Source organism: Paenibacillus sp. LS1 (assembly GCF_026013365.1).
Classification (GTDB): domain Bacteria; phylum Bacillota; class Bacilli; order Paenibacillales; family Paenibacillaceae; genus Paenibacillus.
The window spans coordinates 1-57,671 of record NZ_JAPDOE010000016.1; the positions used below are offsets into that span (position 1 = coordinate 1).

Genomic DNA, 57,671 nt, shown 5'->3' on the forward strand with positions numbered 1-57,671 from the left:
GGACACACCTTATTTCGCATTAAAACAAACATATGAAATTCTAACGAATCTCAGCAGTCTTATTACCGTCAGAACCTCCGATTTTCTTCGAAAAACCCTGCCAATGGGAGAAATAAAGTGGATACGATTCGTTAGAATTCTATACTGCTGCAAAATCGCCCAATAAGACGTGCTAGGTTCGTTAGACTGTGTTAGTACGACAAGTTGCCTCTGCACGGAGATAAAAAACCAATCCAACGTTTCTCTGGTGACTGAATAACATAACCGGCTAACTGTAGCAAAGAAAGCCACCATCCATCCTGTGCAGGGCAAGAGGGCATCCCATGAAGTTTAAGAACTATGGGATGCCCCTTTGTTTTTTGTCTGTCTACTACTGTCATTCCAACCTGAATAGCCCTGTTATATTACTAATAAGATGACTGCTTATAATTGCTTATAATGTTTTATACTAGCTTCCACCATCAAGATTGCTGGTAGGATACGGCGGTCATCTGACACGGCTCACATACGAACATGTAATACATGCCCTCACCATGCTCCTCAACCTCGCCCCAATCCAGTTGTGCGACGGCTTTCATTCTCGTGGAACAGCTCGGACATGTTGGATAATCCGCATCCTGAACCCATCCCGGATGTCCGCCGACCTGAGATAGCGATGGCTCCATCGCCCACTCACTGGCATGGAATGCATGACGTGATGAAGTCGCAATCTGAAACTGACGACCCGCATCCTGTGCAAGTTTACCATAGTCGTCCAGGTCAATCTCGTCCATTCCCATAGGCATAACATTATGTGAACTCCATAACGGTTCTCCTGCTGCATCCATCTCCATGTAAACTACACCGTAACTGCTACATATCACGCAAGTCTGTATGTGAAGTTGCTGGGTGTGCCAAGAAACGTCCTTCAGAGCTGGATGCTTCACATCCAGACTAATTAAGGTGGTTAACGCACTACCACACCATGGACAGCCATTGTTACTAGGGTTCAGCATCGAGAGTGAATTTCCGGTTAACTCCACGTTAGCTCCTTCATTCTCTTTTACTTTATAGAGTGAATAACTTGGGGTGATGAATAATTCCCTGCGCTGCCCGTCTTTTGTAAGCTCCCAACCAGCTTCAGTGGTGTAATGCTCAGGTGCCACGTACAATTCGCTCGCCCAAGATGGCGGAGATTGTCTCCACTGCCGGAACTGCTGCACAACAACATCATCACCGATATAGGCCAGCATGAGCAATATGTGGTTCCGATTCTCATCATCGGTGTTCACCTGCTGCAAGAGCCGATCACGCGCCTCACCCGAGGCGCTTTTATACAAAATGGCAGGATAATAGATCTCCTGTTCCAGCAGCTCAGAAATTTCGGCAGTCAACGATATATCATGGTAGCAGACCAGATATACCAGAATGTCTTTGCCCGTATCTTCATCACCTGTACGAATCCGTTGCATCGCGTAATCCTTCATCTGATCTTGTTGCTCTACAGACAAAGATAGATATACCTGTTCCTCGGATTGTTCATAGGGTGTATAACGAATTAGTGGATCACGAACCTGAGGTTCGTGCATGATTTTCAAAACTTTTACCGGGTCTGTGATACCCGCATACAAGTTCACATCACGCCGATGTGTTTCAATGTATCTCTGGCGCTCCTCACGCTCCATCACCTGTTTGCAAGGCATGCAATAACCACCCGTTTTCAACGCTGTTGCTGGTAAAATGGTATTTGCACACCCTTCCCGTATACACGGAATTCGTTCTGTCATCTATAGGTACCCCCTCTGCATGTAGTGGCTATCATTGGAGTATATCATAGTAGGAATTGGCCTCCATTTAGAGAACGGATAGTCAATTAGGATGTTATCCGTTCCTGAGTTGCTTCCGTCGTCCCTTTCCCTATAAAACAGGCTGCCGTCAGCCCGATTACCAAGACAAGAGAAAGCATCAGAAACGTGAGCAGATAACTGCCGCTTCGCATGAATTGAATGGAGAGGATTGGTGCAATACTTGTACCGGCAAACAGAATAAACGTATACACTGAAACCGCAATTCCCCGTGACTTACCTCCAAGCTCACCCACCAAAGCTACCAAAGAAGGAACCGACACAGCGATCCCGGTCACAAAAAGTAAACTCATTAGGATAAGCAAAGATAAGTTGGTGAAGAAGCCCATACATGCGAGTCCAACCACCGCCATTGTAAGTCCTAATCGTAGAACCGAACGTACACCGAGTCGCTGAGTTAATTTCCCTGCAAAAGGCGAAACAAGCATGCCCAGTATACCTGCTGCACGAACGTACAAAATCTGCTGCGCACTTAATCCAAATTCAGGCCCGCTCAAATAACTACCAAGGACACTATACATGCTGACAAAGGACATCAGCAGAACCAGAGCCACCACGTAGCTCAACCGTAATTTGGGCTGTTTCAGTACAGTGCCGATCTGTAGAAGAGATTCCCAGATCGAAGTGTCTTTTCCTCGTTTGATCTCATCCCGCGGCAACAGTAACCAGACTACCAATGAAGTTATCAAGTACACAACAGCCAGCAAACAAATAGTGTGTTCCACCCGTATTGCTGACTTATTATGCTGCTAATGATTTGGCCTACAATGCCAGCTACCAGAAATCCGGTACTGATGAATCCGATCGCCGTCACTCTACGATTCGCCGGATACATCTCCACAGCATACGCCAATGCAACCGGAGAAAAAGTGGCCGCAGCTGCCCCCTGTATTCCCCTCAACACAATAATCCAGGCAAAAGAATGTACCAGACCCAGCATGAATGAAACGAACGATAATATGAGCATGCCGATCAAAATCACTCTTTTACATCCATACTTGTCAGATATCGCGCCATACATTAAACACCCTACTGCAAACCCTAGCGAAAATATACTGCCCGCGCCCGAAGCCTGGGTTGGTGTTATTCCAAATTGATCAGCAAACACGGGGATGAGCGGAACTGTAACATATAGACTGGACATGACGACCAGACCGGACCAACATAAAATAATAGTCATGATGAGATAATTTCTGGAGATAGCTCCAGTTTGCATTAATTTCGACATCGTACACCTCTATAAACTTTAGTATCAATCATTTTAGTTAGATAATCTAATTATATATCCAAAAAAATTTATCTCCCCATACCCAGCCTCTTCTCTATGTTTGTATTTAATTTTAATAAAACCTTCTCCAATACGTCCCTTTCATCCGGCTCCAGGTCCTCCACGAGGGATTCACAGGTGGACCAGAACGAAGGTAACACTTTTTCTACCAAGTCCCTACCTTCTGGTGAGATGCGTACATGAACACTACGACGATCCCGGGCACTTGATTCCCGAATAATCCAGTTCCTTTTTTCCAACCAATCCAGCAATGCTGTGACAGATGCCCTGCGAATACCGAGACGTTCTGCCAATGTCGATGGCGTCACTTGCGTGTTCCCCTCATGCAGGGTTAAGAGTAGTAACAGATCAAACTTGCTCTCGGTAATATCATACTGATCCAGATTCAGATCCATGACATCCAGTATGTTATCGCCAAACCAAAGTGAGAGCAAACCTATATAAGCTAACTTTTGATCCGTACCTTTCGTTGCCGTCTTTTGCATCAGTTCTACATAGGGTTCAGGCCCCAACTTAGGGAGTGGTTCTGTTGTATGTTCCCTGTTATTTTTTCCTTTCATCGTGACCTCCGCCAATACTCGTTATATAATTAGATTATCTAACTAAATGTGATTTTATCTCAAATTACGAGAACTTACAAGTTCAAAATAGATCAGTTCATAAAAACACATCTATCCACTGCAAAAAAAGCACGCCACAATGTGACGTGCTTGTCCCTTACTCATATTTCAATACCTGCGTGTCTCATAGAGGAAAATGCGAATCAGTGATGTCCCAACTGGTCCTTGGTGAATTCATAAAAGGCGAGCGCATCTTCACTGCTGGCAAAGCCTGCTTGAGCCATCTTTTCACTGCCGCCACCTTTGCCCTGGTAGGCTCCAAGATTGCCTTTGAAGAAAGGTCCACACGCCCATTCAGGCGGCTGTCCGTTCTGTGCGAGAACGACTTTGGCCTCCGAGATGCTGGCGAACAGTACAAGCCCCTCATGGTCTGCCGTCAGCTTGGTTGCCAGGCTCTGCATATCCTTGAGCGATTTGTCTTCAAAGACTTGAGCAATCACCAGCCCTTGCCGAGCAGCCAGAAGTTCCTCCGCATAATAGGCATCATTGGTTGTTTTCACTGCATTCAGCTCGGTTTGCAGCTGTTTTTGCTCCTGCTCCATTTTCTCAATGCGCTCCAACAATTCGTCCTTGCTTGTCTTTAATTTAACCATGATGCTATTGAGCACGTTTTGTGTGGATGTGAATTCATTCAGCGCTCTTGTTCCACATTTGAAATAAATGCGGGTGCCGCCCTTCACTTTTTCGGTTTTCAGCAGTTTGATGATCCCGATCTCACCTGTCGCCGACACATGCGTTCCGCCGCAGGCGTTATACTCCACACCCTCGATCTCGACAATGCGAATGTCTTCCGTTACCGTAGGCTGCTTCACCAGTGGCAATTGTGCCGCCTCTTCTGCTGTAACCCATGAAGTGTTGATACGAGCATTACGATAGATCTGGCGATTCACCTCTTGTTCAATGGCAGTCCATTGATCCGCTCCCAGTTCAGCCGCCGCCACATCAATCGTGTCATACTCCGTTCCAAGATGGAAACTGAGCGTCATCGCTTCAGTCAACTTCAGCGTGATTGCCGATAACAAATGTTGACCCGTATGCTGCTGCATATGATCGAATCTTCGCTCCCAGTCAATCTCACATTGTACTTCAGTCTGTTCAGGGGCGCGTTCCAGCTTATGCCATACCTCGCCATCTTCGATGTTCACATCCAGAACAGCGATGCCGCCAATTTGCCCCAGGTCACAAGGCTGTCCGCCACCATGCGGGTAAAAAGCAGTCTCCGCCAGCGTGATATATACGCCTTCTTCCTTGTCCACTCTGCCTGTAATCGTTGTATGCCACTCTCTTGTGTAAGCAGAGTCATAATAGATTTTTTGCGTCATTCAATCATCCCGATCCCTTCTCGTTCAAATGGGTTTTCATAATCTCCAGATTACACTATCTGGAACCCTCAAGCCAATTTATGGCATGCAAAATCGCTTTCCATATCCAAAATAACGCTCTGTGAGTGAAAATACCTTTTGAACAAGAAAGAAAATTTTGCAGGAAGATGCTCGGTATTGAATAAAAAAAAGCAGAGTGAATAATCACTCTACTTTCTGAAGACCATTTTAACAAACAACTTTTCATTAAATCTTGTGGTTAATAGATCGCTATCGGTCCATACGGACCATCGATAATTTCAATTTTCGTTTCAAAAATATCTGTTAAAATTTCAGGGTCCATCACTTCTTCTACGGTTCCAAAAGCGGCGATTTGGCCATCTTTCATGGCACATATTCGATCCGAATATTTGGCGGCAAAATTGATATCATGCATCACCGTCAGAATGGTTCTTCCGAATTCATTAGCGGCATATCTCAAATGCTCCATCATCCGAACAGAACGCGCAACATCCAGATTGTTCAAAGGCTCGTCCAAAAGTACATATTCCGTCTCCTGACACAAAACCATGGCGACATAAGCTCTTTGCCTTTGACCACCAGAAAGCTCATCTAAATATCTATTTTCCAGATCAGTTAAGTCTAGAAAATCAATATATTTAGAAATAATAGCTTCATCCTCATCCGTTAATCTTCCCTTAGAATAAGGAAACCGTCCGAATCCGGCAAGTTGTCTAACGGTAAGCCTTGTGACAAAATGATTTTCTTGTCGTAAAACCGTTACAATCTTGGCCAAGTCTTTTGACTTGGTCGTGGAAACATCCATATTGGCAACCGTAATTTGACCTTCGTCCAAATCCAAAAGTCTTCCGATCATCAGAAGTGTCGTCGACTTCCCCGCACCGTTGGGTCCAATCAATGAAGTAAGGCCGGCTTTGGGTATATGAATATTCAAAGGGCCAATCTCTACCTCGGCTGCATAGGACTTTTTGACATTATTGATCTGTATCATAAAGAACCCTTCCTTAAAATCACAATTAAAAATGTTAGTCCGCCAACCAATTCTATAATAATAGAAACAACACCTTGGGCATTGAAAACATGATTCATAATAAAGTATGCACCGGTTAAGATCACAAACCCTATCGCAAGAGCCATTGGGAAAACATATCTGTGATCATAGGTTTGCGCGGCCTGATAACTCAAAATCGCAACTAAAAATCCATAGAATGTTAGTGGTCCCACCAAAGCCGTCGAAATGGCCATCAATATGGAAACCAGGACCAGCGTATAAATCACACTACTTTGATGTTTAGTTCCCAAGGAAGTCGAGACATCCTTACCCAGCGATAACACATTTAACCTCTTGGCATTAGCAAGCAGCAGGATCGCTGCAATGATGACGATAGGAATCGCAATCGGGAAATAGGCAGAATCGGCATTATTCACGGAAGCAAACATTCTTGCCTGCAAAATATCAAACTCGGACGGTGCAAGAAGTCTTCTCATAAATGAAGATACGGATCTCAGCCCGGTCCCAATGATAATACCGACCAAAAGCAGAAGTTGTAAATTGCCGTATTTTCCGGAAAGTAGCCATCCATAAAGAATCAAACACATGATGACCATTGCAGCAACTTGATATAAAAAGGAATCAACACCGCTAAAATTCACAAATACCGTAGCACCAAGGAAAAATATAGTACTCGTATGAATGGTTGAATAGATCGCATCAAAACCTAAAAGGGACGGAGTTATAATTCTGTTATTCGTAATCGATTGAAAAGCAACCGTGGATAAACTTTGGCAAATTGCAGCAATCAGCATTGAAACCAGAGCAACTACCCTTCTTGTAACAACGGGTATAAAAGAAGGTGAGGACACCGGCACGGGATTGTTATAAACCAGTAGTCCAACCGATGCAAAAACGCCCAGAACAATCAATGTGATCAGCAAAATCCAATAACGCTTTTCTTCTTTCTTAGTACGGAAGGCTCTAGCTGATCTTTTTTTAGGACGACGGCTAGAATCGATTTCGATATTTAGTGGATTTCTACTTGCTAAGTCGCTCATCTTACCCTCCTTGTTGACCGCCTTTGTCTTAACAAAATGACAATGAATACGACGGCTCCCACTGTTCCAAGGATCATGGAGACAGGTATTTCAAAAGGCATGATGATGACACGAGACAGGATATCACACACAATGATGCTACCCATCCCTAATAAGCACACCCATGGTAAATTGCTCCTGAGATCGTCACCCCTAAACATGGAAACAATATTGGGGACAATTAACCCTAGAAAAGGCAAGTTCCCAATGACAGCTGCAACGATTCCAACGGCTAGTGAAATAAGCGCAGTACCCAAAAGAATGATCCTGTCATAATTTACGCCAAGACTGGTAGCGACATCTTCCCCTAGTCCGGCTAATGTCAGCCGATCAGCAAAAACAAAAATAAGAATAGTCACCAATACGATGAGCCATAAATATTCATACCTACCAATTTGCACAGATGAGAAGGAGCCTGCAAACCAGCTTTCGATATTTTGAGTCATTTGGAACACAAGCCCAACGAAAGTTGAAAATGCAGAAATGACTGCTCCAAGCATCATTCCAATAATCGGGACAACTAAAGACGAACGGAGTTTAACTTTCTTTAGAAACATAAAAAAAATCATCGTTCCTATAAAAGAAAAAATGATTGCACCAGTCATTCTTAGCGTTAAACTCGGGGCAGGAAAGACCAGATAAATAAACATGATCCCCAGACCTGACCATTCCATTGTTCCTGTTGTCGTAGGTTCCACCAAGCGATTCTGTGTAATAAGTTGCATGACCAGTCCAGCCATTGCCATGGCGGCACCGGTAAGCATTAATGCAACAGTTCTTGGAACACGAGTGATGAAGAACATCTCCATTCCATCGGCTTGTCCTCGTATGTCATAGACTCCAATAAGCAGTGATGTAATGCCTAAAATAATAGTGGCTATAATCGCAATGATAAAAGGTATAGTCCATAGCTTTTTCGGATTATGACGCTGGGGTTGAGAATTCTCAACCCCAGCTAATTTTGGTATTAAATTTTTCTGCACTGCAGCATACTCCTTTTTACTGTTTAGCTAAAGCTTTCGTAAGGTTGTTAATCAACTCCAAGAAAGTTTCGATGGATTCATTGGTGTACGTGTCGTTTGGAGCATAAACGATTTGTTTTTGAGTAATAGCAGTGGTGTTTTGCAGAGCAGGTGAGTTATCAATAACGTCCTGAGCCGGAACGGCACCTTCTTCAGCAGATACAGCTGCATCCCGATCCAGTACGAAAATCCAATCCGGATTGCTTTGGGCGATCGCTTCAACAGAAATATCATCACCTTGATGATCAGAAGAAGATTTGTCCACTTCTAGTGCTGGAACCCAGCCGAAAATGTCATACAATGGTCCCCACACACGTCCAGTAAGAGGAGCCGAGAAACCGATGTTTCCACCAGAAACGACAACACTCATAATTTTATCTTCACCATTATAAGCGGCCTTAGCTTCTTCAATAGCTTTATCAAAATCAGCAATCAGTTGGGCAGCTTCTTCTTGCTTCTCGAAAATTTTCCCTAAATTGGTTGTTGCATCTTTAAGTCCATTCACAAAGTTTTCTCCAGGTGATGCTGTTTCTTCAAGCTCAATATTAAGGTCAATCACTGCTGCATTAGGCACTAATTTTTTGATGTCTTCATAGTAGCCAGCAAATCGTTGACCAACAATGACAAGGTCAGGTTGTATCGAAGCCAATAGTTCAAGATTTGGTTCGCGATGATTCCCAATATTTTGTACCGATTCATCCGCCACATATGGTGAATCCGCAGGCATTACATCCTTCGGCGCTGCTGCTAATTTGACGCCCCAAGTAGACAGAGTCTCAAATGTTCTGTTATCCAGAGCAACGATCTTCGTTGGATTTACAGGCACAGTTACCGTCCCATGAGCATCCGTAATTTCAACAGTTGTAGCTGTAGTTGTAGTTGCAGCATCGGAAGTTGTAGCCTCTGTATTCGCAGTATCCGTCGTAGCAGGTTCATTACTTGAACAAGCTGCCAACACCAAAGTTAAAGCTGCAACCATGATAAACATTAATTTTGAAGAAATAGACTTTCTCATTTAATTTATATCCCCCTAGATTCAGAAAATTTGGATTCCCACGCAGCATACTGTGTTGGATAAACTCAGTATCATATACCTCCTCAGACGTAAATTTAGAAAATAATCTTAACCCCTTTTCACTGTAGTACTGAGTAACAAAAACAACAATTGATAGTGATTATCAATATCAATAGGTTATATTATAACAAGTTAGAAGGCATTTTCAACAACCTAATTGTTTAAATTCATGGCGAAATTATGAACCAAATATTCCATTCTATGTATTTATATGCATAAAATTCGACATTTCAATACAAAAAAAGAAGTATCACTGTGTGATACTTCTTTTGCGATTAACTTATTGAAACTATGACAAGTTCATATCTAATATAGACTCTGCTTGTTTATTCATAACGCTTGAGGGATACGGCATCCCTTTCGCAAACCACCATTCCACGAGTCCTACGTATGCAGATGCAAAAAAATTCAACATAATATCCTCATTTAATCCGTTCCTTCTCCCTTCGACCAACTCCCATCCATTGCGGAAGTCTTCAATAACAAATTCAAGGAATCTGCTGCGGAAGTACGGAGCTCCTTTACCCGATAGAAAAGCTGAAAAGAAACAATAGTTTCTTTCAAAATACTCAAACCAGGTTATTTGGGTTTCATCAGAGGATTCTGGATAGCAAATTATTCGGAGTTCTTTGATGTGTCCTTCAATAAGATTATTCAATAAGTCATATTTATCGTTGTAATGTAGATAGATCGTTTTTCGGTTAACGTTTGCTCTGTCTGCAATTTCTTGCATCGTAATATCATCAAAATCTTTTTCACTCATCAATTCAACAACAGCTTTTTTAATCGCCTCTTGTGACTTCAATATACGCCGATCCACTTTAGACATACGTAACCCCTCACATTTCCATAAATAAACCCCAAAATATTTGTTTTTGTTGCTTATTCCTCAAAAGTTACTTATCTGGTCATTGCAGTAATTCTGTCTTTTATATAATAATACACATGTGATGATTATTCCATACGAGGTAACTAAAAAGAAGGAATCCATACGCCCGATTATCCCGCATCTCGAATCTCGAATCTCGAATCTCGCGACCCGAACCGTCCCTTCCCTGTTCCCTGCGTCTTCTTGGATCGATATTCACCAATGTGCTCATCATCACTCGAGGTTACCGCAGCTGGACACCTCGTTGCAAAAATTCACCTTGTTTACGCTGTTCTGAACATCACTTACCTACCTGTTGAGTTCCTTTTCCTATTTGGCGCACAAATACAGAACTTTCAGATGCTGTAGCTTATGCAATCAGCGAAGATCAAATTTAAGGTTCAATGCTTCGAACTATATGATTAAGCAACTCGGTTTTTTTACCAACGTATTTCAAAAAATATAATTGGAGTGGAGTAGGAGTAATACAATGATATCAAATACATGGAAAATTTATATGCTCGCCGTTGTTAGCTTCCTCGTCGGTACATCGGAGCTTATTATTGCGGGGATTCTGGATAAAGTAGCGGCATCAATAGGAGTCCCTGTTTCGGTGGCGGGGCAGCTAATTACTGTTTTTTCATTGGCATACGCTTTTGGGACACCTGTTATAATGGCTTTAACATCACGAATGGATCGGAGAAATCTACTCATTTATTCTCTTGTCGCATTTGTCATTGGTAATGCCATGACAGCCGTTTTGCCGGGATTTATCTTGCTATTCATCTCGAGGATCGTTCTGGCGCTTAGTACCGGCGTATTTATTGTTACGGCATTAATGGTGGCATCCAAACTCGCTCCGCCTGATAAACAGGGCAGCGGCATTGCAACAGTCGTGATGGGCTTTTCGACCGCACTGGTTGTCGGCGTTCCGCTAGGTAGAGTGGCAGCTTCTATGTACGATTGGAAGTTAATCTTTGCAGGCCTCGGTGTGCTTGGGCTGCTGGCCATTGTCGGGATGTACTTCCTGATTCCAAAGTCGGAAGGAGAAGAGCCAGTGCCGATTGGCAAACAGCTCGCCTTGTTGAAGGAGCCTAGAATCGCCATGGCGTTGCTGATTACTTTCTTCTGGATCGCCGGATATTCAATTGTTTATACGTACATTTCACCGTTCCTGCTCTCAGTTACGGGAATGAGCGAGAAAATCGTAAGTATTGGGCTGTTCGCTTTCGGTATTGCTAGCCTGTTAGGATCCAAGTTCGGGGGTTACAGCTCGGATAAATGGGGTGTATCCCACACGCTCATCGGCAGTTTGCTGGTTCATGCGCTGGCTCTGATCCTTATCTTCATCGGGGCCGTATCGCCAATCGTCATGTTCCCACTGCTCATGTTGTGGTCCTTCTCCGCCTGGACTTCAGGCCCGACTACGCAGTACAATTTGGTTCAGCAGGCACCGGAAGCTTCAGGTATTATGCTCAGCTTGAACAATTCTGTGGTGCAGCTAGCCATGGCTTTCGGTGCAGGCCTCGGTGGAGTTGTCGTGGAGCAAATATCACTCTCTTCCATCAGTTGGATCGGTGCTATTATTGTGTTCCTCGGAGCTGTAACCACAGTTGCATCCTTACGGTTTTCGCGTTCGGGAGCCCTCCAAAAAGGGTAAATTATGAAATACTTCAGATAATCCTATTTACTATACGTCAAAATCAAAAAAAACGAACGAAGGGTCTGCTAAAAGCAGACCCTTCGTTCGTTCATATATTCATACCATTTTACCAGTTCGATGAGAATTGCTAGTTAAAGAACAAAACCAGCGATGACTGCCCCCGCTACATCCGGCCCCTTATACGGCATCTTAAAACCGTTGTTAATGAAGATAGGGTACTTGTTCATACATCAAATAACATAAAATCTACATCACTGTTAATTTTATAGTCTTTTTATCGGATACTTTATATTTCATAGTCATTGACGGTTAAGATGGAGTAATTGATGCATATGTCAGCTTCTTTAGAGAACCACTTAACTCAACTATTCGTATAACATCAAATTACTCAGGTGAGGCCTTTATTATGAACATTGATTGAATATTTTGCTCAAATTACTTAGCCTATACTGCGTTTAACTTGAGTTAAATGTAAGAATAATTAAACGCTAAAATAATAAGGTGTTCGTCATCCTTCCTAATCGGGATAATGAACAGAAAACGCTAATTAATGGAGTCCATCTTTTGGATAATAATAGTACGGTTGCGCCCCTCTTCCTTGGCCTGATACAAGGCACTATCAGCTAAATGGAACAACTCCTCTCCCGATTCGGAGTGCAGTGGATATTCAGCGATGCCAGCTGAAATTGTAACAGAATGATTGATAGGCATAACACTTTCTTCCACCAATCTACGGATTTTTTCAGCAACATCGAATGCAAAATTGGACTCGTATTGTTTCAAAAGTACAACAAACTCTTCCCCACCAAAGCGTGAAGAGATGTCTTCATCTCGCACTGAACTCTGAATTATTTTGGATACTTCCTTTAAAACTTCATCTCCAGCCTGATGACCAAATGAATCATTAATAGACTTAAAACGATCAATATCAAAAACAACAATACAAAATATTATTTCTTCTTGAATCCATTCCTGAATGGCTTCCTCGAAGAATCTGCGGTTTTTCATCCCTGTCAACAAATCCGTTCTTGAATCGTAGACAAGTTGATCTGTTTTATTCCTAAAATTTTTCATCACACCAAGAACTGTACGTGTAATCATATCTGCTTCTCGGTTCCAATGTGATTGAACCACAGGTAATTCCACTTTCCCCTGATCCATTTGATTCACCATCTCAGCAAGTATAACAAAAGGATTAGCTAGCTTGCGGGCTATTCTCAACACAATTAGAGTTAGTATGATAAACGGTATCGAGGTATACAACAGTAACATCCATATATGATGGTTCAGTTGATCGTATACTACTTGAGTTGGAGTTACAACTACGACTCCCCAATCAGTTGATGGCACATTGTGATATCCCGCAAGTGAATCCACACCAGCAAGATTTTTAAAGCGATCTTTTCCTACGCTATTGGTCAGCAGTTTTTGTACTACTTCATCCTTGCTTACATCTTCACCGATACGTTCAGTGCTCGGATGAAACAACAACGTGCCATTTTGATCAACAATAAAAAAATAGGATCCTACACTATTCTTAATTTGACTACCAAAAGACAAATTCAAAATGTTGCTTTCTTGTAAATGGATAGTACCGCCAATCATGCCTATAAAACTTCCTTTTGAGTCTAGAAGAGGTTCGCCAATAAATACAATTCTTTCATTCGTTTTTGGAGCTGGATAAGCTTCCGATATGTAAGGAGCTTGAGACTTGATCGCTGCTTTTGCAGCCTCCGAACTTACATGTCTACCTATTGCTAATGGATAGTAAGGTGACGTTGATAACACGAGCCCCGTCTCATCCGCAAGCGCAACTGAATTAAAAAAGTTACTGCTGTTGCGAACCAAGTCTAACGTTGAATTAAGTCTTTCTGTGTCTGAGTAGTCCAGGGTTTCGACTTGTGTCGCTACATACTTTAGAGCCTCCTGCATAGAGAAAAATAGTGAATCTAGTGCTAGGCTCATCTCAATTGATTTTGAATTATTTTGAGTCAACGTACTATTTATAAGTGATTCTTTCTGAGATGTATAAGAAGAAATCACCATAATTGTCAATGTCATAACAACAGAGAGAGTAACCAACCCCCCAAGTAAAACTGTGAAACTTATTTTTTTGCTATTTCTTACTTTGCTTCGCAGTCTGGATATTGTATTTTGTAAAATCACGTAACGGTCCTCCGTATTTCTGTTACAAGGCATGTACTACTATACTATAAAAAACTTGTTAAGAAAAAATAAAGAATGTATGAAATACAATACATTTATAGCATCATCATGTAGACGAATCCAATTTGTTTGTGCTCAGCTTGTGTAAGAATTTGCTTCTCCAAAATAGACAAAAAGTCGCTATAATAGCGACTTTGAATGTAATAATGTTTGGTATTATGCTTCAAAGTACGAAAGTCAGTTGATAAGATCTTTAACTTTTCGCAGAAGCAAACGTAGAATCCATTAAATCCTCGTTTATATAGACTGTCGACATACGTTTTTGAGATATAGCAGAGCTTCTATATAACCGGGGCAACCTGTATCCATCCAGGGTGAGACCGTCTGTTCCAGTACACCTGTGGAAAGCTTAATCATTCCATCATAGATCCCCATATCATTTATACGTAAAAGGAGCTCCCAACGAAAAAGAGTCACAATCCCTTCATTGTTTTTCTGTGATAGTTCATAAATATATGTTGAAGGTTTATTCACTCGTTTATATCTTCCCCTCTTAGATCGGGCTATTTCATGTACAAGTGTATTTCTCTACATGGATAAAAGCAATCGTTTTTACCTCAATATTATCAAATTCAACACACTAGCATTGATTCTATATGAAATAGTCTAATTTGTGAAGGAACCCTCGCTGTCTGATACGAGGGTCCTGATGTCAACTCTATATGGCCTTCGGAGGACTCTACATCCTATGTATCATTTGGTCATCTAGATTCCACTCCTACCCGTTAAGTTCCATGCCCTTTTTTCTAAACAGCGTATAATTACGGAATGGTACAATCCAATCCAAGAATATACATCTTCGATGTCATAATTTAACCGGAGGTGAAATCGTTTTATGGCTTTTATTCTTAGGTACAACACCACCATGAACGGAGCTATGACCTTTACTGGTAACACCCTAGGTTTAAATAAGGTTGCGAATCAGAACAATCAGGGCACAGCGGGCTCCATTGGTGCTTTTATCACCTTGAACACCGCTTCGCAAGCAGGAAACTTCCCTCTGGGTACGACACTGGATTATACGCAGAATTCGTCTGCAGCAATCCTTAGTTTGCCCTCAGGGTCAACGGTGCTCTATGCCGAACTGATCTGGGCGGGAAGTTATAATTACGGTGGTTCAAACGTCAGCGGGGCGATCCCCAATCCGATTACGTTCATTACACCAGCTGGCACATTCTCCGTTGCACCTGACCCGGCAACTGCAGCCAATACCGCACCTGCAGCTAGTTTCTATGTCAACTCCGCTAACGTCACCACATTAGTTCAGCAAGGTGGCGCGGGTACTTACGTCGCAGCGGGGATTCCCGGTACAGCTGCACCAACGGAAAACAACACGAACTTTGCGGGATGGACACTCGCCGTAGCCTATGCAAGCCCCTTCCTTCCTTCGCGCAACATGAGCATTTTTGTTGGTTCCGAGATCGTTAATGCTACTATTGGTGCAGCAACGGCATCCATTAGCGGCTTTGCTACACCGGTTACCGGAACAGTAACCGGGCGCTTGATGGTTAGCGCAAGCGAAGGCGATCCACAGATCTCGGGTGATCAGGCTCTTTTTGGCCCAACCGCTGATCAATTGGTTGCTATTTCAGGGCCTAACAACCTTGTAAATAACTTTTTTGCTTCCCAGATTAATAATGACCAAGGTGTGCTCAACACCAACGGAACGTTTGGAAACTTGAATAGTAGTCCTGGTACAGCTGTCATTGGTGCCAGACAAGGCTGGGATATCACCAATGTTGATGTTTCCCCCGAACTCATTAATTCTCAGACTTCTGCCGTCATTCGGCTACTTTCCAATCAGGATCAATATTTGGTGAATAGCGTCGGACTCCAGGTGGACGTGAATGCACCCTTCTTTGTGTTCAACAAGAGTTCTAATGTCACTTCAGCCTTTGTTGGCGATACGATCCAATACACGATTACCGCCTCCAACCAGGGAACTGCTTCCGCTACATTAGTGCTTCTGACGGACAGTTTTCCCAGTTCGGGCAGCTTCGTTCCTGGAAGTTTGTCGGTGGATGGTGTTCCGCAGCCGGGGGCAAGTCCGGTTACAGGGCTGAATCTGGGAGTCATCGTTCCCGGTCAGACGATCACAATCGTCTACTCCGTACAAATTGTGTCCCGCCCTTCCGGTTCATCCCAATCGAACGTAGCGAATCTAACCTACAATTTCCAGAGCCTGCCTGGTGGGCCGACTTTCCAAGGAATGTCTCAGTCTAACGGTAATAATGTCACGATTAACAATCGGCCACCGACAGTTCCGAACTATGCCTATACGACAAATGAAAACGTGCCGGTCTCTGCCCAGGTTACAGGAACAGATCCCGATGGTGATCCACTGACGTATTCTCTGAACTCTACGCCTACGAGTGGATCGGTTGTGGTGAACGCCGACGGAACATTCACATACACACCGAATCCTGGATATGTTGGCCCAGATTCCTTCACTGTATTGGTGAGCGATGGCTTGGGAGGAACGGCTGTATCTACCGTAGCCATTACGATTATCAATCGTGTACCTGTTGCCCAAAATTTGAATCTGACAACCAATAAAAACACGCCTGTTAGTGGTCAGGTCACAGCTTCAGACCCGGATGGCGATACCCTGACTTACACACTGAACTCACCACCGGTTAACGGCACGGTCACGGTGAATCCAAACGGCAGCCTGACATACACGCCGAATCCTGGATTTGCAGGAACAGACTCATTCACTGTGATTGTTAGCGATCCGAATGGAGGCACGGCCATTTCTACGGTCACCGTTCAAGTCCTGAATCGCCCGCCAACCACGCAAAATGTTAACCTTACAACTCCGGAAAATATTGCGGTGTTCGGTCAAGTGATCGGTGTTGACCCGGATGGAGATCCATTAACGTACACGTTAAATTCTCAACCAACGAATGGTAGCGTGGTTCTGAATCCGAACGGCACATTTACGTACACACCAAATACCAACTTTATTGGCGTGGATACATTCACTGTGCTCATCAGCGATCCAAGCGGTGGAACCGTCGTATCTACGGTAACAATTACAGTGGTGAACTTGCCACCTACGACGCAGAATGTTAATCTTACCACCCCTGAAAATATACCCGTGTCCAGTCAAGTGATTGCAACGGACCCGAACGGGGATCCACTGACATTTACGCTCAATACTGCACCAGTCAATGGAACTGCAGCTGTCAACCCGAACGGGACGTTTACTTATACGCCTAACCCGGCATTCGTGGGAACGGACTCGTTCACAGTACTGGTAAGTGATGGTCGTGGAGGCACTGCACTCAGTAACGTGACCATTCAGATAACCAATCAACCACCTATTGCACAAAATCAAACGCTGACTACACCTGGTAATACACCCGTATCTGGACAGATTATTGCAACAGACCCGAACGCAGATCCGCTTACCTATGCCCTGAACTCTACTCCGTCCAACGGAAACGCAGTAGTGAATCCAGATGGCAGTTTCACATACACACCTAATCCAGGTTTTGTAGGGACAGATTCGTTTACCGTTATTGTAAGAGACCCCGTAGGAGCTTCAGCCATTGCAACGGTAACGATTAATGTGCAGAACCAGCCACCTGTAACCAGCGATCAGGCACTGTCCACATTGCAGAATACAGCTGTTACGGGGCAAATTATCGCTACCGATCCCAATGCAGACCCTCTGACCTATAGCTTGCTCTCTCCTCCTGGCAATGGTACGGTCACCGTCAATCCAGATGGAAGCTTCTCATATCAACCTGCAACTGGATTTGTTGGTAAGGATACGTTCTCTGTGCTTGTTAGTGACGGGCGTGGGGGCACGGCAGTATCGACCGTAACGGTTACGGTAGCTAATCAACCGCCAGTGGTCACAAATCAAACGCTCTCCACGTTACAAAACGTTCCGGTTAGTGGTCAGGTCGTTGCAACAGACCCGGATGGAGATCAACTCACTTACGCGTTACAATCTCCACCAAGTAATGGTACAGCTGTTGTAAATCCGGATGGCAGTTTCACCTACACACCTGTTACCGGCTTTGTAGGCCTGGATTCCTTCACGGTTCTGGTTAGCGATGGCAAAGGTGGAACAGCGATTGGCTGGATATCTATCAATGTCATTGATCAACCACCTGTAACTCAGGATCTGCAATTATCTACGAATTTCAATACACCGTTGAATGGGCAGATTCCCGCAACCGATCCCGATGGCGACACGCTCACCTATACGGTATCCGTCCCTCCAGCCAATGGGATGCTGGCTCTTGATCCGGCGACGGGAGCATTTACGTATACACCAAACGCAGGCTTCCTCGGCGTAGACCATTTCGCGGTACTGGTCAGTGACGGTAAAGGCGGTACGGCTGTATCCAATGTACAAATCGGCGTACCTGTATCTCCACCTGTAACCTCAGATGTCACTTTGGATACGAATGCCAACGTGCCTGTGGCGGGGCAGATTCCTGCGACAGATCCACAAGGCGAGACGCTCACCTATACCTTGACAACACCACCGCCGAACGGAACCGTCATTTTGGATCCAGCAACCGGAGCCTTCACTTACACGCCGAACCTTGGATTCGTCGGTACCGATACGTTTGTAGTAACTGTGACAAATACTAGCGGCATCCCGGTCACCTCAACGGTATCCGTTAATGTAGATAACCAGCCGCCTGTCGCGCAGAATCTCACTGTGGGCACAGTACAAAACACGCCGGTCAGCGGCCAGATTCCTGCAACCGACCCAGAGGGTAACCCACTCACTTATACCGTTACGGCAACGCCATCACTTGGAACGGTCATCGTCAATCCGGACGGTTCGTTCACCTATACACCGAATACCGGTGTCGTAGGAACGGATACGTTTAGTGTTCTTGTCAGTGATGGTTTAGGCGGCACAGCTACATCCGTTGTTACAGTCAATATCCTTGATCAACCCCCTGTAACGCAGGATGTTCAGATCAGTACGCCAGCCAATACTCCTGTTGCTGGAGCCGTTACAGCAACCGATCCGGATGGAGACACACTTACATTCTCGTTGAATTCAGCCCCAGCGAACGGTACGGTCAGTCTCAACCCTGATGGTACGTTCACGTACACACCTAATCCAGGATACATCGGCACGGATTCGTTCACGGTTCTGGTTAGCGATGGCAAAGGTGGAACAGCACTCTCAGGTGTATTAGTAAATATCTTCAACGAACCGCCTGTGGCGACCGGAACTTCGGTATCAACGCCGCAGAACACGCCAGTGAGTGGAGCTGTGACCGCAACCGATCCTGAAGGACTCACCATCACGTTCACATTGCTTAGCCCTCCGGTGAATGGTACCGTTGTCGTCAATCCGGATGGAACGTTTACCTATACACCTAATTCTGGTTACGTGGGTCAGGATTCATTTAGTGTTCTCGCGAGCGACAGCTTGAGTGGCACCGATACAGCTCCTGTTGTGGTTACGGTTACGAACATCCCACCAATCACAACAGATGTCAGTCTGAGTACCAATATCAATATACCGGTTTCCGGGCAAGTGACGGCTACAGATCCAAGCGGTGATCCACTCACTTTCAGTCTGCTCTCTCCTCCAGCTAATGGCGTAGTTACCGTTAATCCGGATGGAACGTTTACGTATACGCCAAACGCAGGCTTCGGCGGGCAAGATGCCTTCACTGTGTTGGTCAGTGATGACAAAGGCGGTACAGCCGTCTCGACGGTACGCATTCAAGTGAACAATCGGCCGCCTGTCGTACAGAACGAAATTCTGAACACTACACAATCCATCCCAATCAGCAGTATGGTAATTGCCACAGATCCGGATGGTGATCCGCTCACCTATGTACTTGGTAATCCTCCAGTGAGTGGTAACGCAGTCGTGAACCCGGATGGCACATTCACATATACACCGAATGCCGGATTCGTGGGTACAGATTTCTTTACGGTCACCGTTTCGGATACTCGGGGTGGGGTTTCAACCGCAGTCATTACTGTCAATGTGGCCGCTAATGTCCCTATTGTGAACGACCAGACTGTAAGCACCAATAGTAATATACCGGTTTCCGGACAGATTGTAGCTGTCGATCCTGCAGGTCAACTACTTACCATTACAATTCTCTCCCCTCCTGCCAATGGTACAGTAACGGTCAATCCGGACGGACTTTACACGTATACGCCTAATCCAGGTTTTGTGGGCACAGACAGCTTTACGGTTCAAGCGACCGATCCGGGAGGTGGTATCGGCACAGGAACCGTGACCATTATCGTGAATAATGTTCCACCTGTCGCTGTCGGAACAAGCGTGACGACTTTTGAGAATATTCCGGTCTCAGGTGCAGTAACCGCTACGAGCCCAATCGGAAGTCCTTTAACGTTTACCTTGAACTCGTTGCCTGTCAATGGAACGGTGAACGTGAACACCGATGGCACATTCAACTATACACCTAATCCGGGGTACGTAGGTCAAGATACGTTTACGGTTGTTGCCACCGATGCCTTTGGAGGAACAGCAGTGGCCACGGCGATTATTACTGTTGTCAATCAGCCACCTTTAACGCAGGATCAAAATCTGATAGGCACTTTAAACACGCCGCTAAACGGGCAAATTATTGCTTCTGATCCGAGTGGCGATCCACTCACGTATGTATTAGGTTCCTTGCCTACGAATGGAACGGTGAACCTCAATCCGGATGGTACGTTCACTTACACACCAAACACTAATTTTGCCGGCGTGGATTCCTTTACCGTCTGGGTATTCGACATCAATGGTGCAAGTGCCGTATCCACAATAACGATTAATATTCCTATTTTGCCACCAGTGATCAACAGCACACAGTTCACGACCAATGCGGATGCACCTGTCAGTGGACAATTAAATGCAACGAGCCCTGAAGGTATTCCTGTGACGACGCAACTGGCAACCCTCCCGGTTAACGGTACAGTTGTGGTGAATCCGGATGGTACGTTTACGTATCAGCCGAATCAGGCTTTTGTGGGTACGGATACGTTCACCGTTGTTGCAACAGATGCAAACGGCGCAACGACAACAGGAACGGTAACCATTCTTGTCATTGCCGTTCCGCCTGTAGCACCGGATATTTTCTTGATTACACCAATCGATACTGCTGTTTCAGACCGCGTAGATGCAACCGATCCCGACACATCGATATTGATATACACGCTGTACGTACCAATTCCAACAAACGGAACGGCGGTGGTGAATCCGGATGGTACGTTCACTTATACACCAAATGCAGGCTTCACTGGTGTAGACACATTCCCAGTTATCGTTACGGATGCATATGGACTGAATGATATAGCACTAGTAACGGTAACGGTGATTGCAGACGTTCCTATCGCTCCGCCTGTCAATGTGGCAACCACATCGGGGCAAAGCGTGACTGGCACCATTAATGCAACAGACCCTTCTGGACTTGCGCTGACTTTCTCTCTCGGTGCTTCGCCAAATAATGGAACGGCCGTCGTGAATCCAGATGGTACCTTTGTCTATACTCCAAACCCTGGTTTTGTAGGGCAGGATACGTTTACAGTCAATGTCACGAATAGCGCGGGAGCATTGACACTGGTTCCTGTGAATGTAACCGTCGTTTCCGGAATCGGAGGCGGGCCTGTTACTACGAATTTAGGTGTAGGTACCAATCAGGGCCAACCAGTATCAGGTCAGATTCTGGCTACCAGTCCTGATAATTTGCAACTCGCCTATGCTCTGGGGACTCCACCAGCAAACGGTACAGCCATCCTGGACCCTACTGGAGGATTCACTTATACGCCGAACCCTAATTTTACGGGGACCGATACATTCACCGTTGTGGTCACCGATAACTTAGGCCGGAGTGCAACAACAACCATTACCATCGTAGTCTATCCAGTTCCTTCAACGACACCTGTGAATCCGGTGAATCCAGAACAACCCGTAAATCCAGCTGCACCGATAACAATAAATGCTCTACTCAGTACCCTTGCTGGAATACCTGTCAGAAGTGCTGCCCCTGGAGGAGGAACCTCCTACAGTGTGAACTCTGGTCCAAATTATGGCGTACTTATGCTTGGAGCAGAAGGATCATTCGTATATACGCCAAACGCAGGCTTTGTAGGAGCAGATCGTTTCGTTATTCGGTTTATTGATGCCCAGGGAGCGGTGGTCACTTACAACGTAACCATTAATGTGTCTTCTCCAGCCAGTACACCTGGTTCGGGAACAAGTGCTGGTGGTACAGACGGAGCCGGAACGGGAACAGGCACCGGTGGTGCTTCTGAACCTGATACCACGCTTAACTTGAACCTGAAGGGTGAGGAGAACCGAACATTATTCGGAAATCTGGATTCGCTCGGTCTTGGCAAGATCATCCGGGCCAGAGTACTAAAAGCACCTCAACATGGAAAACTCTCACTGAATGACGATGGTTCATTCAATCTGGTTCCTAACGCTAACTATACGGGATGGATTCAGTTTACGATTGTAGTAACAACAGAACCAGGAACAACGTACACGATTCATGTCACAGTCAACATTATTGCCGATGATGAAGAATAACGTTATTTTTTCAACCCGGATTTTTTCTTGCGGCGGATGCCTTTACGTTTAGATGAATTGCGTTTCTTGCCCTTGGACGATGTCTGTCGGCTCCCTCTGCTGCCTTGTTGCGGCACGGGGAGCTTTTCTTCTTTTTCGTTCGCCGGCATATCTTCATCTTCATGGGAAAAAGAGCGAAAATGATCCAGATTGAACGGTTGCTCTGCGTCTTCCTTGACATGATTGGTTGACATTCGTTGTGCCGCCACATAGCCTGGTTCTTCCAAAACTGAGGCCTTAGCTATATCCGCGAACTCGGTATCCGTAATTGGTTTTTTGACAACCAATAGATGATACATGATTTGATGGGCTACATTGAGTTGCGATTGCCGAAGTAACTCAAGCTCCACCTCGTTATACAGTCCATGATAAGCGGGATAATAAAAGAATTCCATTTGAAGTAACCGAAAGTCCACCCCAATGGGCTCGATTAGCCGATGCTTGTGCATCATAATCGCTGGATCATTCGATAGCTCGCTTTCATCCAGAGCTCTTTCTGCAGGACTCGTCGTCCAGTACTTTGGTGAATGTTCGTTGAATTGTTGCTTGAACTGGGGATTTACCATGTGAATGCTGGCATGAGCGTAAGGCGCGACAATACATACGATGGCTTTGTGGCGGCATATTCGGTAGAGATCTTGCATTACCAGGTTCAGATCATTCACATACTGTAAGCTGTGGGAACACATCACCATATTAACACTGTCATTGTCGAGCGGGACCGACATATTGTAATCATGGACGATATCTGTTGTCACATAAGGAATTTTGTCTATTCCAATGCAACCGATGTGTTTATTCTCCCCGCTTCCTAGATCGATTCTCACCCTGCTCACTTCTTTCTGATCAGTTGTTTCTGTAGTTTATTCACGTCAGGACAGCATTGCATAAGTCATTCACCCTATATGCGTCCCTTCAATGTGACAGAGCTGTTCGTCATATAAATAATCATTCGAGGAAGAACTTGTCCAAATAAGCAAGGAAAAAGTCGCTCTAAAGCGACTTTTTCCTTGCTTATTCAATTTTTTTACCTAACAGAAAATAATTCTTCCCGTTAGAAAATGAAAAGACCCTCGCTGTCCGTTACGAGGGTCTTTAGAGATTCCCAAGCAAATGTGTGATTGGGAGGACGATATATAATATTCACACCAACGCCAAAGTATACTAAAAAAGAGCATAACATCCTCAGATTTTTTTATCCTTATACATTATGAATCATCTAAAAGATGATCCGTCTAACTGTGTTTATTATATATTCATGAAATTCGTAAGCGCCTACAGAAAGTCTCTTATTACTATACAATAGCTATTACCCAATCGGTAAAGCGAGCACTTTCTTGTCCCATCCAAGCTTAGAAATTACATGTTTACTTCTAATCCACAGCCTAAAATTGGAAGCTAAAATTAAGAAATCTTTAAAATCACTCAGTTAAATTCTTATGAATGATTTTCCTATTAATTTCTATTTTCATGGGTTTAAAATCCGTTCGCTCATGTTGCTTGAAAATAAGAAGAGCTTATTGTCACAGAAGATAAAAGTGAGAATTGTCAACGATGGGAATAGAGGATTTGACATGAGCTAGTTAGGCAATTAGCTTACAAAGGTCTTTAAGTCATTTTGGCAAATCGAAATCCTACGATAAATAATACAGTTAGGGCGTCGGATCAGAACAATTCTAAAGTGCTATGGATGTAAACAATCAAAAAAGAATTAATTAAACCAAGATTTCTATATAGGATAAAATTTCTGTCACAAATATGCTTTAGATGAAGATATGGTTTTCTAAAAGTAACCAGTACTATATTCAAAATATAAAAAAGCGACATTATACTACAAAGTGAAGTATCACATAGTGATACTTCACTTTGTAGAGGAAACACTCCATAATCCTATATTTTTCATTGAATAATTCGAGGTCTTACGTGTTTGCCGACAACATTAAATAAAACTACCGACAAAATACTATAAAGTTAACAACATCACATTTGAAAGTTGACTGACTCTATCTTATTTCATCGATTCGGACAGCTCTGTGAAAATAACACCCAATGCGTATGCGCCAGCATCAGGGTAGCCCAGACTGCGATCGCCGACAGTACCTGCTCGGCCCATACGTGCCACGATGTCTTCCGTCTTCTTCGCACCTTCAACGGCAGCTGCTGCACCTTTGGCAAATGCGGTTTTGAAGTCATCTCCGGACTCTGCACTTTGCGTCCAGGAATCAGCACACGGAACGAGTGCATCGATCAAAGTCTTGTCGCCTACAACAGCACCACGTCCGAAGGAGCGTTCTCCTGTGGACTGAATTCCTTGCACAGCTGCATGAATCATCTCAGCAAATTCAGCAACGTTCAGCTGCTGTTTACCCCCTACTGCTTTGCCAGCCGCACGGAATGCTGAACCCCAGATCGGGCCGGATGCGCCGCCACAATATTCCATGATAACCAAGGAACATGCATCGAGGAATGAACCGATATCTTTTTTATCTTCGTTAATGATATGATTCCATTCGCGTTTCAACTGGCGGAAGCCTTTTGCCACACTCATACCGAAATCGCCATCACCGGCATGGGAGTCCAGTTCACAGAATGGTACTTCATTCTTGATGATGATCTCACCCATTTTATCGATCAGGTAGACGACATTGTCCAGGGAGAATTGATTGCCTTCGATTACCGCAGCTGATGCATCCGTCTCCACTTCGTAAGATACGGGAGCGTCTTCACCCACAACAGCTTCCAGCGCTTCTGAATAAGCCACTTGTGCTATCGGAGGGCCAGATACTTTAAATGCAGGGGTATCACTTTCCTTGAACAACAATGACTTCAGTTCATCATCCAGTTTCAGGATCGTAACTGATGCACCCGCCATATCAATACTTGTCATGTAGTTGCCTACAAACGTAGTAGCGACCTTCAGACCTGCATGTCCTGCAAGCTCACGTTGAACGGAATTGTTGAGCAAATACAACTCTTGCAAAGGTGTTGCTCCAAAACCATTCACGAGTACTGCTATCTCAGCAGAAGCATCATTGTCCAGCTTCATGTCTACACGCAACGCTTCGACCATGCGGCCTGCCAATTCATCCGCTGATACCAATTTCTCACGGCGAATCCCTGGCTCACCATGAATACCTACACCGAATTCCATCTCATCTTCAGCAATCTCGAATGTAGGCGTGCCTTTGGCAGGTACGGTACAGGATGTGAATCCAAAACCAATACTGCGAACGTTCTGAGCTGCTTTCTCAGCAACAGATTTCACATCTGCCAGACTGCGGCCTTCTTCGGCTGCTGCTCCAGCAATCTTGTGAACCAGTACAGTTCCGGCAACGCCGCGACGCCCAACGGTATACAAGCTGTCTTGTACAGCGATGTCATCCTCAACACGCACATATTGTACCTCGATGCCATCTTCTTCAGCCAGATGCGCTGCATTCTTGAAGTTCATCATGTCGCCGCTGTAGTTCTTGATGATCAAGAGTGTACCTTTATTGCTGGCTGTTGCCTTGATCGCTTGGTACACCTGGATTTGGGAAGGAGATGCGAACACATCTCCACACACTGCTGCATCCAGCATACCTTTCCCCACATAACCTGCGTGAGCTGGTTCATGTCCACTGCCACCGCCACTGATCAGGCTGACTTTATCGGCCTGAATCTCTCTGCGTTTAATGACTTTATATTTTTTCAGAAATTCAAGCTCCGGGTGCGCAAGCGCAATCCCGTTACACATTTCCATAACAACATTTTCTGCTTGGTTAATAATTTTCTTCATTATTTTGCCTCCCGGCGAGCTGCTTTGTACTCACGACCCATGCGGTCAGCGGCTGCAATGGCAGCAGCCACTTCAGGAACGGTGATCGGGAACGGCATCGCGTGAATCGATTCTTCCGGAATACAAGCGATCTCTGCCACTTTCAACAGCTCTTCCTGACTAATCGTGTCTACACCGATATCCGCCAAGCTGATCGGCAGTCCCACTTCGAGACAGAAGTCCATGACTTCATGCAGCTCTTCGGTTGGTGCATTTTCGAGCACGAGTTGTGCGATTGTACCGAAGGATACTTTTTCACCATGGAAGAAGTGATGTGTACCCTCGAGAACAGTCAAACCGTTGTGGATCGCATGTGCTGCCGCCAGACCGCCACTTTCGAATCCAAGACCAGACAACAGAATGTTGGTCTCAACGATGTTTTCCAGTGCTTGAGTCACGACGTTGCTATCACTGGCTACTTTCGCTTTCGCTCCGTCAGTCAGCAGCATTTCATAACACAGTTTTGCCAGTGCAAGTGCCGCATTCGTACCTACTGCAGAAGGTGTATATCCTTCGCGGGAACCCATTGGAAGACTTGCGTTTACACGGGAATAGGATTTCGCTGTTGCTCTTGCTTCGAAGTATGTAGAGAGCGCATCTCCCATACCGGATACGAGGAAACGTGTTGGTGCGTTAGCGATTACCGTTGTATCCACGAGTACCACACTTGGGCTTTGTTTGAAGTAAGCATAGTCATCGAAAGAACCATCCGGTGTGTACAATACAGCCGAGTGACTAGTCGGTGCGTCTGTTGCCGCAATCGTTGGACAGATGATCAGTGCTTCGCCTTCAGCTACACATTTGGCAGCATCAATGGCTTTACCACCACCAAGACCGATGGTAGAGTCACATCCTTTTTCCTTCGCGATCGCTTGCAGACGAGCAACTTCCTCACGGGAACATTCCCCTTTAAAACCGCTTTCAACAAACGTAATATTGAATTTCTCTGCTGTTGCATCTAGCTTCGCTTTTACACGCTGTACATCATCCGGATGTGCAATCAGCAAGGCTGATTCTCCGAAGGATTTAACAAAGTACCCCAGGTTCAACAACTCATCTTCGCCTTGTACATATTTGGTTGGGCTGATAAATGCTTTTCTCATATTAATATATGCCTCCTAAGGATATGAAATAGTGTAGAGATTAGATCAAATTTTAATTTCTTACAATTGACCTTAATATAACGCATGAGCAACAGGTTTACAGTGGACTTTGATAACAAATTATTATAATTTTCAATCGTAAATTTTTGCTTTTTAGCGCAATCATGGTATGTTATTGTCATGAGATGGTTGAATTTTGACCTCCCATTATACATTACCCGTCATCATTACATCTTAATATGTACAACTTGCTAACTTTTAACGGCCTAAATCATGAATCAGGTTAGCTATGGAGGTTTCATCCAATGATTAAAGAATATTTGCATATCAATAAAATTCTCGACCTTAATAAATGGAAGCGTCTACAAGATTCTCTCGCCACAGTTACCAAACTTGCGATCCTCACTGTTGACTATAAAGGCATTCCCATAACCAGTCACAGCAGCTGTCAGGCCTTCTGCCAGAATGTACGCAAAGACCCCGAACTTCTCCCCTACTGCCAAAAATGTGATTCGCGCGGTGGTCTGGAAGCAGTTCGATTAAATGAGCCTTATGTGTATTTATGCCATTTCAATATTATTGATATCGCGATTCCGATCACGATTGATGGCAAATATATCGGCGCCGTCATGGCAGGACAAGTGAAACTCGCCGACGCGGAAAAGGGTAGTGATCTGGAGCAGATTGTTACATCCAAGAACGTGCCCATGCATGCAGCCAAGCTGGAGGAATTGAAGGACGATTACGCCCAGCTACCTGTGATGACCTATGAAGAGATTGTGAAAATCTCCAACATGTTATCCCTGCTCTGCAACTATATTGTAGAAGAAGCGCTCAACAAAAATCTGTTAGTGGAAATGTTCGAGAAAGCGTCAGGAAATCAGGAGTCACTGAACCTCTCCACTATTCTGCCGGGTTACTCCATTCGTAATATCGAGTCGATCAAAAAAGAAATGACCAATGCGATTGCGGATGCCTATCTCAAAAACAGCCCAAGTGATACGGAAAGCTCCAGCCCGGTGCTCCAGCCTGCATTTGAATACATTCACAGTCACAAGAGTGAGCAGGTTTCACTCAAACAAATGGCCGATCTATGCCACCTGAGTCCGAGTTATTTCAGCAGGCTGTTTGCCAAGGAAACCGGTGAGAACTTCACAACCTACCTGGCACGACTCAAAATCAAGTGGGCCAAGCAATTACTGGAGGTCACCGACATGCCTGTCTCACAGATCAGTGATGAGCTGGGATTCAATGAATCGGGATATTTTATCAAAATATTCAAAAAGTTCGAGGAGATTACGCCCGCTCTCTATCGCAAATACATTCAAGAGAAAATGTAAATTCACTGATATCTTTTTCGTATCAAAGATGGGTTTAAAAGATATTTCACCTATTAATCTGCCATTGCTACAATGGAGTCCAGATGACTTAGGGAGGCGCCAAGAATGGAATATCGCAAATTAGGAAACAGTGGATTAACCGTCAGTGAGATTTCACTCGGCAACTGGATTACGCATGGAGCGCAAGTCGAGGATGGAATAGCAGAAGCTTGTGTGCGAGCCGCTTTGGATGCAGGTATTACCACATTCGATACCGCAGACGTATACTCCAATACCAAGGCAGAAACCGTGTTAGGACAGGCTCTTAAGGATGTACGAAGAGAAAGTATTGAACTGTGCACCAAAGTCTGTCACCCCACCGGCTCTGGTCATAATGACCGCGGACTTTCCCGGAAACACATTATGGAAGCCTGTCATGGTTCCTTACGTCGGTTACAGACTGATTATATCGATGTCTATTACGCTCACCGTTATGATTACAATACCCCGCTGGAAGAGACGTTTCTGGCTTTTGCCGATCTGGTGCGTCAGGGCAAAGTGCACTACATTGGCGTAAGTGAATGGAACGCGGATCAGATCGCAAGAGGAGCCGCTTTGGCGCGGGAACTTCATGTGCCCTTCATTGCAAGCCAGCCGCAATATTCAATGTTATGGCGTGTGATTGAGCAAGAAGTCGTACCCGCAAGCGATCAAGCAGGACTGGGACAGATCACATGGTCTCCTCTTGCTCAGGGCATACTATCAGGCAAGTATACGCCTAACGAAGCATTGCCCACCGGATCACGTGCAGCTGGTGAGGCAGGAGCGCCCTTTTTCAATAAATTAGTTGGTCAGTGGTTACGCGAAGATGTTCTTACCGCTGTGCAAGAGCTTGTTCCATTGGCGAAAGAGATCGGGCTAACCCTCCCCCAACTCGCTGTGGCGTGGGTTCTACAACATTCGTATGTTAGTTCCGTGATTATCGGTGCATCCCGACCGGAGCAGGTATTGGAAAATGTAAAGGCCTCCGGTGTGAAACTGGACTCTGAGATCATGACTCGTATTGATGAAACACTGAACCCTTGGATTGAGCGTGATCCAGCCCAGACGGGTTAAACACATTCATCAACAAAGTTCATAAAACGGGATACCACTTCCTGATTCATATCCGTCCGCCATGCCGTATACAACGGTACGGAGGGCGGATTTTCTTGTAATGGAAGGAACACCACGCCCTTCCTTTGGAACACATCCACCGATGACGGAACAATGGAAATCCCCATGCCCGCTGCAACGAGATTCACTATCGTATACATCTGAATTGCTTCCTGCGTAATTCGAGGGTCTACGCCATGTGCTCTACAGTAGTCCAGAACCAGTCGATGAAATGGAGAACCCAGATGTCGTGGGAATAAAATAAAATCTTCATCCGCCAGTTCTCGAATTGAAACTTGAGTCTGAGAAGCCATCGGGTGATGATCTGGCAACACGGCAATCAACGTTTCCATCTGACAGGGACGGAACGAAACATGGCGGGTATCTTCCTGATAGCGCAGAAATCCAATATGGATCTGTCCGTCTTCCAGTGCCTGCAATTGCTGGGACGAAGTCATCTCACGTAATGTCAATTCAATCTGCGGGTACGCAGCGCGAAATTTCCTGAGTACATCCACCATAATGCTCCCCGAAGCCGAATCCACAAACGCCACGGTTATATGCCCGATGATGCCCTGATCTGCCTTTTGTGTAAGCTGAATAGATCGATCAAGTTGGGCCAGGATGAGTCTGGCCTGTTCCAGAAATACGGCACCTGCTGGTGTCAGACGAACCATTTTTCTTGTGCGTTCCAACAACTTTACGCCAAGCTCTTCCTCTAAATTCTGAATCTGCTGGCTCAGCGGTGGTTGCGTCATATTTAATTTTTCCGCTGCACGGTGGAAATGAAGCTCCTCCGCCACGGTGATAAAGTATCTTAACTTTCGGATATCCATACGTATGTTACGCTTCCTTCCGTCTACCCTGTTAATTCATCTGTTCCTGAACCCAGATTGCCGACTCTGCCAGCATCGTCATTAATTCATTAAAGTCCACAGCAATCTCCCGAAGAGGCAGTTCTCCTGCATCGTGGATCAACATCCAAACCTTACCGGAGCTTTGATCCAGTATAGCCATACTTCCTTCACCAAATCCACCAATCGGGAAAGGCTGGAGGCCAACTGGCAGCTCATATTCTTTCTCATATTCACGATATGCCTCCAGAAACTCGGGATAAGCCCAGTCCAGTTCTTTCACGGAATACAAAGCAGGATCGCCGAAGTTACATGCACCGAATTCGAGCAAAAGCGCACGATACGCTGCGGGCAGTTTCACATTATGCTTTTGCTCAAAATCCTCAATGCTCTGTTGCGGTTCAGGAGTGCACCCTTCTCCCATTGTCGTATCATAAGCTTTCGCCAAAAGATCACGAATCGGTTCTAATTCTATCGATGCCACTTGAACTCCCCCTTTAGATACGTGTTTAAAAAGCTCTTTTAGGTACCTTTCGTCACTTAACTATCTATTCCTGCAAAATACGGCTGAATCAGGACTTTCGCCACTGATCAGCCGCTTTGTATTAAGATCCATTCTTACTAATAACTGATAACTTACAACGCAATACCCGTTACCTTCCATTCCAGAATGCCCGTAGAAGCAGCATCACTGGATACCATCTGAAGACGCATTTTCGTAGTGCTCACCGGATCAAAAGTCGTGGTATTGTACGTATCTGCACGAGTCCCACGGCCTTTGGCGTTCTTCACATCACGCCATGTTTTTCCGTCCCAGTATTGAATTTTGTACGAGCGAGGTACGTCGATGCCGCCGTTGTCCTTGAACCAGTACACATCCGTTTGCGATACCGTATACGTACGATCCAGATCATATTGTACCCAATGTGTACCGATCTCTGGCCAGTTCCCATACACCGCCTGTGTGCGGTCGTTGGAATGTGCAGGGTCCAGTCCATCATTCAGCGCAGCAATCGTTTCCCATGGAGAAACATACGATGTTGTCACTTTCGCATTCGCAGCTACATTAACAGGTTGATTGGTGGCTGGCGCAAGCGGGAAACGTGCGGTATCCTTCTTCAACTGGCTCCACGTATATCGCAGTAACCAGGCATCCCAATTCGTGATCGTAGATGAATTGCCTGCCCACATAATCGTTGGCATGGGGAAGCCACCCGGCGGACGATCCGGTACTTCATAGAAATCTGGCATGCCGAAGCCATGTCCAATTTCATGTTCAGTAATTTCAATTTCCGTGTTGTTCACGGTTCTCAAAATGTAATCATCGGAAACCCGCTGCCCCCAGTCTCCGCCAGCACCGCCGCCGAAGTTGGACGTTCCCCACAGGTACATGTCAAACCGCTTGTCCAAACCGCCAGGATAGGCATAGTTCGGATTCGTAAAATGCTCAAATCGCGACAACGCGTTAGGCGCATAGGGCAAGGCTGCCGGGATTTTCGGATCAGACTTGCTCAGCTCATCCACAGTTGTGGTCGTATATATGATTTCATCCGATTGTTTGTCCAGAATCTGTGCCGGATTCGCTACTGCCCAACCGACTACTTTAACAGCAATATCCCCATAAGGCCACCCGTCATAACCCTTCAGATGTTTCGTCCAGTTATTCATTTGCCGGCCCAGCATCTTCTCGATATCCTTACGCTGTTGCAGGGTCACATTCTTGGTCGACTGCCAGCGCACAACATAGTTAATGGTTCCTTGACCTGCAAAAATCTGATCGTAGATCAGGTTCTTCCGATTGACCGATCCTTCCTTGATCATGCGATTGGTGTACACCCACTCAATGGATGATCTCAATTCCGAAGGCATATCGGATAATACAGCAGTGATGGATACGCCAGAATCGGCGGCTTCGGCTGCGTACGCATCTCCAGACCATGCCGTGCTTCCTCCCAGCAGTGTTGCAGATAAGGCGAGTGACATTACAGCTAGCGTACATTTTTGACGTGAAAACATAATCTTCATCCTTTCTCCCCTAATTTCATGGACCGCTCTCGCTTCGCTCCCCATTCCTTGTTTGGAATATATTACCTTTAATATTTTACATGATAAAGAAAATGTTGGAATACATCGGTATACCTGTTTTTGCTACAGGTTCATGCACTTGTTCAAGTTAATCCTGTGATAAAAATCGGACTTTGGACTAATGACATATGCTCGTTCATGAAAGTGTTTTGCATAGGAAGATGTATAAAAGTGCACAAAAATACCCTGTCCAGCATGTGGACAAGGCAGATAAACAACATTAGTTAATTTCGCACATAAAATTCTCTCAGTCTTCTTATCTCACCTGTTTACGCAACTCTTGGTCCAACCATTCCAGTGCTGCACGTAGCTTATCCTGGGGAACTTGCTCATAACGATCTCCACCAGAATATTCGAAAGCACAGCTATTCGCACTCGTCTTGTTCAAATACGAAGTTATTGCAATGTCATGCTGCTTAGCCATTTGCACAAGAATCGGTTCGACTTCGTCCGCAGCCAGCGCAAAGTGAACATGGAACATATTCGATACAGGGACCTCGGGCAATGTATGTATCCCGTGACACGCATTCAGTAGAGAGGCGAGTTCTTGAGCCTGCTCGTAATAAAGCTCCATTTTGCCAATCCGTTCATTGAAATAATACTGGGAACTCAGAATATACGGATACAGGCCGATCAGATCACCGCCGTGCCGCCGTTTCCATACTTTTGACTCTTGCATCACATCCGTGTCTCCAGCCAATATGGCTCCTGCAATACCCCCGATTCCTTTGTAAAAGGACACATACACCGAACAAAACAGACTGCAAATCTCCGCAGGTGTCTTCTGATAATAGGGAGTAATCTCAAACAGGCGCGCCCCGTCCAGATGTAGCTTAATCCCGCGTTCGCGGCAATAGGCCGAGATCGCTTCCAGTTCTTCATACGCTGGCAATTGGCCGCCAATCTCGCGTTGTGGCAGTTCCAACAGCAGACAGGCAATGTCCTGATCGAGCGCTTGTACATCTTCCAGTCGAATCAATCGGTCCTTGTCCGCAAGTAAAATCGATTCAATCTGGTGCAACTCTTTCAGACCGTCTTCCTCATGAATTTCCAGATGACATAGAGGGTGATAAGCTACTCGCTTCACACCTTTGCGGTCACACCAGATCCGTAATGCAATCTGCTGCGCCATCGTTCCGCTCGGGAAAAACACCGCCGATTCCTTGCCGAGAACATCAGCCATCTGCTGCTGAAATTCTTCAATGAGGGGGCCGTTGCCGTAGTGGTCACTGAACAGTTCCCCATCGATCTGCTCCAGTACATCCTGAAGCACCTTCACTTTGCGAATGCCATGACCGCCAACAATAAAGTCTGCCTGACTAAATGCTTCCGCGAGCGTTAATGCAGTATCCTCCAAAATCATTCACTCCTTTATAGTTCTGGTTCTGTGATAATCTGCACCAAAGCGCTCAGCGCACTAGATATATGTTCACCACGGGAATACACAAATCCTACTTCCAACCGGCAATAGGGATCAGGCAAAGACATCACTGCAATCTCGCCTCTTAATTCTGCTTTGGTAACCGAAGATCGTGGCAGCAATGATACGCCGAGCCCGGCAGATACCCCATTCAGGATCGTGTCCAGTGTTCCATATTCCATGACGTTCAGTGAGTGGATACCCTGATCTTTCAGAAAGGATTCCGCCTGAGTCCGATGTGTGCATCCGATCTCAAAAAACAACATCGGCCTGGACAATAGAGCATGCAGCTCATGTGTTCCAGGTTCGGCGACCAGCACCATTTCTTCGTCATACATCTTCATATAGTTCAGCTCAGGATGATCGATTGGGCCATATATTAATGCGCCATGCAATTCATGTTGAATCACCTTCTGGTTCAGTTCATGCGTCCCACCCGTGACAAGCGAATGCTGTACCTCCGGGTAGCTTGAAGTATATTCAGCCAAGAGTGGCGTCAGAAAAGTGGAAGCTGCTGTCTCAATGGCGCCCAAACGAAGTAAGCCTGCTGGTGGGTTCCCCACTTGCGTGGCCTGCTCTGCTTCATATAATAATTGCAAAATTCGATCTGCATACACCAGCAGGTTCTCGCCCGCCGGTGTGAGCGACATCCCCCGATTGGAACGATGAAACAGAGGTACTTGTAGCTGTGTCTCCAACTGTTTGATCCGTGTGGTCACATTGGATTGTACATAATTGAGTGCGAGCGCAGCTTTACTGATACTACCTTCGCGGGCAACCGCCTGAAATATTTTCAAATCACCTGCATCCATACCCTGATCACCTGCTTGTCGTTATATCGGTATTCTGCATCATGCGATTCATGCAAAATACTTATCTATTATTTTCAATGATACTGACAATCATTTTTGTTCATTTTACGTGAATCTGCCCTGTCTGTACAATGAGGCTCAGTAGTGAAGTCTGGCTACATAGACAGGAGGAATATTGAATATGAAAGCTATCGTCCATTCAAACCAGAGCGGCCTTGCAGGTCTTCAATATACAGAATCAACATCTCGGGCACCAAAAGCCGGGGAAGTGCTAATCCAACTAAAATCCGCTGGAATCAACCATCGGGATCTATTCATCATGGCAGCACGCGGAACCCATGACACCCCGCTCATTCCCGGTTCGGATGGGGCAGGTATTATCGTTGAGATCGGCGAAGATGTAAGAGGATTCTCAATAGGAGATGAAGTCATTATCCATCCTACACTCGGTTGGGAACATGCATCTGAAGTGCCCATTGTACCCGATATTGTGGGTGGTCCTACGGATGGAACACTGGCGAAATATATAACGTTGCCTGCTGAAAATGCCCTGCCCAAGCCAGCCCACCTATCCTGGGAGGAAGCAGGCGTATTGTCCCTTTCCGCGCTGACGGCCTATCGCGCCTTATTCACTCGCGGCGTATTGAAGCAAGGTGAACATATCCTCATTCCCGGCATTGGCGGTGGTGTAGCAACCTATGCCCTACTCATGGCGGTAGCCGCTGGTGCCCAGGTGACTGTCACTTCCAGAAGTGAAGCCAAAAGAAATGAGGCACTGCGCTTAGGCGCTACCCATGCATTGGACAGTCATGGCGATTGGCGTTTGCAGAACGATCTGGAACCTGTGGACATGATCTTGGATAGCATCGGACAAGCCATGTTCCCCAAATATTTTGATATAATCAGACCTGGTGCACGGATCGTAATGTATGGTGCAAGCTCGGGGGATGATCTGACCCTACCAATTCGCTCTATCTTCTTCCCACAGGTCAGTCTGATCGGCACCTCTATGGGCAGCCGTGAGGAGTTTGTCCAGATGCTCCAATGGGTGGAGCAACATGACATACATCCTGTAATTGATGGCGTATATCCGTTGCAGGATACAGCGAAAGCATTCGAGCGTATGGAAAAAGGCGAGCAGTTTGGCAATCTGGCTATACGAATTGAATGATGACAGATTGTAGTCCATTTTAAAATAGAACGAATTGAATTGAGTTGGATCATGCGCCAATACAAGACTAGGGTGAATCTTCAAACTCAGGCAAGCTATACGATGATGGATGTCAGCATCCAAGAAATCTTGAAGTTCAAGCTGATTGATCCTGGTTGATGGGTCTGCGACTTTCTAAGGAACACAGTACGTCTTATTCGGCCTCCAGGTCCTCTTTCTAAATTGTAAGGAACTTCAGACACGTTATTTCCCAAAATTCACTAGCAAAACCGCTGCAAACGGTTGTTTATTCGGATATAGCGTGTCTCAGGTTCCTTAGATTTCCGTGGGCGCTTCAAATCCTTGAATAAGACGGCTCAGATTCGTTAGCGCTCGCTCTAGTTTGTTCACGCTATTAATCTTTCAGGAGGTGTGCATACATATGGACAATCGATTGTATTTGGTAGAATTAGTTCGCAAGCTGATGGACGCTGAAGGGACGGAAGCGGAGTTGGATGATATGTTAACGGAGCTACAGCAGCAGGTGCCGCATGCAGAGATCAGCAATCTGATTTACTGGGATGATCGAGACCTGACGCCCGAACAGATTGTGGAAGAAGCGCTGGCTGCCCGTCCTATTCTCCTTCCTCCCCAGTCCTAATTTCAGTCAGGAGGTAAGAATCGGATGTCAGATACAAATCAAAATAGTAATGAACAGCCTGATTTCACTGAATCTAAAGAAGACACTACGCAGCCTGTCCACCTTACCCAAGGTGAAATCAATGCCCTGCAAAAAGCCATTTTGTTTCTCAAGTTTGAATGCGAAGAGACTGAATCTCTGCTCTATTCGGGTAGTCCACTGCTGAACAGCGTACTGGAGAAGGTACGGGATGTCAGCGCATTTGGTGAGTACGCCAAAGAACTCCACTCTCGTCCAAACGAACATGCAGAGGGTTTCATGCGGGCCAAGCTGGAACGTTCTTATGCAGAAGAATTGGCGCCGCGTGAACGAACAGAGGATCAAAAGATCGCAATTCTCAGATCCTGCATGTATCCATATCCGGTTAAATAATCAGTAATCCAAGCTTCCCCCTCCCCAACTTCCATAATTTCGTTATAATGGTAAGCAAGACATCATGCTATTGGAGGAGAATTATGGAAACGGAAGCTCTACGCAATGTGGAACAACTAGCCCTGAAGAAACACAAGATTTACAAACAAAGTTTAATCAGGTACCTTGCACGCTCCATGCTGGCCAGCATGTTTATCGGATTCGGCGTCATCGTGGCGTTTAAGACAGGTAACTTCTTTTATATGGAGCAGTCCCCGTTCACCTATCCGATGGCAGCAATTACGTTTGGCGCGGCCATCATTCTGATCGCCTACGGCGGCGGTGACCTGTTCACGGGCAATACGTTCTATTACACGTATGCGGCGCTGCGCAAGAAGCTGCGTTGGTTTGAAGTCATCAAGCTGTGGATTGCGAGTTATAGTGGTAACCTGATGGGTGCAGCCGTGTTTGCCCTGTTAATTTACCTAACGGGATTATTCGACTCATCTCAGGTGAATGGATTTCTGTTAAGCGTGGTGGAGCACAAGATGGAAGTTCCGACGATGCAGCTTTTTTTCCGGGGAATCTTGTGTAACTGGCTCGTATGTATGGCGTTCTTTGTGCCGATGTTCATGAAGGAGAATGGAGCCAAAATGTTCGCCATGATGCTCTTTGTGTTCTGTTTCTTCATCTCGGGATATGAGCACAGCATCGCCAATATGTGTACGTTCGCGATTGCACTCGTGCTGAACCATCCGGGGACGATCTCATTTGAAGGTGTGATCCACAACTTGGTTCCCGTGACCTTGGGTAATCTGGTGGGCGGTGTGCTGCTGATGGGCTTTATGTATTATGCGGTGAACAAACCGTTTCTGGATGAAGAGACGCATTAAGTTCTGGCAAAAAAAGACTCCCTTTAGCACGTCCGTTGACCATGGCTAATCGGTAAGGAAAACCCAAAACACCCCGGCAACCTTCCCATCTCAGGGAGAAGGTTGCCGGGGTGTTTCTCTATGGGCAGGCTCACGGATAAGCCGCCTGCCCTCCACACTTTTAGCCATGTGTCATCCAGCCACATGGCTCCATGCTGTGGGTCGACAAGCAGGCTGCAATCAGGTACCCCTGCGTCGCCTGCTTGCCGACCCCATCCGTGGCTTAATAGTAATCCCGCCACGGAGTATATTCAATATCGTTGTCGCCGCGCGTGACCACGATCATATTTTCGATTTTGCCCGTATCCTTATTGGTCCGGTAAATCATCGTACGTGTCTCTCCTTCTTCCGGCACAGAGAACAGGAACTTGTCCGCGACGAAGGAAGAACCGAGTCCTGTGGCGTGTTCCGTGAAGGCAGAGCCCGTCTTGCTTGTGAGCAGCAGACCAATGCCGTAGGCTGTAGCCGTTTGGGCCACTTTGCCAAAGAGATGCTCTCCTTGACTGGTCGTGTGCGTTTGCTCCGAATACTTATACTTTTCCGTATCCTTGCTATAGTCCACCACATTGCCCTGTTTATCCAGACTGATGGTGGTCGTTTCGCCCTTGTCGCTTTTCACCTGATACGTACCCACGATGGAATCCTCGGTAATTTTCACCGTCTTGCCCGTATTCGGGTCAGTCTGATAGATTACATCTTCATACTGAAGCCGAATGATGTTCATGCTGGCCTGAATCTGCTGCGCCAGTTCTTCATCACCCACCTCTTTGGCTTTCTTCAGCATTTCCTCATAGTTTTGGTATTTCTCGGCATCCTTCTCATCCCATTCATCCATGTTCTTTGGTGGGCCTGGCGTTTTGTCGAGACTATCGCCTTTATTTTTGCCCATGGTTGATAGCGCCTGCGCTGCGGTCAGCGCCGTCATGATTGCCTGGCTCACCGCCTCTTCATCTGTCGTGCGGAAGCGTTCGGCAATTTTCTTAAGTTCCGACTGAATGGACAGAACCAGTTCCAGAACAGATTTCATCGTGCCTTGAGCTGTTGAATAATCGTTATAGAAGCGTTCCCGCTCCATGCCATCCCAGTTGCTGCGCATGACACTCATCTTGCTATCCAGCGTGGACATGAAGCCCGATAATTGCTGATGTGCCTGAGCAAACTGCCCACTGACCGTCTCCAGTTGTTCCGGTGTCACCTTGATCTGTGTCATCCTGCACACTCCTCATCCTGGTCATTTATATCCCGAGGTTATCCGATGATGCTGTCTCTCGAACAGCACTCCCAGATCTCGACCAACTTGTCATGATCCTGTTCCCGATATGCAACGACTAACCTGTCCAACGTATTCTCCTTTTCTATTAAAAGTAAAAAATTATGTAAAAGCCCGATCCTGAGATCGGACTTATTTAATACATCAAATTTGAAATAACTCTACGTGTATTTTACCATGTCCATCATTCAATCTGTACCCATAATTTCCAAGCTTGAGTCAACGTTCTACTCCCGTTTTTGGATTCCAACGGAAGGTTGCTGCCGATTGGGAAGGCAGTACATATTGAAATGAATCTCCTTCCATAACTACATTAAAGGAAACTTCTACCTCACCCGTGTTAGCTGCAACCAGCACGATCGTTCCATCCGGATTGCGGAAAGCTACGTTCTCGATCTTGCCTTGTTCTTGTGAGGAATCGATCCTTACGGCTCCCGGACGTACATAACGACTGATGTGTCCTAGCGTATAATATTCGACATTTCTAGTGATTTCATCACGCTCCGGGTCAATCGTCACAACCCCACGGCAGTTCTCACAGCCACCGTTCGTGGGACCCCCTTGTGGATTGAGTGCAATGTTCCAGAGCAGCACATTCTTCGCCCAGTTGCGCGGCGCACCAATGATAAGATTGGACATCTGCCAGCTCAGATTCTCGCCAAAATCAGCACTCCACTCCCCACCACTGCATTCGGTAAAATAAATATGTTTGTCCGGGAAGCGATCATGTACTTCCGACATGGCAGATGGATCACCTGCATAACAGTGGAAAGCAGATCCATCGATATAATCAGCAGCCTGCTCATCACCGAGCACCTTGCTGGTATATTCGATCGCCTGATCCCAGTTATGATCATAAGCGATGATTCGCGTATCAAGTCCCGCATCTTGTAGCGCCGGGCCGAAATAATCCCGAATGAACATGGCTTGTTCTTCGGCGCCCATACTCATACTCGGATATTTATCCGAGGTGAACTCCGGTTCATTTTGCAACGTGATCCCGTAGATGGGAATGCCCTTCGCCTGATAAGCTTCGATATATTTCACAAAATATCTCGCGTACGCTTCATACACCTGGGGATCGCTATAATCCAGATACCAGCCGTTAGTGGTCTTCTCCCCATACTTCATCCAAGCCGGGGCCGTCCACGGTGTGCCCAGCACTTTAAGATCCGGTTTCAAACCAGCTACACGCTCCAGCATATTCACAACTTCCTGATCTTTATCGATTGAAAAGTGTTGCATGTCATAATCGGTTCCGGACTCGATATCATCATAGGTATAACTTGAAGCCACTCCTGATTCATCCACAGAATAGTCGGAAGCGCCAATTGTATGACGCACCATATCCATGTTCAGCCCTTCCGTCGTAAAAAGTTCCTTCAGCAGTTGCTCTTGCTGCTCCACTGGAAGCTGATTAATCAGATGTGCTGACGAACCCGTCATCGCTGCGCCAAATCCATCCATGGTCTGATACGTCTTGTCCGGATCAATCTGTATGGTAAACTCGGACGAAGATGTATCTGACTCCTGCGTTGCAGAATCTGAAGTGCTTGTGTCTGCATCATGGTGTTCCGTAATTGGAATAGGCTTCTGTGGTGTAAGCAGATTTTGCTGATCTCCCGTGGTTAACCAGACTTCAGCCGCTGTCTGTTTGTCCGCAATCGGTGGAGGAATGGATTGTTCATTTCGGTTGAGGATAAGCCAGATTCCTGCACCGACACAACAAACAGCGATTAACAGAATGATCCATCGTTTGGGATGCTCTCGCCAGCCCATGTTCATCTCGCTTCACTCTCCTTCCATTGTGAAAAAAGCCGCGGCCATTCGGCCACGACTCATTTTCAATCTCCCTTATTGCACTTTTATTTACCGGATTTGCTTCCGATATTCACACTGCCTGTCAGACGGATATCATCCGATGCACTGCCAACATACACTTGGACTTTACCCTTAGGCATTACCCATTCATGCGATGTTTCATCCCAGTAGGACAATGCGCTGCGATCCAGTTGAATGTTAACCCGTTGTTGCTTGCCTGCCTTCAGATCGACCTTCGCCCAGCCAGCAAGTTGTTTCTCTGGTGTCTCAACTTTGGTTGGCAGATTGCCGACATAGACCTGTACAACTTCTGCACCGGCAACTTTACCGGTATTGCGCAGGTTCAGGGATACTTCTACGGTTTCTTTGTCCCCTTTGCCTGTGTTTTTCACATGCAGATTACGATAATTAAAATCGGTATACGACAGTCCGTGTCCAAAGGCGAACGCCGGTGTCATGCCTTCTTTGTCATATCCTTTGTACCCTACAAAGATACCCTCGGAGTAGTTACCCACCCCATTCACACCTGGGAATTGTTCCGCAGTGGATACAGGGGTCTGTGAATCATCTGATGGGAACGTCACTGGCAACTTACCAGATGGATTCACATCACCGAACAGCACACGTGCTACAGCATTACCTTGTTCCTGACCTGCGTACCAAGCCTGAACGATGGATGGCACTTCTTTTTGCCAGGAGTCCATTTCGACAGCGCGACCACTCATTTGCACCACGATCGTTTTCGGATTGGCTGCCGCTACTTTGCGAATCAGCTGCTCCTGATTATTTGGCAGTTCCAGATCAGAACGGTCTACATAACCTTCACTGTCATACGTACGTGTTACCACGACGGCAACATCTGATTTTTTCGCCAGATCGACTGCTTTTTGCATTTTGATATCCACAGCGTCTTCTGGAGCTTCCCAGCCGAAACGAACCTGTGCGCCCATATCATGATTGGACTGTACCGGGAAATCCGTACGATACTCAATTCGAATATTGTGGGACTCGCCTTCTTTGAACGTGATTTCTTTCTTGGTTGTACTCAGTGTTTCACCTTGATTGTCTACGAGTAACTCATCATCCACATACAGTTTCGCAGAACCAAGACTCGTCAGGGACAGTTTATATTCACCCGTTTGAGGAGCCGTAATTGCCCCTGTCCAACGAGCGGACATTTTGGCATTGAACTTCGTTGGTGTCACTGGAAGCTTGGAAGATTGTGCATTGAAACCTTCATAGTTGTAGAATCCAAGATTCATGTTGACCTGATGATCTGTACGTACCAGAGAAGGGTTACCCTCCATATCTTTATTCGTCCAGTATTCAGCACGCAGACCGTATTCCGCCCGATCTGTACCATAGTCTCTTTCACTTTCCTGAGCATCCCCAGGTGATAAAAGAGTGGAAGGTACGGCCGACGGTCCATTAAATGCATCTCCTGCGGAGATTGGATCGGTTCCGGCTGCATATTTGACATCCACACCGTTACCGGCACGGTTACGAATGCCTTGCAGTGGACTTACGGTATACGTCGGGTTAACCAGACTGCTACCTCCACCAGCAGCCGATGCATTATCTGCATCCGGTCCGATGACAGCGATCGATTTCACATTTTTCTTGGAAAGCGGCAGCGTATTATCGTTGTTTTGCAAAAGAACCATGCTCTCTTCTGCAATTTCACGTGCCTGTTTGCCGTCTTTCTTGGCATTGATTTGTGTATTCGTTACAGGGTTATCGAACAGCCCTTTATCAAACATTTGAAGCAAAATGCGTCTAACCTTCTCATCAATGGTTTGTTCACTGACTTCGCCATTGTTCACGGCCTCCAGCAGTTTATCTCCCCATTTGCCGTAAGGCTCTCCAGGTGTCTCCAGATCCAGACCCGCATTGGCGGACTTGGCTGTGCTGAAGTTTGCACCGTAGTCACTCATGACGAACCCTTCGAAGCCAAACTGATCGCGAAGGACATCCGTCAGCATCTCCTTGTTCTCACAAGCATATGTACCGTTCACCTGGTTAAATGAGCACATGGCCGAACCGAGATCCGCTTTTTCGACCATCGCCTGAAACGGACGTGCATAGACTTCCTGGATGGCACGTTCGCTGGCTGTTGCATTGGTCGTGAAACGCTCCGTCTCCTGGTTGTTCAGGATATAGTGCTTCGCAGTAGCGATAACCGGATTGCTTTGAATCCCGTTCACATACGCTGCACCCATGCCGGAAGCCAGCAATGGATCTTCCCCGAGCGATTCAAAGTTCCGGGAACCCCATGGTGTACGTGCAATGTCCAGCCCAGGACCAAGCACTACATTATGTGTTGTATCATGTGCTTCCTGACCGATCAGATCACCATATTTCTTGGCAAGATCGGTATCCCAGGAAGCCGCAAGCGCGATGGGTGCAGGCAATGCCGTGGACTTTTTGTCCTGCACATCCGGGTTAGCCACACGCACTCCTGCGGGCCCGTCTGCCATCTGTAACGCAGGAATGCCAAGGCGCTCCAATCCATCATTATAGAAACCATAATAGTTATTGACTTTACCGGTTACGAATCCAACTTTCTCCTCCAGCGTCATCTCCTTGAGCAGCAGCTCGGTGCGTTCCTCCGCAGACAAGGATTTGTTCATCCAAGGTCGATTAGCCCCAGATTCCGCCTCCGCGGCGAAGGCGTGTAGCGGCATAGCCGCAACCGCCACGATGATTAATAGCATAAACCATCGTTTGAGGAAAATCAGATTGAGTCTTCTGTTCATGTTGTAAGCTCTCCTTCTCTCTTGATCATTTTTCTTGTGCACATATTGAATACATGTATACAAGGGAATGCAAACTAGCTTGATCCCAGTCTTTCAAGCATTCAGGTCGTCCTGCACATGGCTTCTGAAACTGCAGCCTGCAAGCAAGTCAGCAGATTTCGCTTCCTAACGTTAACCGACCTGATTGTGAATTACATCCCCTTAAATTTGGTAAAAGACCGTTTGGAGCGAGCCTAGTTCTTTGGAATCACCACATTCATAATTCATATAACAAAACAAGAAAACAAATTATTTACATTTCCGTAACTATTTTCGAACAAATTATTTACTTTTAAAAACAGTCGGTTCGACCCACTCCCGATCAACCAATTAATGCAATTAATTATCAGATTAAGGAATATGCCGACACGCTCTGGGTCCTAAGTCTATTTGAAACCGGAACCAATCCGCCCCATTGAAATATCCGAAAATATAAAAGCAACTGAAGTCCCTTTTAACAGGTTCTTCAGCTGCCTTTATGTTGGAATTTCTCCAGATTAACAAATAAAAAACCGCCCTACGGGGCGGTTCAATTCTAGTTCGTTCATTTCTAGTTTTGTAACTGTGCAAGAATCTGCGGGTCCTTAATCTTCTTATCTTCGGCGAGCAACATCACCTTGGACAGAATCTCAGCCGTTCTCGGATCTTCATCGAGGAATGGCAGGAAGATTCGGCCCCGATGCTGACTGTGCACCGGTACGATATGAAGTGCACCTGTGGCCTGTTTGAACACATTACCACTACCCAGATGAACAGCATACTCACCCAATTCACCATCAATCCGTGCGTAGTTCCCATCCAGACGCACATTGTCGATCTTCAGCAGACGCAACGACTCATTCACAATGACGTGACGCATCTCGATTGTTGTCAGGCTGGCTTCCGGATCTACGCCTCCCACATGTGCAACGCTGACCACCAGATCGATATCACGCATGACTTCCGAGAAGAACGTAAGCGGCACATCTTGCAGCGCTACAGGTTTGTAGGTCTTGCGATCATAGAATTGCACCGTCTCCAGCGTTGGTGCCTCGGTATCTGCCGGTGAGAACCAATCCGCCATCGCATAGAGATTCGCGATCAGATTGTGCTCGTAGCTTACCTTCTGCAGACCTTCTTCATAACTGACCGTCCATTGGCGTCCTTTAAGCAGAGCTACTGCTTTTTTCGGTTGAATCTGGTACCCGGCATATCGGCGGGACACCGTACCATTAGCCAATTCGTCCTCGTTAGGAAGATACAGCTCACGGAATACCTGCTTGAATGGCTGACGCTCCTGACGGGTGAACAGATCCCGCTGGAATTCACTCCAGCTTCCGCTCTGATGCAGATGAAGCGGATGAGCAATCAGCAGTTGATCCTGCTCTGTTAATGCCTGGATCGTGCCCTCTGGTCCTGGAGCAAGCAAACCGCTAGACGATACATCGAATCTTCCCGTCTTGTCACCTGACTGGAATACAAGTGTTCTTACCAGCGGATGGATGACTGGATTTTGCATTAGACTGGCTATTTCCTGACGTGTAAAGGATGTTCCAGCAGTCATCGAACGTTCCAGCTCCTGTCGTGCCCGGCGATACTGGTCCACGAGATCCGATTTCAGCTCTTTCAGTTCAGCGATATATCCGTCTTTTTTGAACCGGGCAGGTACAGATTTGAGTGTCTTCCCTTTGCTAACGATAACCATCTCGGGTTGGCCTTCCTCATCAATGACCAATTGAGCTGTGGTGTCAGCATCCAATGCATGAGGTTCAAAGAAAGATTTCATCTCATCCAACTTACGTGCTTCCATGTCCCACATCAGCCGCGTAACATCGGCATAGCCTGCATTACGGGCAAGGTTACCAAGTGCAATCTGCGATACCACACCTTCACTGGCACGGCGCTGTGCACCGAATTGTTTGCTCTGCATCAGAAACTTTTGAATGAAGTCGTATCGCTCACGCAGATCCTGTTCCCGATTTACGGCGAATGGAATCAAACTGTAGGTTAACAAATGATCTTTGTTTCGCTTGTCTGACACGGATTCACGCATGTCGTCCAGACGAAGCTTGCCAAGTGCAGCATCCGCGAACAATTGGGATCTGCGGTGATTGGCTCCCCCGGAAATGTACTTGGCGCAATCGTATAACAGATTGAACCGTTCCTCCCCGACAGCAGCATAGGCCTCTTCGAACCAAGCAATATCAAACGCACCTTCATTGAAGTCTTGTGGTGAGATTGGCGAATAATGGGCCACAATTGTCTCTTTCTCCGCAGTAAAGCGTTCATTGATATGGGCATGGAAGTACCAGGCTGCACTGCGAAGCCCTTCCCATCCTAGATGTTTCGCAACAATTTCCATCCACTGTGGTGCATACATGGCTGCTTCTAGCAATTTCTTCTCATTCACCGGAAACTTCAGGAGTAATTCTCCAAGCCGCTTCTCATCTTCTCCATCTCGTGGATGACAATTCTGAATCAGATAACTGAACGTCTCTTTGCGTATTGTATTGTCTCCATAGCTGTAGATATATCCACGGACAAATGTATCCTGATCCATCGCCGAGACCAGATGTACCCAGTGTTCCATGCCTTCAATTCGATTCAGTTTCATGGCTAGCGTGCTTACCTCTGTAGAGAGCTCTCCCCGAGTCAGCTCAATCTCCAGAATGCGATCGACCACCGCATCTCGCAATTGAACCAGCTCTGGATCACTCGCGATCCCTTCTGTACGAGTGGTTGTTAAGTCCCGAATAAATAACAGACGGTTCCCACCGACCAGCACCTGTCGATATATTTCCTGATCATCAATCAGGTTCATTTGGTACGCGCGCAGGAAATCTTCAAGTGACAGCAAGGACAACGGTTGACTATTTTCTACAAGACTGGCGAACTGGTAAGCCGTCTGGAAGAAACGTTTGAAGCTGTCATCGTCATGGATTTTGCTCCGAACCGTATAATTCCATGGCCCCGTTAGAATGTGCAGCATACCCGATTCCTTCTCCAGTCGCTCGGCAGGCATACTTGCAATAATGGACGCCCACGTTTTCTCTGCGATCTCAAATGTATCCTCCGGATTCGTATCCAAATATGCTGCTGAGATTAGAGAAGTCACCTGATCCTTATACGTTAATGAATCCAGCATCTGCTGTAGCTTTTCGATATCATCCAGAGGATATAGCTGTTCGGTAAACGACTTGCGCCAGCCTTCCATTAACGGAATTTTCTGCATTTCATCATAGTCATACTGTTCACGGAAATAACTGTAATGATCACCCAAATTGCCATTGAACTCCCGGAGCTGTATAACCATGTATAACTGCATCAGTTCCACACTACTAAACCTGGCTTGTTGAATATAGTTCTCCCATACGTCATGAAGAGGAAATTGCTCCAGCTGCTTCATTTCATTGCGCTCTGCATACGGAACCTTTGAGCGAAGGTTCGCTCCAAGTAACAACGTGTCTTTGTAGCCAGCGTAGTACTCCACTTCATACTCATGATCCCTGTGTTCATGCACCAATTCATTGAGCCCCTGCAGGAATGGTCTGATCTTATCCAGAGAGAGCGTAAAGATATCCTTCGGACTGTGGCCTTTGAAGTCACGCTTCTCATCCAGCAATGGCTCACTTCGCTTCGGATCGAATAAACCAAACCCATTTGCGGCCGTATACCGACTTCCCTGATCCGTCAGCTTGTCGAGCAACTTCTGTTCCTTCGCGGTTGGCGTCTCAATCAACTGCGCCAATGGCTGCAATTGCTCCTGCTGATCTGCCCGCTCCGGATCTGCCGCAATCTCGGTCAACAATTCGAGCGCACCCAAACGCTGCAGCTCACTCTTCGCCTGCAAAAGTCGCTTCAGTGAAACCGTCAATTGGTCCACGGGTTGTAGTAACAAAACATGGATGACCTTCTGACGAAGTGAGCCTGTCTTGAGCTTCATCAACACCTCCATCTGTTTCATCTCTTCAACCGTTAACGTGAGTAGCTTCGCTTTGGAGAGCGCACTTTCCCGATTACTGATACTTTTATCAGACAAACTCTCAAACACAAATTGTCTTTGCACCTCATTATCGGGATGCTGAACAAACTGGGACAACAGTTCTCCGCGCAGTTCCGGGCTCAAACGGTCCTTGATTGCGATGACTTCCCCGATCCATTCCGGGTCCATATCATAAGCGGCCAGATATAACATTTTCTTCACTACATCATCTGTATCAATCCGGTAGTGAACATACTCAAGTACACCCGATGGTCCACCTGATCCGCCTTTTGGAATGACAGCCAGCATCTGTTTGAATTGATCAAAGTCCTGACGTCTCAATGCCTTATCTTCAAGCGCAGGCAATGGCCACACGTAGATGCTACGCTGATTCTCTCCATTCTCGAAACTCCAGTTGTACATATACATGGCATCATAGTTGGTCACAATCCAGTGCATCAACTCGGTATCCTGCGCCTCCAGGTAACGACGTGCAATGTGCAAACGAAGCTCTCTGTTCTGGCTGTTAGCCAGTACGTATTGGGCAACAATCTTCTGATATAATTGCCCTTGATCCATAATCTCGATGATCTTGCTCTTCAGTTTATTCTCTTCAATGACCGCTGTCGCCCACAGGCTGATAAAGAGCTTGTTGGCATTCGCTTCCTGCTGCCAGGATTCGCGTACTTCTGGTTGCACAAGCGCCTCATACGCCTGTTCAATGAGCTGTGCGGCAACACGCTGATTGGCTGCTTCTATGCCGATTCCTGTCCATACGGCGAGCGCTCTTACCACCGAACTGAAACGAATCAGGTTGTTGTCGATGATGATTTTTAATATGTAAATATAGGCTTCCAGTGTTCCTTCATCCATCCGCTCCACAATGCTTTGGCGCAGCCCTTCCTGCAACCTTGCTGCAACGAGCAGCTCACCCACCATCTGATAGGCATCTGCCTGATCGCTCATGAATATGCCTTTGATCATTTCATGGGTTAACAGCGCCGTCTGATTGTCACCATATATAATATCGTGCAGTGCCTGCTTCATATCTCCGCCCTCATGATCCAGTTCATACGCGATGCAATCCGGCAGTACCGAACGGATCTCATGCAGATAATCCAGCTTGTACTCACGAAGTGATACATATTCACTCAGGGAGAAATTCTTCATTTCCATTCGGAACAGTCCCATCAGTTTGCGGATGACCTGTGCTACATGCTGCTCCGGATCCGATGTGCGGAAGGGCCTGCGTTCATAGTGGTTACTGTATGGGAAACGAGTCGCACGCTCTGCGATATAACGGAATCGTGCAACCAATGACTCACTCGCCAGATGCTGGACTACATCCAATAGTGGCTGAAATAAGGGGTTCTGCGTTTCAGCAGCCAGCTTTCCAAGCAACTTTTCTGTATTCAAAAACATCTTTTCGTCTCCACGCAAATACGTAGACCCGGCGATCTCCACAACATAGTTTGCCAGCTCAAGCTGTACCCCTGTTAACGACTTTGCTTTTACCTGCAATTCATCCATATACACCTGTACTTGTTCTTCCTGATTCATCCTGTTCTCCTCCTTCATGACTCTCTACCACAGACGTCCGGCAAGCATTGTAAAACGGATAAACACCACGTTATCGCCGTCCTGTATAACCATGGACCTGTCCAGTTCCTGCAATTCTTCATCGTTGAGAAACACTTTATACAACCCATCCTCATAAGCGGTTATAGCTGTCTCCATCGCACCATTCAGATCAGGAGCGCCCTCATTGTATACTGCGCCAAACCCGACTTTTCCCGTCGCCCCCTGTGCCTCAATCTCATCCGGCATCAGGTAGGCGAGGAATTCTGCCTGTTGCTTCTTGTCCTGAAGAGCTTTCACTTGCAGAGCCACCATGTTCTCAATGAGCTGCCTCAGCGTATGAGTTGTTTCCGGAAGTTCGGCAGCTTGTTTGGCAAGTGCCGGCTTGCGCTTACCCAGACTTTTTACCGTTATCCATATGTTCACCGCGTTCCCTCCCTATGTCCTGCTTTATTTGAAGAAGCTTCCATAAGCCCCGATATCTATACCACGATGCGTAATAACCTAAACCCGAAACTGCTGTCGGCCTCAAAATAAAATCAAAAATGCGTACATATGTACCCCTAATGAACATCATAACTAAAATTCAATCCATATTCATGAGTCAATCCTCATGTTTACGTGGAACCACGGAACTATGGCCTACTTGCGTACATATACGCAAAAAAAGCTGCACAGTCTCATATAAATATGGGACTGCGCAGCCGCTAAGCTACGCTTAGAGCAGATTATGACACCTGGTAACCCGTAATCTGTATGAATCATCTCGCCAATCGCAACGGTCGAATGGTTACGGCTGCTGTCTTGAACCCAGGCATCCGGCAGAACGGGTCCAGCTCCGGTCGGGTTGCCCGGTTCACATTCTGAACGCCACCCCAGTGCATCGGTACGAACAAGGTATCCTCCCGAATGGAATCCTTGATTCGCGAACGAACTGTGAAGCTCCCGTACACCGATTGAATCTCGACCCATTCTCCATCGTGAATACGATGACGAGCAGCGGTAGCCGGATGAAGTTCAACGAAGTTCTCCAATTCACGGGCTGCCAGTGCCGGACTACGATGTGTCTGCACTCCTGTAAGATAATGAGGGAGCACACGCCCATTGGTGAGAATTAAGGGAAATTCCGGTGAGATATCATTCCAACCCGGACTTGATTCGAATGTGAATGCCGCTTTGCCGTCCGGGTGAGCGAATCGTTCACCGAACAGTAGTCCTTCTCCCTGATCTTCGAGGGCAGAACACGGCCAGTATACCCCTTTCTCGTTACGCAAACGCTCATAGGTAATGCCATAATAATCAGCGACTCCACCACGACTCGCCACCCGAAGCTCATTAAAGATATCCTCAGCACTGTCATATTCAAAATAAGAATCTTTGCCCAGTTGCGCAGCAATCCGGCATAATATATCCCAATCATCGAGCGTTTCTCCCGGAGCAGGCCGCCCCTGTTCACGCAGCAGAACACGCCCCTCCAGATTGGTCAATGTACCTTCATTCTCCATATAAGATGTAACCGGGAGAACCAGATCAGCCATGCGCGCTGTCTCCGACAGGAACATATCTGCCACGATCAGAAAGTCCAGCTTGCGCAGACCTTCTTCCACCAAACGCACATTGGGATTGGATACGACCGGGTTGGAGCCCATTACGAGCAACGCCCGAATCTCCTGATCATGGACCTTCTCCATCATCTCATAGGCCGAGACCCCTTTACCCGGTAAACTTGCAGGGTCCACGCCCCAGATGGATGCCACATAGGCACGATCAGCTTCATTTTCAATGGAGCGATAGCCCGGCAGCTGGTCAGCCTTTTGCCCATGCTCCCGTCCGCCTTGCCCATTTCCTTGACCTGTGATGGCACCATATCCGCAGCCTTCTCTGCCAATTTTGCCAGTCGCCAGCACGAGGTTCAGAAAGTGCCTGACGGCCATATGCCCATCTGTCTGCTGCTCCACACCACGCGCTGTCATGATCATACCTGTTTTTGCCATACCATAGGCCATCGCCGCCTGACGAATCAGGGCCAGATCCACCCCACATGCTTGTGCCGCCTGTTCGAGCTGCAGATCAGCCAACCCTTGTATTAATTGTTCGTATCCATGCGTTCGTTCGCCTATAAAATGAGGGTCTGCCAATCCTGCATCCATAATCACCTTCAACAGAATATCCGCCAGCAATGCATCCATGCCCGGCTTCACCTGCAAGTGGAGATCGGCAATGGCTGCAGTTGCCGTCTTGCGGGGATCAATAACGATAATGCATGCCCCGTTCTCCTTGGCCTGATTGAAGTAGGGCAAGAGGGTAGGTTGGCATTCCGCAATATTGGTTCCTGCGAGTACAATACAGTCCGCCTTGGGAATATCAGCCAGTCGGAACGTCAATCCACGATCCATCCCGAACACTTTACTGCCAGCTGAAGCCGCAGCTGACATGCAGAACCGTCCATTATAGTCGATATATTTCGTCCCCAATGCAACCCTGGCAAATTTGCCGAGCAGGTAGGCTGTCTCATTGGTCAAAGATCCGCCTCCGTATACTCCGACCGTATCTACTCCGTATGAATTTTTCATTTGCCGAAACCGCTCTGCAATGGTCTGAATGGCTTCGTCCCAGGAACAGGGTTCAAGCTCGCCATTGCGACGAATTAGCGGATGCATTAATCGTTGTCCACTGAGTGCATGCTGATGAGCATTCATGCCCTTCACACACAGCCTGCCCTGAGAGGCTTCATTCGGAACGCCCTGAACCGTATACTCGCCACGACGCTGACCTGCAACAGGTGCAGCCAGTTCTTCAACCGTCATCTTGCATTGCACACTGCAATACGGACACTGGGTTTCCTTTACATAGAGCTTAGAGGCTGTTGGTTTTGAACTCACGGATAATCCCATCTTCCCATCCCCGCCTTTCATCTATATATCAGCATGAAGTGTAGCTGCAAGTTCCTTCTGCAACTGGTCATCCAGCAACGTTTCCCGAATCGACATGAATCCCAATCGCTCCGTCCACGCCCATAACGGCTCATCGTACCAGGCGGTTTGGCGATACCATTGAAGGCAGGCTGATGCCAGTGCGGCCGCTTGCACCTCTGTTTCAGCCACCCCGAGCAAGCCACCTTGCTTGACCGGATGCTCTGCATGACCGCCTGCGTAGATCTCCCATCCAGCTGGTGATGCCAGCAAGCCAATATCCTGCACAAGTGCGCTCACCAATGATCCCGGCCCTGGTGCGACGCCTATATTCACGGGCGACGGCATCGCTGCACCAACCCAACCCGTACGAAGCTGTGCTGCCAAGCCACCCGCATCCCTTGCATAGGATGACAACGGGATCTGATCATCCCAGCGCACCTGAATCTCTTGGATACTCTCGATTTCTTGATCATGTATCGTTTGAGTGGATACCTGCAAGTAATAGTGGATCACTGGGCGACATACCGCGCAGCCAAGCTCCGAACCCCAACCTAGCTTCTGCAGGATCAAAGGTAGGTCTCTCTTGAGAGATATTACAGGTTGATAATCGTGTCTATCCACATGAACTTCACGGGGGCCAACACTGTTATTCAGCAGTTCCTTCAGTTCTGCATGCCCCAGCTCCGTACAACTGCATACAGGCATTGGAGCAGGTTTATCCGGTGTGGCTACTACTCCAGTACCCCCGTTATTTTTCAGGTTATGCGTATGTTTCAACAGAGCAGCCACCATCGGGCGACAGCCACCGCATGAACCTGACGCCTTCGTCTGCTCCTTCACCTGATCTGCCGTTTCGAGACCCTGTTCCTGAATGGCCTTCATTATCGCAGCCTTGGTCACATTGTTGCAGGCACATACGGTCTCCTGAGCCGGTAATGCCGCAGCAGCCATCTCAGCCGGGTCCGGGGCCCCTTCACGCGGAGCCAATTCCGCCACATCCGCACCTCGTTGCACCAGTCCAAGCAATGCCGTCCCTTCGGCTGTATCTCCAAATAAAATGGCTCCACGTACTTTGCCAGCCTGCATCAGCACTTTTTTGTATGTGCCTCGAATACCATCCAGATGTTGAATTGCGGTCTTCATGCCTTCCCCGCTGATCTCACCCGCCGAGAAAACATCAACCCCCGATACCTTCAACTGTGAGTAGGGAATAGATCCTTTGTATTCAGACGTTTCCTGTCCACAGAGCGTACGTGCGAGCACCTTCCCCTGTTCGTATAAGGGGGCCACCAGACCATAACTGATTCCCCGATGTTCGGCACATTCCCCAACTGCGTATATATCCGGTACACTGGTGCGCATATAGTCATCTACCATAATTGCCCGATTGGTGGCGATCCCGCTTCGTCTGGCCAGATCCACATTTGGCCGAATCCCTACAGCGACAATGACAACCTGAGCTTCAAGCTTGGAACCATCTGTGAACAGCAGCCCCTGGGCCTGCGATCGTCCGGTAATTTTCTGCGTATTTTTGGCCAAAAGAAAGGACATGCCCTGGTCTTCAAGCTCCTGCTGGAGCATCACGGCCGCCTTCTGATCGAGCTGTCGATTCATAATGTAAGGTGCATTATGGACCACCATGGCTTCCATACCCAGATGCAGCAACCCGCGTGCAGCCTCCAGTCCAAGCAATCCACCACCAATGACTGCAGCCTTTCGATATACTTTGGAATAGTCAGACATACGCGTACAATCATCAATGGTCCGGAAGGACATGACCCGCTCTTTGTCCATTCCCGGTATCGGTGGGATAAACGGTGAAGACCCTGTTGCCAGAATCAGAACATCATATGTTTCTTTTAGTCCCGATTCAGTCTCTATATATTTTCCACGGGTATCAATTTGGTGTACCGTTTCACCTGTACATAGCCGTATATGATGCTCGGCATACCAGATCCAATCATTGATAATGATATCCTGTAACGAATGCTCCCCCTGCAATACCTTCGATAACATGATCCGATTGTAGTTGGGACGGGGTTCATTGCCGTAAATTACAATCTCATACGTATCAGGCGCCAGTGCGATAATCTCTTCAACACACTTCACTCCAGCCATGCCATTCCCGATAATCACCAGTTTGCTTCTGCTCATGGGCTGCCCCCTATCTCTCTCTCACCTGAAAATAAACAGAAAAATCCCTTCTCCATGATTCGGAAAAGGGCACCGTTGCCTCCGGAATCCACACGCCATTGTGTGGATTCATATAAGATTCAGATTAAGGGAATCTCAATCATATGTCAACTAAATTAACATCATAAATGTGAAATGCGATTTAAAAATGAAATATTTAAAATTACGTGTAATTTTTGTTGACATCTCTATTTTCTCTTGATTATAATTTGAATCAAAATCACAGTGCTGTGATCAACTCAGATGCGGGAACACAATGACGTGTACCGCCTGTCGGCAACGGGGCCGCAAATCGTTCTTATCTGGACGAATTGCGGCCTTTTTCTGCCTCAACAAGCACATAGACAAATCACGAAGATCTCAATTGGATGAGGAGCGATGATGGATGATGGAGAGCAAAAGTTTTTGGAAAAGCGGGCATAAGCCCACCCTCTTCGGGGCGTTTATGTATTTTGACATCAGTTTTATGATATGGGGGATGCTTGGTCCACTCGCAGTTGTTATTGCATTGGATTATCCGATGACTCCGCTGGAAAAGGCCAATCTGGTCGCATTGCCTATTCTCGGCGGCTCCATCCTGCGCCTTGTGCTTGGCTTCATGTCTGATTATATTGGTCCGAAACTGACTGCACAGATTGGGATGCTCGTTACCTTAGTTCCTTTGTTACTCGGCTGGCTATGGGTCGACTCTTTAAGCCAACTGTACGTGGTGGCACTCTTGCTCGGTGTCGCAGGCGCCTCCTTTGCTGCTGCGCTACCTCTAGCAGGCCAATGGTATGGCAAAGAGCATCAGGGTCTGGCCATGGGTATTGCCGGGGCAGGTAACAGCGGAACCGTACTCGCGACGTTGTTTGCCAATCGCTTGGCTACGCATTTTGGCAGCTGGGAAGTTGTATTCGGACTTGCTATTATACCGATCGTTATCGTATTCATTCTCTTTTCTATCTTTGCCAAGAATAGCCCTAACCGGCCTGAACCCAAGAAATTGTCGCAATACGGAAGTCTGCTCAAACAAAAAGATGCTTGGGTATTCTGTGCCTTCTATTGTGTAACCTTTGGTGGTTTCGTTGGATTATGTAACTATCTCACCATCTTCTTCAACACCCAGTATGGACTCTCTCCAGTTCGTGCCGCAGACATTACCACCTTCTGTGTAATCGCCGGCAGTTTCTTCCGGCCTGTTGGGGGATACCTGGCGGACAAAATTGGTGGAACCCGTATGCTAACTTTCCTGTACACAGGAGCTTGTATCATGTTGATCGGTGTATCCTTCATGCCACCACTTCCTGTTGTGGTCGTCATGTTATTCCTCGGCATGATGTGTCTGGGCGCCGGAAATGGCTCGGTGTTCCAACTGGTTCCCCAACGCTTCGGTAACGAGATTGGTCTGATGACAGGCATTGTAGGTGCCGCTGGCGGATTGGGCGGATATGCACTGCCACTGATTCTCGGTCAACTGTATAGCAGCTATCAATCCTATACGCCAGGCTTTGTCATTCTTAGCCTGATTGCAGCAGCTTCCCTAATCCTCGTTCTCTTCATGCAATCTCGCTGGCGTGTAAGCTGGCTGAGCCGAGGTAACAAAGGCATCGCCGAATCGACATCCCTCTCTTCCTGAGGCGCACAACCACTCGGCCGTTAACCAATGGTGCGGTGTATGTGGATGAATCTGGATTAATCTAAGAACAGCGCAGCCCGATGGGGCTACGCTGTTCTTTCTACTTAAGGCTGCTTTTGCTTAAGATGAATACTTTTGAAGAACAATAACCGCATTATGACCGCCAAAACCAAAGGAATTAGACATCCCAATCCGCAACTCTGCTTTTCTTGCCTCGTTTGGTACATAATCCAGATCACATTCAGGGTCCCTCTGCTCCTGATTGATGGTTGGAGGAATGATGCCATGCCGCAGACTTTGAATAAGTGAGATCGCCTCTGCTCCACCTGCTGCACCAAGCATATGTCCCGTCATGGACTTATTCGCTGTGACCGGAATATCATAGGCACCTGTCCCGAAAAGTTGCTTAATCGCTCTTGTCTCAGACAGATCACCTGCTTCCGTACTGGTGGCATGAGCGTTAATTACATCAATGTCCTCAGGTCCAATCTGAGCTTCTTTCAGTGATGCTTTCATCGCCAGATATGCACCCCGTCCTTCCGGGTGGGTAGCTACCATATGATACGCATCTGAACTGGCACCATATCCTATCACTTCGGCAAGAATATTCGCCCCTCTTGCCAGAGCATGAGACAGTGATTCCACAACCAGAATTCCTGCACCCTCCGCCATGACAAAACCGTCTCTCCCTGCATCAAATGGACGGCTGGCTGCTTGGAACGCTTCATTTCGTGTAGACAACGCTGTCGCATTACCGAAGCTTGCCAGTGACACTTCGGTTACAGCCGCTTCTGTCCCTCCAGCAATAATAACATCGGCTCCGCCATGACGAATTAACCGGAAAGCCTCTCCAATGGCTGTATTGCCAATGGAACAAGCCGTTACTGGTGACAATGTCGGTCCCCAGCAACCAAACCTCATACTGACCATAGCTGCCGCCATATTGGATATCATCATCGGTACCAGTGTTGGGCTGACTCGCGCAGGTCCCCGTTCTGACAGGACCTTGCCTTGTTCCATCAATGTCTGGATGCCGCCTATGCCTGAACCAATATATACACCTACCCGTTCACGGTCCATTTCATCCATCACAAGACCCGATTGTGATACAGCCTGATCCGCAGCAGCAACAGCAAATTGAACGAATCGATCCATACGTCTTGCTTCCTTGCGTCCAAAACGCTCTTCACCATCAAAATCACGG

At 46.7% G+C, this 57,671-nt stretch carries 34 protein-coding genes and 1 pseudogene (1 of these 35 running past the window's edge); 9 read left to right on the top strand and 26 right to left on the bottom strand.

Annotated elements, in window-relative coordinates; all coding sequences use genetic code 11:
- Positions 1-461: 461 nt before the first annotated feature.
- From OM416_RS28990 to OM416_RS29030, 9 genes and pseudogenes are all read right to left on the bottom strand, one after another.
- The gene (locus OM416_RS28990; RefSeq protein ID WP_264935307.1) at positions 462-1,766 is read right to left on the bottom strand and encodes a DUF1963 domain-containing protein; all 1,305 of its coding nucleotides are present in this window, start codon (positions 1,764-1,766) and stop codon (positions 462-464) included.
- 86 nt (positions 1,767-1,852) lie between these two features.
- Positions 1,853-3,072 (bottom strand): annotated as a pseudogene (locus tag OM416_RS28995) (MFS transporter).
- A 68-nt stretch (positions 3,073-3,140) separates the two neighbouring features.
- Complete coding sequence (locus OM416_RS29000) at positions 3,141-3,692, bottom strand: MarR family winged helix-turn-helix transcriptional regulator (protein WP_133386488.1); 552 nt, start codon at positions 3,690-3,692, stop codon at positions 3,141-3,143.
- A gap of 203 nt (positions 3,693-3,895) precedes the next feature.
- Positions 3,896-5,074 carry an alanyl-tRNA editing protein gene (locus OM416_RS29005; protein WP_264935311.1) on the bottom strand — a complete coding sequence of 393 codons (1,179 nt, stop codon included), beginning with the start codon at positions 5,072-5,074 and terminating at the stop codon, positions 3,896-3,898.
- 259 nt (positions 5,075-5,333) lie between these two features.
- Positions 5,334-6,086, bottom strand: a complete 753-nt coding sequence (locus OM416_RS29010; RefSeq protein ID WP_062837494.1) for an ABC transporter ATP-binding protein — start codon at positions 6,084-6,086, stop codon at positions 5,334-5,336.
- A complete protein-coding gene (locus tag OM416_RS29015; protein ID WP_062837495.1) occupies positions 6,083-7,147 on the bottom strand; it encodes an iron chelate uptake ABC transporter family permease subunit in 1,065 nt (354 codons plus the stop codon). Before OM416_RS29015 ends, OM416_RS29010 begins: the two co-directional genes overlap by 4 nt.
- A complete protein-coding gene (locus tag OM416_RS29020) occupies positions 7,144-8,154 on the bottom strand; it encodes an ABC transporter permease (protein ID WP_372238406.1) in 1,011 nt (336 codons plus the stop codon). The genes OM416_RS29015 and OM416_RS29020 overlap by 4 nt, the downstream gene beginning before the upstream one ends.
- A gap of 31 nt (positions 8,155-8,185) precedes the next feature.
- Positions 8,186-9,223 carry a siderophore ABC transporter substrate-binding protein gene (locus OM416_RS29025; protein WP_264935317.1) on the bottom strand — a complete coding sequence of 346 codons (1,038 nt, stop codon included), beginning with the start codon at positions 9,221-9,223 and terminating at the stop codon, positions 8,186-8,188.
- Positions 9,224-9,572: 349 nt separating this feature from the next.
- Positions 9,573-10,112: a TetR/AcrR family transcriptional regulator gene (locus tag OM416_RS29030; protein WP_264935319.1), complete on the bottom strand. Its 540-nt coding sequence runs from the start codon at positions 10,110-10,112 to the stop codon at positions 9,573-9,575.
- 532 nt (positions 10,113-10,644) lie between these two features.
- Here OM416_RS29030 and OM416_RS29035 point away from each other — a divergent pair.
- Positions 10,645-11,811 carry an MFS transporter gene (locus tag OM416_RS29035; RefSeq protein ID WP_264935410.1) on the top strand — a complete coding sequence of 389 codons (1,167 nt, stop codon included), beginning with the start codon at positions 10,645-10,647 and terminating at the stop codon, positions 11,809-11,811.
- Positions 11,812-12,357: 546 nt separating this feature from the next.
- Here OM416_RS29035 and OM416_RS29040 read toward each other — a convergent pair.
- Positions 12,358-13,980 (bottom strand): sensor domain-containing diguanylate cyclase, encoded by a 1,623-nt coding sequence (locus OM416_RS29040; RefSeq protein ID WP_264935321.1) that lies wholly within the window; start codon positions 13,978-13,980, stop codon positions 12,358-12,360.
- Positions 13,981-14,875: 895 nt separating this feature from the next.
- On the opposite strand from OM416_RS29040, the gene OM416_RS29045 reads away from it, so the two are divergent.
- On the top strand, positions 14,876-22,579 hold the full coding sequence (locus tag OM416_RS29045; RefSeq protein ID WP_264935323.1) for an Ig-like domain-containing protein: 7,704 nt from the start codon (positions 14,876-14,878) through the stop codon (positions 22,577-22,579).
- Between the two features lie 2 nt (positions 22,580-22,581).
- Here OM416_RS29045 and OM416_RS29050 read toward each other — a convergent pair whose 3' ends face one another.
- The 3 genes from OM416_RS29050 to OM416_RS29060 all read right to left on the bottom strand — a co-directional run bounded on the left by OM416_RS29050 (position 22,582) and on the right by OM416_RS29060 (position 27,538).
- A complete protein-coding gene (locus tag OM416_RS29050; RefSeq protein WP_264935325.1) occupies positions 22,582-23,445 on the bottom strand; it encodes a hypothetical protein in 864 nt (287 codons plus the stop codon).
- Between the two features lie 1,181 nt (positions 23,446-24,626).
- Positions 24,627-26,396: a dihydroxyacetone kinase subunit DhaK gene (gene dhaK, locus OM416_RS29055; protein WP_264935327.1), complete on the bottom strand. Its 1,770-nt coding sequence runs from the start codon at positions 26,394-26,396 to the stop codon at positions 24,627-24,629.
- Positions 26,396-27,538 carry a glycerol dehydrogenase gene (locus OM416_RS29060; RefSeq protein ID WP_076333049.1) on the bottom strand — a complete coding sequence of 381 codons (1,143 nt, stop codon included), beginning with the start codon at positions 27,536-27,538 and terminating at the stop codon, positions 26,396-26,398. The genes dhaK and OM416_RS29060 overlap by 1 nt, the downstream gene beginning before the upstream one ends.
- A 305-nt stretch (positions 27,539-27,843) precedes the next feature.
- Between OM416_RS29060 and OM416_RS29065 the strand changes: the two genes are divergently transcribed.
- Positions 27,844-28,878, top strand: a complete 1,035-nt coding sequence (locus OM416_RS29065; protein ID WP_264935330.1) for a PocR ligand-binding domain-containing protein — start codon at positions 27,844-27,846, stop codon at positions 28,876-28,878.
- 105 nt (positions 28,879-28,983) lie between these two features.
- Entirely contained in the window at positions 28,984-29,973 is a 990-nt protein-coding gene (locus tag OM416_RS29070; protein ID WP_264935333.1) for an aldo/keto reductase family protein, read from the top strand.
- Here the strand turns inward: OM416_RS29070 and OM416_RS29075 are convergent.
- From OM416_RS29075 to OM416_RS29095, 5 genes are all read right to left on the bottom strand, one after another.
- Complete coding sequence (locus tag OM416_RS29075; RefSeq protein WP_264935335.1) at positions 29,970-30,848, bottom strand: LysR family transcriptional regulator; 879 nt, start codon at positions 30,846-30,848, stop codon at positions 29,970-29,972. The genes OM416_RS29070 and OM416_RS29075 overlap by 4 nt on opposite strands.
- 31 nt (positions 30,849-30,879) lie before the next feature.
- Positions 30,880-31,350, bottom strand: coding sequence for an SMI1/KNR4 family protein (locus tag OM416_RS29080; RefSeq protein ID WP_264935337.1), 471 nt, complete (start codon positions 31,348-31,350; stop codon positions 30,880-30,882).
- Between the two features lie 152 nt (positions 31,351-31,502).
- Positions 31,503-32,891, bottom strand: a complete 1,389-nt coding sequence (locus OM416_RS29085; RefSeq protein WP_319951946.1) for a discoidin domain-containing protein — start codon at positions 32,889-32,891, stop codon at positions 31,503-31,505.
- Between the two features lie 316 nt (positions 32,892-33,207).
- Positions 33,208-34,308 carry a threonine aldolase family protein gene (locus OM416_RS29090; RefSeq protein WP_264935340.1) on the bottom strand — a complete coding sequence of 367 codons (1,101 nt, stop codon included), beginning with the start codon at positions 34,306-34,308 and terminating at the stop codon, positions 33,208-33,210.
- Positions 34,309-34,322: 14 nt separating this feature from the next.
- Complete coding sequence (locus tag OM416_RS29095; RefSeq protein ID WP_264935342.1) at positions 34,323-35,183, bottom strand: LysR family transcriptional regulator; 861 nt, start codon at positions 35,181-35,183, stop codon at positions 34,323-34,325.
- Between the two features lie 181 nt (positions 35,184-35,364).
- Between OM416_RS29095 and OM416_RS29100 the strand changes: the two genes are divergently transcribed.
- The 4 genes from OM416_RS29100 (at position 35,365) to OM416_RS29115 (ending at position 38,277) form a co-directional block, all read left to right on the top strand.
- On the top strand, positions 35,365-36,354 hold the full coding sequence (locus tag OM416_RS29100; protein WP_264935344.1) for a quinone oxidoreductase family protein: 990 nt from the start codon (positions 35,365-35,367) through the stop codon (positions 36,352-36,354).
- A 421-nt stretch (positions 36,355-36,775) separates the two neighbouring features.
- A complete protein-coding gene (locus tag OM416_RS29105) occupies positions 36,776-36,994 on the top strand; it encodes a hypothetical protein (protein ID WP_264935346.1) in 219 nt (72 codons plus the stop codon).
- Positions 36,995-37,018: 24 nt separating this feature from the next.
- A complete protein-coding gene (locus OM416_RS29110; RefSeq protein ID WP_264935348.1) occupies positions 37,019-37,405 on the top strand; it encodes a hypothetical protein in 387 nt (128 codons plus the stop codon).
- Positions 37,406-37,488: 83 nt separating this feature from the next.
- Complete coding sequence (locus OM416_RS29115; protein WP_169482905.1) at positions 37,489-38,277, top strand: formate/nitrite transporter family protein; 789 nt, start codon at positions 37,489-37,491, stop codon at positions 38,275-38,277.
- Positions 38,278-38,539: 262 nt separating this feature from the next.
- Here OM416_RS29115 and OM416_RS29120 read toward each other — a convergent pair whose 3' ends face one another.
- From OM416_RS29120 to nirB, 7 genes are all read right to left on the bottom strand, one after another.
- Entirely contained in the window at positions 38,540-39,526 is a 987-nt protein-coding gene (locus tag OM416_RS29120; RefSeq protein ID WP_264935352.1) for a WXG100 family type VII secretion target, read from the bottom strand.
- A 279-nt stretch (positions 39,527-39,805) separates the two neighbouring features.
- The gene (locus tag OM416_RS29125) at positions 39,806-41,371 is read right to left on the bottom strand and encodes a glycoside hydrolase family 30 protein (protein ID WP_264935354.1); all 1,566 of its coding nucleotides are present in this window, start codon (positions 41,369-41,371) and stop codon (positions 39,806-39,808) included.
- A gap of 80 nt (positions 41,372-41,451) precedes the next feature.
- Positions 41,452-44,163 carry a beta-glucosidase gene (locus tag OM416_RS29130; RefSeq protein ID WP_264935356.1) on the bottom strand — a complete coding sequence of 904 codons (2,712 nt, stop codon included), beginning with the start codon at positions 44,161-44,163 and terminating at the stop codon, positions 41,452-41,454.
- 589 nt (positions 44,164-44,752) lie between these two features.
- Complete coding sequence (locus OM416_RS29135) at positions 44,753-49,723, bottom strand: DUF4132 domain-containing protein (protein WP_264935358.1); 4,971 nt, start codon at positions 49,721-49,723, stop codon at positions 44,753-44,755.
- A gap of 24 nt (positions 49,724-49,747) precedes the next feature.
- Positions 49,748-50,167 carry a hypothetical protein gene (locus tag OM416_RS29140; RefSeq protein ID WP_264935360.1) on the bottom strand — a complete coding sequence of 140 codons (420 nt, stop codon included), beginning with the start codon at positions 50,165-50,167 and terminating at the stop codon, positions 49,748-49,750.
- Positions 50,168-50,502: 335 nt separating this feature from the next.
- A complete protein-coding gene (nasC, locus tag OM416_RS29145) occupies positions 50,503-52,635 on the bottom strand; it encodes an assimilatory nitrate reductase catalytic subunit NasC (RefSeq protein WP_264935362.1) in 2,133 nt (710 codons plus the stop codon).
- A 21-nt stretch (positions 52,636-52,656) separates the two neighbouring features.
- The gene (gene nirB, locus OM416_RS29150; RefSeq protein WP_264935364.1) at positions 52,657-54,810 is read right to left on the bottom strand and encodes a nitrite reductase large subunit NirB; all 2,154 of its coding nucleotides are present in this window, start codon (positions 54,808-54,810) and stop codon (positions 52,657-52,659) included.
- A gap of 427 nt (positions 54,811-55,237) precedes the next feature.
- On the opposite strand from nirB, the gene OM416_RS29155 reads away from it, so the two are divergent.
- The gene (locus OM416_RS29155) at positions 55,238-56,467 is read left to right on the top strand and encodes a nitrate/nitrite transporter (protein ID WP_264935415.1); all 1,230 of its coding nucleotides are present in this window, start codon (positions 55,238-55,240) and stop codon (positions 56,465-56,467) included.
- A gap of 120 nt (positions 56,468-56,587) precedes the next feature.
- Here the strand turns inward: OM416_RS29155 and fabF are convergent, their stop codons facing one another.
- Positions 56,588-57,671, bottom strand: partial view of a beta-ketoacyl-ACP synthase II gene (fabF, locus tag OM416_RS29160; RefSeq protein ID WP_264935365.1) — the 3' portion only. It continues 155 nt past the right edge of the window; the window shows 1,084 of its 1,239 coding nt (coding positions 156-1,239); its start codon lies off the right edge, out of view; its stop codon occupies positions 56,588-56,590.

Bases quoted from the DNA above. Each gene is read 5' to 3' on its own strand.
- OM416_RS28990 (WP_264935307.1), bottom strand. From the start codon at position 1,766: ATGACAGAACGAATTCCGTGTATACGGGAAGGGTGTGCAAATACCATT.
- OM416_RS29000 (WP_133386488.1), bottom strand. From the start codon at position 3,692: ATGAAAGGAAAAAATAACAGGGAACATACAACAGAACCACTCCCTAAG.
- OM416_RS29005 (WP_264935311.1), bottom strand. From the start codon at position 5,074: ATGACGCAAAAAATCTATTATGACTCTGCTTACACAAGAGAGTGGCAT.
- OM416_RS29010 (WP_062837494.1), bottom strand. From the start codon at position 6,086: ATGATACAGATCAATAATGTCAAAAAGTCCTATGCAGCCGAGGTAGAG.
- OM416_RS29015 (WP_062837495.1), bottom strand. From the start codon at position 7,147: ATGAGCGACTTAGCAAGTAGAAATCCACTAAATATCGAAATCGATTCT.
- OM416_RS29025 (WP_264935317.1), bottom strand. From the start codon at position 9,223: ATGAGAAAGTCTATTTCTTCAAAATTAATGTTTATCATGGTTGCAGCT.
- OM416_RS29030 (WP_264935319.1), bottom strand. From the start codon at position 10,112: ATGTCTAAAGTGGATCGGCGTATATTGAAGTCACAAGAGGCGATTAAA.
- OM416_RS29045 (WP_264935323.1), top strand. From the start codon at position 14,876: ATGGCTTTTATTCTTAGGTACAACACCACCATGAACGGAGCTATGACC.
- dhaK (WP_264935327.1), bottom strand. From the start codon at position 26,396: ATGAAGAAAATTATTAACCAAGCAGAAAATGTTGTTATGGAAATGTGT.
- OM416_RS29060 (WP_076333049.1), bottom strand. From the start codon at position 27,538: ATGAGAAAAGCATTTATCAGCCCAACCAAATATGTACAAGGCGAAGAT.
- OM416_RS29065 (WP_264935330.1), top strand. From the start codon at position 27,844: ATGATTAAAGAATATTTGCATATCAATAAAATTCTCGACCTTAATAAA.
- OM416_RS29070 (WP_264935333.1), top strand. From the start codon at position 28,984: ATGGAATATCGCAAATTAGGAAACAGTGGATTAACCGTCAGTGAGATT.
- OM416_RS29075 (WP_264935335.1), bottom strand. From the start codon at position 30,848: ATGGATATCCGAAAGTTAAGATACTTTATCACCGTGGCGGAGGAGCTT.
- OM416_RS29085 (WP_319951946.1), bottom strand. From the start codon at position 32,891: ATGAAGATTATGTTTTCACGTCAAAAATGTACGCTAGCTGTAATGTCA.
- OM416_RS29095 (WP_264935342.1), bottom strand. From the start codon at position 35,183: ATGGATGCAGGTGATTTGAAAATATTTCAGGCGGTTGCCCGCGAAGGT.
- OM416_RS29100 (WP_264935344.1), top strand. From the start codon at position 35,365: ATGAAAGCTATCGTCCATTCAAACCAGAGCGGCCTTGCAGGTCTTCAA.
- OM416_RS29105 (WP_264935346.1), top strand. From the start codon at position 36,776: ATGGACAATCGATTGTATTTGGTAGAATTAGTTCGCAAGCTGATGGAC.
- OM416_RS29110 (WP_264935348.1), top strand. From the start codon at position 37,019: ATGTCAGATACAAATCAAAATAGTAATGAACAGCCTGATTTCACTGAA.
- OM416_RS29115 (WP_169482905.1), top strand. From the start codon at position 37,489: ATGGAAACGGAAGCTCTACGCAATGTGGAACAACTAGCCCTGAAGAAA.
- OM416_RS29120 (WP_264935352.1), bottom strand. From the start codon at position 39,526: ATGACACAGATCAAGGTGACACCGGAACAACTGGAGACGGTCAGTGGG.
- OM416_RS29125 (WP_264935354.1), bottom strand. From the start codon at position 41,371: ATGAACATGGGCTGGCGAGAGCATCCCAAACGATGGATCATTCTGTTA.
- OM416_RS29130 (WP_264935356.1), bottom strand. From the start codon at position 44,163: ATGAACAGAAGACTCAATCTGATTTTCCTCAAACGATGGTTTATGCTA.
- OM416_RS29135 (WP_264935358.1), bottom strand. From the start codon at position 49,723: ATGAATCAGGAAGAACAAGTACAGGTGTATATGGATGAATTGCAGGTA.
- nasC (WP_264935362.1), bottom strand. From the start codon at position 52,635: ATGGGATTATCCGTGAGTTCAAAACCAACAGCCTCTAAGCTCTATGTA.
- nirB (WP_264935364.1), bottom strand. From the start codon at position 54,810: ATGAGCAGAAGCAAACTGGTGATTATCGGGAATGGCATGGCTGGAGTG.
- OM416_RS29155 (WP_264935415.1), top strand. From the start codon at position 55,238: ATGGAGAGCAAAAGTTTTTGGAAAAGCGGGCATAAGCCCACCCTCTTC.